Source organism: Pseudomonas sp. R11-23-07 (genome assembly GCF_003852295.1).
Classification (GTDB): Bacteria; Pseudomonadota; Gammaproteobacteria; order Pseudomonadales; family Pseudomonadaceae; genus Aquipseudomonas.
Window position 1 is genome coordinate 4,112,425 of record NZ_CP027761.1, and the last position, 56,368, is coordinate 4,168,792.

Annotated in this window: 59 protein-coding genes (2 of these 59 running past the window's edge); 9 read left to right on the forward strand and 50 right to left on the reverse strand. The window is 61.3% G+C overall.

Annotated features, from left to right (window positions below; genetic code table 11):
- The 11 genes from C4J84_RS18770 to C4J84_RS18820 all read right to left on the reverse strand — a co-directional run.
- Window positions 1-297, reverse strand: partial view of a ribonuclease E inhibitor RraB gene (locus C4J84_RS18770; RefSeq protein ID WP_124435927.1) — the 5' portion only. Its footprint begins 45 nt before the window's first position; 297 of the gene's 342 nt are visible here — the first part of the coding sequence; its start codon is at window positions 295-297; the stop codon falls past the left edge of the window.
- A gap of 213 nt (window positions 298-510) precedes the next feature.
- Window positions 511-771, reverse strand: a complete 261-nt coding sequence (locus C4J84_RS18775; protein WP_124363977.1) for a hypothetical protein — start codon at window positions 769-771, stop codon at window positions 511-513.
- A 79-nt stretch (window positions 772-850) separates the two neighbouring features.
- Window positions 851-1,456: an START domain-containing protein gene (locus C4J84_RS18780; protein WP_124435928.1), complete on the reverse strand. Its 606-nt coding sequence runs from the start codon at window positions 1,454-1,456 to the stop codon at window positions 851-853.
- Window positions 1,457-1,497: 41 nt separating this feature from the next.
- The gene (locus C4J84_RS18785; protein ID WP_124410570.1) at window positions 1,498-1,752 is read right to left on the reverse strand and encodes a YkgJ family cysteine cluster protein; all 255 of its coding nucleotides are present in this window, start codon (window positions 1,750-1,752) and stop codon (window positions 1,498-1,500) included.
- Window positions 1,753-1,912: 160 nt separating this feature from the next.
- A complete protein-coding gene (locus tag C4J84_RS18790; protein WP_124404995.1) occupies window positions 1,913-2,389 on the reverse strand; it encodes a translation initiation factor 2 in 477 nt (158 codons plus the stop codon).
- 94 nt (window positions 2,390-2,483) lie between these two features.
- Window positions 2,484-3,923 (reverse strand): PLP-dependent aminotransferase family protein, encoded by a 1,440-nt coding sequence (locus C4J84_RS18795; RefSeq protein ID WP_124363981.1) that lies wholly within the window; start codon window positions 3,921-3,923, stop codon window positions 2,484-2,486.
- Between the two features lie 809 nt (window positions 3,924-4,732).
- Window positions 4,733-5,545, reverse strand: a complete 813-nt coding sequence (locus C4J84_RS18800; protein WP_124430274.1) for an OmpA family protein — start codon at window positions 5,543-5,545, stop codon at window positions 4,733-4,735.
- Window positions 5,542-5,904 carry a DUF4398 domain-containing protein gene (locus C4J84_RS18805; protein WP_124435929.1) on the reverse strand — a complete coding sequence of 121 codons (363 nt, stop codon included), beginning with the start codon at window positions 5,902-5,904 and terminating at the stop codon, window positions 5,542-5,544. The genes C4J84_RS18800 and C4J84_RS18805 overlap by 4 nt, the downstream gene beginning before the upstream one ends.
- A 9-nt stretch (window positions 5,905-5,913) precedes the next feature.
- Complete coding sequence (locus C4J84_RS18810) at window positions 5,914-6,726, reverse strand: ABC transporter substrate-binding protein (RefSeq protein WP_124435930.1); 813 nt, start codon at window positions 6,724-6,726, stop codon at window positions 5,914-5,916.
- Between the two features lie 71 nt (window positions 6,727-6,797).
- Window positions 6,798-7,727 carry an electron transfer flavoprotein subunit alpha/FixB family protein gene (locus tag C4J84_RS18815; RefSeq protein ID WP_124435931.1) on the reverse strand — a complete coding sequence of 310 codons (930 nt, stop codon included), beginning with the start codon at window positions 7,725-7,727 and terminating at the stop codon, window positions 6,798-6,800.
- 2 nt (window positions 7,728-7,729) lie between these two features.
- Window positions 7,730-8,479, reverse strand: a complete 750-nt coding sequence (locus C4J84_RS18820) for an electron transfer flavoprotein subunit beta/FixA family protein (RefSeq protein WP_124368003.1) — start codon at window positions 8,477-8,479, stop codon at window positions 7,730-7,732.
- 505 nt (window positions 8,480-8,984) lie between these two features.
- Here C4J84_RS18820 and C4J84_RS18825 point away from each other — a divergent pair.
- Window positions 8,985-10,649: an electron transfer flavoprotein-ubiquinone oxidoreductase gene (locus C4J84_RS18825; protein WP_124435932.1), complete on the forward strand. Its 1,665-nt coding sequence runs from the start codon at window positions 8,985-8,987 to the stop codon at window positions 10,647-10,649.
- 172 nt (window positions 10,650-10,821) lie between these two features.
- Here C4J84_RS18825 and C4J84_RS18830 read toward each other — a convergent pair whose 3' ends face one another.
- Window positions 10,822-11,715 carry an AraC family transcriptional regulator gene (locus C4J84_RS18830; protein ID WP_124435933.1) on the reverse strand — a complete coding sequence of 298 codons (894 nt, stop codon included), beginning with the start codon at window positions 11,713-11,715 and terminating at the stop codon, window positions 10,822-10,824.
- A gap of 182 nt (window positions 11,716-11,897) precedes the next feature.
- On the opposite strand from C4J84_RS18830, the gene C4J84_RS18835 reads away from it, so the two are divergent.
- On the forward strand, window positions 11,898-12,950 hold the full coding sequence (locus C4J84_RS18835; RefSeq protein ID WP_124435934.1) for an NAD(P)-dependent alcohol dehydrogenase: 1,053 nt from the start codon (window positions 11,898-11,900) through the stop codon (window positions 12,948-12,950).
- On the opposite strand, the gene C4J84_RS18840 is transcribed toward C4J84_RS18835, so the two are convergent.
- From C4J84_RS18840 to C4J84_RS18865, 6 genes are all read right to left on the reverse strand, one after another.
- Window positions 12,951-13,754, reverse strand: coding sequence for an IclR family transcriptional regulator (locus C4J84_RS18840; protein WP_124415378.1), 804 nt, complete (start codon window positions 13,752-13,754; stop codon window positions 12,951-12,953). It abuts the gene before it with no gap.
- Between the two features lie 186 nt (window positions 13,755-13,940).
- Entirely contained in the window at window positions 13,941-14,906 is a 966-nt protein-coding gene (gene araH / locus C4J84_RS18845; RefSeq protein WP_124363990.1) for an L-arabinose ABC transporter permease AraH, read from the reverse strand.
- A 19-nt stretch (window positions 14,907-14,925) separates the two neighbouring features.
- The gene (gene araG / locus C4J84_RS18850) at window positions 14,926-16,425 is read right to left on the reverse strand and encodes an L-arabinose ABC transporter ATP-binding protein AraG (RefSeq protein ID WP_124407937.1); all 1,500 of its coding nucleotides are present in this window, start codon (window positions 16,423-16,425) and stop codon (window positions 14,926-14,928) included.
- A complete protein-coding gene (locus C4J84_RS18855; protein WP_124435935.1) occupies window positions 16,422-17,402 on the reverse strand; it encodes a substrate-binding domain-containing protein in 981 nt (326 codons plus the stop codon). The genes araG and C4J84_RS18855 overlap by 4 nt, the downstream gene beginning before the upstream one ends.
- A gap of 32 nt (window positions 17,403-17,434) precedes the next feature.
- The gene (locus tag C4J84_RS18860; protein WP_124435936.1) at window positions 17,435-18,256 is read right to left on the reverse strand and encodes an SDR family oxidoreductase; all 822 of its coding nucleotides are present in this window, start codon (window positions 18,254-18,256) and stop codon (window positions 17,435-17,437) included.
- A gap of 150 nt (window positions 18,257-18,406) precedes the next feature.
- Window positions 18,407-18,886 (reverse strand): GNAT family N-acetyltransferase, encoded by a 480-nt coding sequence (locus C4J84_RS18865; RefSeq protein ID WP_124410578.1) that lies wholly within the window; start codon window positions 18,884-18,886, stop codon window positions 18,407-18,409.
- Between the two features lie 191 nt (window positions 18,887-19,077).
- Between C4J84_RS18865 and C4J84_RS18870 the strand changes: the two genes are divergently transcribed.
- Genes C4J84_RS18870 through C4J84_RS18880 form a run of 3 tightly spaced genes read left to right on the forward strand, consistent with a single transcriptional unit; the run spans window position 19,078 to window position 20,172 of the window.
- Window positions 19,078-19,428 carry a hypothetical protein gene (locus tag C4J84_RS18870; protein WP_124435937.1) on the forward strand — a complete coding sequence of 117 codons (351 nt, stop codon included), beginning with the start codon at window positions 19,078-19,080 and terminating at the stop codon, window positions 19,426-19,428.
- Between the two features lie 51 nt (window positions 19,429-19,479).
- Window positions 19,480-19,746 (forward strand): hypothetical protein, encoded by a 267-nt coding sequence (locus C4J84_RS18875; protein ID WP_124368013.1) that lies wholly within the window; start codon window positions 19,480-19,482, stop codon window positions 19,744-19,746.
- 48 nt (window positions 19,747-19,794) lie between these two features.
- A complete protein-coding gene (locus C4J84_RS18880; protein ID WP_124371564.1) occupies window positions 19,795-20,172 on the forward strand; it encodes a Rho termination factor N-terminal domain-containing protein in 378 nt (125 codons plus the stop codon).
- A 115-nt stretch (window positions 20,173-20,287) separates the two neighbouring features.
- On the opposite strand, the gene C4J84_RS18885 is transcribed toward C4J84_RS18880, so the two are convergent.
- The 20 genes from C4J84_RS18885 to C4J84_RS18980 all read right to left on the reverse strand — a co-directional run bounded on the left by C4J84_RS18885 (window position 20,288) and on the right by C4J84_RS18980 (window position 37,826).
- A complete protein-coding gene (locus C4J84_RS18885) occupies window positions 20,288-21,205 on the reverse strand; it encodes a PfkB family carbohydrate kinase (protein WP_124435938.1) in 918 nt (305 codons plus the stop codon).
- On the reverse strand, window positions 21,198-22,664 hold the full coding sequence (locus C4J84_RS18890) for a cytosine permease (protein WP_124435939.1): 1,467 nt from the start codon (window positions 22,662-22,664) through the stop codon (window positions 21,198-21,200). The genes C4J84_RS18885 and C4J84_RS18890 overlap by 8 nt, the downstream gene beginning before the upstream one ends.
- A 51-nt stretch (window positions 22,665-22,715) precedes the next feature.
- On the reverse strand, window positions 22,716-23,717 hold the full coding sequence (locus C4J84_RS18895; protein ID WP_124435940.1) for an ADP-ribosylglycohydrolase family protein: 1,002 nt from the start codon (window positions 23,715-23,717) through the stop codon (window positions 22,716-22,718).
- On the reverse strand, window positions 23,714-24,427 hold the full coding sequence (locus C4J84_RS18900) for a GntR family transcriptional regulator (RefSeq protein ID WP_124435941.1): 714 nt from the start codon (window positions 24,425-24,427) through the stop codon (window positions 23,714-23,716). Before C4J84_RS18900 ends, C4J84_RS18895 begins: the two co-directional genes overlap by 4 nt.
- Before the next feature lie 70 nt (window positions 24,428-24,497).
- Window positions 24,498-25,058 (reverse strand): DUF1285 domain-containing protein, encoded by a 561-nt coding sequence (locus C4J84_RS18905; protein WP_124435942.1) that lies wholly within the window; start codon window positions 25,056-25,058, stop codon window positions 24,498-24,500.
- Between the two features lie 16 nt (window positions 25,059-25,074).
- On the reverse strand, window positions 25,075-25,680 hold the full coding sequence (locus tag C4J84_RS18910; protein WP_124368019.1) for a DUF4823 domain-containing protein: 606 nt from the start codon (window positions 25,678-25,680) through the stop codon (window positions 25,075-25,077).
- 120 nt (window positions 25,681-25,800) lie between these two features.
- Window positions 25,801-26,769 (reverse strand): GTP 3',8-cyclase MoaA, encoded by a 969-nt coding sequence (locus tag C4J84_RS18915; RefSeq protein ID WP_124371567.1) that lies wholly within the window; start codon window positions 26,767-26,769, stop codon window positions 25,801-25,803.
- Between the two features lie 139 nt (window positions 26,770-26,908).
- Window positions 26,909-27,574, reverse strand: coding sequence for a TetR/AcrR family transcriptional regulator (locus C4J84_RS18920; RefSeq protein ID WP_124368021.1), 666 nt, complete (start codon window positions 27,572-27,574; stop codon window positions 26,909-26,911).
- A 445-nt stretch (window positions 27,575-28,019) separates the two neighbouring features.
- Window positions 28,020-28,805: a TatD family hydrolase gene (locus C4J84_RS18925; protein ID WP_124364005.1), complete on the reverse strand. Its 786-nt coding sequence runs from the start codon at window positions 28,803-28,805 to the stop codon at window positions 28,020-28,022.
- A gap of 63 nt (window positions 28,806-28,868) precedes the next feature.
- On the reverse strand, window positions 28,869-29,858 hold the full coding sequence (locus C4J84_RS18930) for a DNA polymerase III subunit delta' (protein ID WP_124371568.1): 990 nt from the start codon (window positions 29,856-29,858) through the stop codon (window positions 28,869-28,871).
- Entirely contained in the window at window positions 29,851-30,483 is a 633-nt protein-coding gene (tmk, locus tag C4J84_RS18935) for a dTMP kinase (protein WP_124435943.1), read from the reverse strand. The genes C4J84_RS18930 and tmk overlap by 8 nt, the downstream gene beginning before the upstream one ends.
- A 19-nt stretch (window positions 30,484-30,502) precedes the next feature.
- Entirely contained in the window at window positions 30,503-31,624 is a 1,122-nt protein-coding gene (mltG, locus tag C4J84_RS18940) for an endolytic transglycosylase MltG (RefSeq protein ID WP_124371569.1), read from the reverse strand.
- On the reverse strand, window positions 31,625-32,440 hold the full coding sequence (gene pabC, locus C4J84_RS18945) for an aminodeoxychorismate lyase (protein WP_124371570.1): 816 nt from the start codon (window positions 32,438-32,440) through the stop codon (window positions 31,625-31,627).
- Window positions 32,440-33,684 (reverse strand): beta-ketoacyl-ACP synthase II, encoded by a 1,245-nt coding sequence (fabF, locus tag C4J84_RS18950; protein WP_124364010.1) that lies wholly within the window; start codon window positions 33,682-33,684, stop codon window positions 32,440-32,442. The genes pabC and fabF overlap by 1 nt, the downstream gene beginning before the upstream one ends.
- A 128-nt stretch (window positions 33,685-33,812) precedes the next feature.
- Window positions 33,813-34,049 carry an acyl carrier protein gene (gene acpP, locus C4J84_RS18955; protein WP_010566559.1) on the reverse strand — a complete coding sequence of 79 codons (237 nt, stop codon included), beginning with the start codon at window positions 34,047-34,049 and terminating at the stop codon, window positions 33,813-33,815.
- A 191-nt stretch (window positions 34,050-34,240) separates the two neighbouring features.
- The gene (gene fabG / locus C4J84_RS18960) at window positions 34,241-34,984 is read right to left on the reverse strand and encodes a 3-oxoacyl-ACP reductase FabG (RefSeq protein WP_124368026.1); all 744 of its coding nucleotides are present in this window, start codon (window positions 34,982-34,984) and stop codon (window positions 34,241-34,243) included.
- Between the two features lie 29 nt (window positions 34,985-35,013).
- A complete protein-coding gene (fabD, locus tag C4J84_RS18965) occupies window positions 35,014-35,958 on the reverse strand; it encodes an ACP S-malonyltransferase (protein ID WP_124371571.1) in 945 nt (314 codons plus the stop codon).
- Window positions 35,959-36,084: 126 nt separating this feature from the next.
- A complete protein-coding gene (gene plsX, locus C4J84_RS18970; RefSeq protein WP_124371572.1) occupies window positions 36,085-37,095 on the reverse strand; it encodes a phosphate acyltransferase PlsX in 1,011 nt (336 codons plus the stop codon).
- 4 nt (window positions 37,096-37,099) lie between these two features.
- Window positions 37,100-37,282, reverse strand: coding sequence for a 50S ribosomal protein L32 (gene rpmF, locus C4J84_RS18975; protein ID WP_008152339.1), 183 nt, complete (start codon window positions 37,280-37,282; stop codon window positions 37,100-37,102).
- Window positions 37,283-37,295: 13 nt separating this feature from the next.
- Complete coding sequence (locus tag C4J84_RS18980) at window positions 37,296-37,826, reverse strand: YceD family protein (RefSeq protein WP_124364014.1); 531 nt, start codon at window positions 37,824-37,826, stop codon at window positions 37,296-37,298.
- 105 nt (window positions 37,827-37,931) lie between these two features.
- On the opposite strand from C4J84_RS18980, the gene C4J84_RS18985 reads away from it, so the two are divergent.
- Window positions 37,932-38,510, forward strand: coding sequence for a nucleoside triphosphate pyrophosphatase (locus C4J84_RS18985; protein WP_124371573.1), 579 nt, complete (start codon window positions 37,932-37,934; stop codon window positions 38,508-38,510).
- 133 nt (window positions 38,511-38,643) lie between these two features.
- Here the strand turns inward: C4J84_RS18985 and C4J84_RS18990 are convergent, their stop codons facing one another.
- Genes C4J84_RS18990 through rluC form a run of 3 tightly spaced genes read right to left on the reverse strand, consistent with a single transcriptional unit; the run spans window position 38,644 to window position 41,257 of the window.
- The gene (locus C4J84_RS18990; RefSeq protein WP_124371574.1) at window positions 38,644-39,627 is read right to left on the reverse strand and encodes a S49 family peptidase; all 984 of its coding nucleotides are present in this window, start codon (window positions 39,625-39,627) and stop codon (window positions 38,644-38,646) included.
- 21 nt (window positions 39,628-39,648) lie between these two features.
- Complete coding sequence (locus tag C4J84_RS18995; protein WP_124405023.1) at window positions 39,649-40,311, reverse strand: HAD-IA family hydrolase; 663 nt, start codon at window positions 40,309-40,311, stop codon at window positions 39,649-39,651.
- Entirely contained in the window at window positions 40,298-41,257 is a 960-nt protein-coding gene (gene rluC, locus C4J84_RS19000; RefSeq protein WP_065951059.1) for a 23S rRNA pseudouridine(955/2504/2580) synthase RluC, read from the reverse strand. The genes C4J84_RS18995 and rluC overlap by 14 nt, the downstream gene beginning before the upstream one ends.
- 758 nt (window positions 41,258-42,015) lie before the next feature.
- Between rluC and rne the strand changes: the two genes are divergently transcribed.
- Window positions 42,016-45,189: a ribonuclease E gene (gene rne, locus C4J84_RS19005; protein WP_372238193.1), complete on the forward strand. Its 3,174-nt coding sequence runs from the start codon at window positions 42,016-42,018 to the stop codon at window positions 45,187-45,189.
- A gap of 173 nt (window positions 45,190-45,362) precedes the next feature.
- Here rne and C4J84_RS19010 read toward each other — a convergent pair whose 3' ends face one another.
- From C4J84_RS19010 to C4J84_RS19030, 5 genes are all read right to left on the reverse strand, one after another.
- Window positions 45,363-45,947, reverse strand: a complete 585-nt coding sequence (locus tag C4J84_RS19010) for an NTP transferase domain-containing protein (RefSeq protein ID WP_124435944.1) — start codon at window positions 45,945-45,947, stop codon at window positions 45,363-45,365.
- Entirely contained in the window at window positions 45,944-46,930 is a 987-nt protein-coding gene (locus C4J84_RS19015; protein WP_124435945.1) for an XdhC family protein, read from the reverse strand. The genes C4J84_RS19010 and C4J84_RS19015 overlap by 4 nt, the downstream gene beginning before the upstream one ends.
- Entirely contained in the window at window positions 46,930-49,251 is a 2,322-nt protein-coding gene (locus C4J84_RS19020) for a xanthine dehydrogenase family protein molybdopterin-binding subunit (protein ID WP_124435946.1), read from the reverse strand. The genes C4J84_RS19015 and C4J84_RS19020 overlap by 1 nt, the downstream gene beginning before the upstream one ends.
- Window positions 49,248-49,715, reverse strand: a complete 468-nt coding sequence (locus C4J84_RS19025) for a (2Fe-2S)-binding protein (RefSeq protein ID WP_124364022.1) — start codon at window positions 49,713-49,715, stop codon at window positions 49,248-49,250. The genes C4J84_RS19020 and C4J84_RS19025 overlap by 4 nt, the downstream gene beginning before the upstream one ends.
- A 254-nt stretch (window positions 49,716-49,969) precedes the next feature.
- The gene (locus tag C4J84_RS19030) at window positions 49,970-51,301 is read right to left on the reverse strand and encodes a dicarboxylate/amino acid:cation symporter (protein ID WP_124407955.1); all 1,332 of its coding nucleotides are present in this window, start codon (window positions 51,299-51,301) and stop codon (window positions 49,970-49,972) included.
- Window positions 51,302-51,641: 340 nt separating this feature from the next.
- Here C4J84_RS19030 and C4J84_RS19035 point away from each other — a divergent pair, with 340 nt between their 5' ends.
- Entirely contained in the window at window positions 51,642-52,640 is a 999-nt protein-coding gene (locus C4J84_RS19035) for an AraC family transcriptional regulator (protein WP_124430297.1), read from the forward strand.
- 137 nt (window positions 52,641-52,777) lie between these two features.
- On the opposite strand, the gene C4J84_RS19040 is transcribed toward C4J84_RS19035, so the two are convergent.
- Genes C4J84_RS19040 through C4J84_RS19050 form a run of 3 tightly spaced genes read right to left on the reverse strand, consistent with a single transcriptional unit; the run spans window position 52,778 to window position 55,125 of the window.
- The gene (locus C4J84_RS19040; RefSeq protein WP_124368038.1) at window positions 52,778-54,124 is read right to left on the reverse strand and encodes an ATP-binding protein; all 1,347 of its coding nucleotides are present in this window, start codon (window positions 54,122-54,124) and stop codon (window positions 52,778-52,780) included.
- Window positions 54,121-54,798 (reverse strand): response regulator, encoded by a 678-nt coding sequence (locus C4J84_RS19045; RefSeq protein ID WP_010208358.1) that lies wholly within the window; start codon window positions 54,796-54,798, stop codon window positions 54,121-54,123. The genes C4J84_RS19040 and C4J84_RS19045 overlap by 4 nt, the downstream gene beginning before the upstream one ends.
- Before the next feature lie 18 nt (window positions 54,799-54,816).
- Window positions 54,817-55,125: a hypothetical protein gene (locus C4J84_RS19050; RefSeq protein WP_124371583.1), complete on the reverse strand. Its 309-nt coding sequence runs from the start codon at window positions 55,123-55,125 to the stop codon at window positions 54,817-54,819.
- Between the two features lie 138 nt (window positions 55,126-55,263).
- On the opposite strand from C4J84_RS19050, the gene C4J84_RS19055 reads away from it, so the two are divergent.
- Entirely contained in the window at window positions 55,264-55,980 is a 717-nt protein-coding gene (locus C4J84_RS19055; protein ID WP_124436341.1) for a 4'-phosphopantetheinyl transferase, read from the forward strand.
- A 52-nt stretch (window positions 55,981-56,032) separates the two neighbouring features.
- On the opposite strand, the gene C4J84_RS19060 is transcribed toward C4J84_RS19055, so the two are convergent.
- Window positions 56,033-56,368: the final stretch of an ATP-binding protein gene (locus C4J84_RS19060; RefSeq protein ID WP_124435947.1), read on the reverse strand. Its footprint extends 1,275 nt past the window's final position; the window shows 336 of its 1,611 coding nt (coding positions 1,276-1,611); its start codon lies beyond the right edge, outside the window; its stop codon occupies window positions 56,033-56,035.

Here is a 56,368-nt window from a genome sequence, read left to right on the forward strand (position 1 = left end):
GATAATTCCTCCCAACGGCTCCACCACTGCCTCAAAGTCCTGCTCGAAGTCTCCTATGCCGTCGTACGTTGCAGACATGATTTTGCTCAGTTCCAGGTACCAGGCACCGTCGTCGCGGGCGCTGACCTGGGCGTTCAGGGATTCTCCGCGAAATCGACCCGCAGCCCTGCGCGCCCGGTCTTCATCCGGGAAAATCGCGTAGAACTCGATGGGGTGAAAACGTGAAAAGTCAAAGCCGCCTTCTTTCATGCGGCGCAGAACGTTGGTGCTGATGTCTTCTTGATAGGCTGTGCTCATGAAACGTCCTCCTCAGACTGATGGATAGACTTTCCGTGCTTCCTGAAACCCGCGCGCTGCTGGCGCGGGCACCACGGCAATAACGACACCGCAGGAAAACAAGCATGTAGCTGACAAGACCAGACCTTAGCGATTCATTCGCTGATCTCGATTGCAGAGTAACGCGAAGCTATCACCTCTACCAGAGGTGCATGGATCGCTTACAGGGAATATTCAGGCGCAGGGTTCGACCTTGAGGTCTTTGATACCATTTTGATCGTGCAAGCTCTTGACCGTGGGATCAGGGACACGATCGGCAAGATCGTTGAGGTCCAACTTTTCCAATACCGGCGACACACGCACGCGCACCAGCTGTGCAGCTTCTTCCAGCGTCGGCTCATGATCGCAGTCAAACTGCTCGACTACCGGTTCGCCACGGTCATTGATGAAAGAAATGTTCCACTTCGGCATCGGTGCCTCCTCGATAAAACCCATGTGTAGGCTCACATCTATCTGGACCTTGAGGCTTCACCAAACGTTCCACTCAAGGCAGGAGGCACCGGATCAGGCGCGTTTACTTCTCGGCGTGTTCCTTCAGCGCTTTGAGCGTCTTGAACGGTGCTTCTACCACGAACTTGTTGGCCAACCACGACGGCACGCTGCCGCCGGGCTCGGTGTGCACCTGGTAGGTCACTTCGGTCTCGTTGGCGCCTTTGGGCACCAGCTTCCAGAAACCTTCCACCTGGGCGACCCGGACATAGCCTTTTTCTTCCGGCTTGTACGTCGGCACCCCTTGCAACGTTCGGGTAACGCTACCGTCAGCGGCCTTTGTGGTGGTGACATGGATATACGAGTCGCGGTCCGTCACAGGGAACGGTGCCTTGAACTGGGTGTAGGTCCAGGCCTCATCGCCTTTCTTGTCGACCAGTTTCTGGGATTTGCACTCATGGATCCACGCGCAAGCGCCAGCGACATCTTCCTGCAGGGCCTGGATCTTCGCCACGGGCGCCTTGATCAGAGCCACACCGCGATACGCCTTGTACTTGGAGCCGGCGACTTCGCTCAGGGACACCTTGATGCCGTCCTCATTCTTGGCGTCTTGCCAATCCTCAGCCTGGGCAGCGCCCGCGAACATCATCGTAAAACCGCATACCACAGCCATTCGTTTCAGCGAACCCATCGTTGTATTCCTTGTTGTTGAAGTTCCGATAGTAAAGCCCATCAAGCCGCCGTCATCTGCTCCCACCAACCGATCAGGCGGATCGCATCGGCCTGGTCGTTGCCGCAGACTTCGATATCTGCCTTGAAATCACTGCACACCGCTGGCCGCTCCGGTTGGCCGAACAGTTGGCATAGCTGTTCGACCGACAAGTGCAGGCAGCGTTCGCCCGCAGGTTTGCCGTGGGGCATTCCCGGTAGGGGCGAACTGATGGAGGGGGCGATGCAGCAAGCGCCACAGCCTTCACGGCATTTCATGACCAACAGGTCCTCGACGACTCAATGGGATGGCCGGGCTAGAGTACGCCCTTAAACAGCCGTTTTAAAATGGTCCAACAAGGGTTTTTCGTACAAAACAGAAGTGACCGACCAGTCTACGACCGGTGGTCAGTGGAGCGGCTCACGGATGATCGTGGGTTTATTGCTTGAATTCAAAATCCAGCGCGGCACCTTCCACGTCACGTCGTTCTTCGTTGCGCAACTGCAGCTTCATCTCGTTGCTGAGCAAGCGGCCGTTGATCTGGAACGCGCTGTTGTCGGACGGTTTTTCACTGAACATCGGCGGCAATAACGGCACGCTCTTGGGTTTGGGCATGGTGCCGATGGGTTGCAACAGCCTGACCATGTCCGAGGGCAGGGACAGGTCCAACTGTGCCGGTGGCAGCTTGGTCTGGGCGACTTCGTGGGCAGACTTGGACTTGCTCGCAATCGGTGCGCGCTTCTTTACCTTGGCGGTTTTTTTCTTCGCCTGCGCTGCCGGCTTTTTCGCAGCGGCCTTCTGCTCGGCGCTTGCAGCAGGCTTGGCGTCTGTCACAGGCGCGGCCGCCAGCGCAGTGCCGACGTTGCAGAGACTTATCAAGCCAACCATCCAGACAGCGCGAAAAATAGAGGTCATATCGCCAACAGCATTAACGGCAGAAGGCCATATGCTCGCTTGTTGTGCGTGGCATGACAAGCACAGAGATCAATCTTGTCCCCTTTTATGCCCCTCAAAGGCCCGCTGCCGTCTCCTGGCATAACTGGCTGGCAAGCATCCCCAGGGTCATCAGCGCACGCTCTGCCTCGCGGTTCCACGGGGTGCCGCAATTGAGACGGATACAGTGGTTGAACTGTTCCGTATTACTGAAGATCAGCCCCGGCGCGATACTGATGCCCTGTTGCAGGGCACGCACATGCAGTTCCTGGGTATTGACCCGTCCCGGCAAACTGACCCACAAAATGAAGCCGCCGGTCGGACGGGTCATCTGAGTGCCTTCGGGGAAATATTGCTGCACCGCCAGTTGGAAAGCGCTGAGGTTTTTGCGGTATTCCTGGCGAATGTAACGCAGGTGCCGGTCGTAACCACCGTTCTCCAGGTACGCCGCAACGCCCATCTGTGTGACGCTGCACGCAGAGTGGGTACTGAACATCTGCAAACGCTGGATTTCCTGCTGGTACTTACCGGCGATCATCCAGCCGATGCGCACGCCGGGGGATAAGGTCTTGGAAAAACTCGAGCAATAGATGACCCGGTCAAGACGGTCATAGGCTTTCAAAGCCTTGGTGCGGCCCAGTTCGAACATCAGCTCGCCGTAGATATCATCCTCGACGATTTGAATATCGAAATCCGAGGCCAGGCGCAGCAACTGTTTCTGCCGCTCTTCGGGCATGGTGCCGCCCAAGGGGTTGCTCAGGCGGGTGGTCAATACCAGCGCCTTGATCGACCACTGGTTGGCAGCCAGTTGCAGGGCCTCCAGGCTCATGCCGGTGGCCGGGTCGCTGGGAATCTCGATGACCTTGAGGCCGAGCAGGTCGGCCAGTTGCAGCAAGCCATAGTAGGTGGGTGACTCAGCGGCGATCAGGTCGCCAGGGCGCGTCAGCACGCGCAGGGACATCTGTAATGCATCGACGCAGCCGTGGGTAATCACCACTTCGGACGGGTCTACCACCACGCCGGCATCGCGCATGCGAATCGCCACCTGGCGGCGCAGCGGCTCGAAACCGGGACTGAACATGTAGCTGAAGGCGCGCGGGCTCTGGAAGCGCGTGACCTTGGCCAACTGCTGATGCAACGCCCGGACCGGCAGGTAATCCACGCTCGGCACCGCTGCCCCCAGAGGGAATACACCTTCACGGCGCGACTCGACCAGCACTTGCTGGATGATACTGCTGCGGGTGACCAACCCTGGGCGTTCAACCCGCGCGATGTCCGGCGTTGGTGCCGTGAGTGCCGGTGTCTGGTGCACGTAATAGCCCGACTGCGGCCGCGCCCGGATCAGCCCCTGGTCTTCCAGGTTGGCGTAGGCCTGCAGCACCGTGGCATGGCTCACGTTGAGCTGGGAGCTCATCTTGCGCACCGAAGGCACACGCTCCCCCGGCTGATACACACCGCGCCGGATGTCCTCAGCCAGTTGCTGGGCGATACGTTGGTAGAGCAACAGATTGGTCATGACGCAGCACTCGATTTCACGGGTATTTTATTTTTGTGTGAAACATACCGGCACAGTTTAGAAGTGTACGGGGACAGTTGCCACAATAGTCGAGCGCGGGCGGGAGTGACAGAAAAAACTGTAAGGGTTGTGAACAGAGTTTTCAGGTGTATACAGAAAAATGTGGGAGGGGGCTTGCCCCCGATAGCCATAGGTATCTACACAACTTTGGCGTAGCCCTGAACCTGTGGCGAGGGAGCTTGCTCCCGTGGCGACCTGGCGGCCTATAGCTATCTGACTGATGCCGCGCGATCCAAATGTGGGAGGGGCGGTGCGACGATTCGACTTGCCCCCGATGGCGGCCTGACAGCCGACCAGGATGTTGGATCAGAGCGAGTACATATCCGTTGCTGCGGTAACGGCGGCTTAGGGTTCCGCCCTTACGGCGTCTCACTTTTGAAAAGCGCAAAAGTAAGCAAAACGCTCTTGCCCCACCACTCGGCACCTCGCTTAGGCTCGGTGTGCCCGTAATCCGACAGTGATTTGGGGGGCCGCCGCCACGCGCCATCCATGGCGCGGGGCGGCTAAACCGGCATCCCTGCCGGTCTACCCCCCAAATCACTATCGGATTCCGGCCAGCGTGGTTTAACGGGGCGCCTAGATCAAAAGCAAGATCAAGAGCGGCTCGCTTCGCATCGTGGTTACTTAGGCTGCTACAAAGTTGTGTAGATACCTATGCCCCGATGACGGCGTGTCAGTCACCGAACATATTGACTGAACCACCGCTATCGGGAGCAAGCCCCCTCCCACATTTTGAGTTGCGCCAGACTTCAGCGAGCGGCGCCGAGTTGGCCTTTTTCGTCGGAGAACACAATTTCCACGCGACGGTTCTGCGCGCGGCCACGTTCGGACGCATTGGCCTCCACGGGGTATTTGTCGCCATACCCTTCAACCTGAATGCGTTTTTCGTCGATGCCCAGGTCAATCAGCACATCCGCCACCGATTGCGCGCGGTCATGGGACAGGTTCAGGTTGTCGTGCTCGCCCCCGGTGTTGTCGGTGTAGCCCTCGATGCGCACCGTGCGCCTGGGGTTCAGTTGCAGGAACTGCACGATCTTCAACACCGTGCGGTTGGCCGAGTTCTGCAGCTCGGCTTCGCCGGTATCGAAGAGTACGTCGCCCAGGGTCATCACCAGGCCACGGTCGGTCTGGGTGGTCAGGCTGGCGATTTGCTGTTCGACCCACTTGCCCTGCTGCTGCACGCTGGCCAGCTTGCTCTCACGCAAGGCCAGTTGCAGGCGTTGGCGCTCCAACTCGAGTTTGGCCAGGCGCTCGGCGTTAAGTCCCTGCTCGGTGTGTTCATGGGCAATGGCACTGTAGCGTTGGCTCAGGTAGGCGTAATGCACCACGTCGGCGCCGCTGCCCCAGTAGCTGGACAGGCGATCGGCACGCGCCAGGGACTCACCGGCGCGGATTACATCCTTGGGCGCGAAACGCAATACATTGGCGTCTTCCTTGACCCGCTGAAAGTCACTGCTGGCCTGTTGCAGTGCCTGCTCGCCAGTGGGCTGGCTGGCGCAACCGCCCAACGCTACGCTGCTCAGCAGCAATACAGCGCTCAAACCACGCATCGTCGGGCTCATTGGGCTTCTCCCAGCTGCAACTGCTTGCGCAGGCGGGCGATGCGGGTGTTGACCACGTTCAATTGCTCCTGGCTCTTGCCGGTCAGCACCTTGGCTTCGGCCAGGCGCGCATCCAGCTCAGCCTGTTCGGCCCGCATGCGCGCGTGTTTGTAGGACTGGTCGGCCATGTCGGCCTTGGCTCTGGCAAATTTGTCTTCGGCTTGTTTCAGCTCGGTCGATTCATCGGCATTGGCGCCGACCGCGCTGGCTTGCTCCAGGGCTTGCTGGGTCAGGCGCATTTGTTCGGTCGGCGCAGGATCGGTGGCGCATCCCGCCAGAGCGACAACGGCAAAGGCCGCGAAAAGAGGTCGAAGAGTCACTGAAAATCCCTACTTTGTTGGGGTGCCGACGGCTTGTTGCAATTGCGCCTTCCAGCGCTCGAGATTGCGCTGCAACGCGGTTTCCGCCACACCGGACGCGGGCAATTCTGTCATCTTTTTGGCCAGCTGTCCGCGCAGCCACGGATCATTGCAGGCGGAATTGTGGGAAATCGCCAGGTACAGGCCGGGCTGATCGATCGGTATGTCGCGCGCCACCAGGTCATCGCTCATACCCAGGCTCTGGGCCATGGCCATGCCGGAATAGCGGCTGGCGAGCACATAGTCCACCTCCCCCAGCAACAGTTTCTGGAACGCCGGCGTCAGGCCAGGCAGACGCTGCAGGGTCAATTGCTGGCTGGCAACAGTTTCGAACCCGGCACTCAAGCGCGCGCGCTCCGATACGGCCCCCTTGTAGCCCTGCAAGTCGGCAGCGGTGCTATAGATCAAAGACGAGTCCTTGCGCGTCCAGACCAGGTAATCGATCTGCATCAAGGCCGGGTGTATGTAGTCGAGGGTTTGCAACTCGCCGAGGTTCAACGGCGCATCGGCGAGCATATCCATGCGTCCGCTGCGCACTTCATCCAGAGCCAGGGAGCGCTTGCCGCCGTAAAGCAGGTCGATTTTCAGGCCGAGGTCCGTGGCCACCTGTTGCAACACATCGGCGGTGGCGCCGATCAGGTGGGTCGGGTCCTGCGGGTCGCGCCACAGCAAGGGCGGTGCATCCGGGCTGCCGGTGATCACCAGGCGCTCGCATTTGCCCGCCGCCAGCGACAACGTCGGCAGCAGCACAAGGCCCAGCAGGATCAAAGGACGCAATTGCATGGCGAGGTGCTCCCACACGTCAAAAAAAACCCGGTCACAAGACCGGGCTCTTTATAAGTGAAGCGACTGGATTAGACCAGCTTCTCCAACTCGGGGATGGCTTCGAACAAGTCCGCCACCAGGCCGTAATCAGCCACCTGGAAGATCGGTGCTTCTTCGTCCTTGTTGATCGCAACGATCACCTTGGAGTCTTTCATACCGGCCAAATGCTGGATCGCGCCGGAGATACCGACAGCGATGTACAGCTGCGGCGCAACGATCTTGCCGGTCTGGCCGACCTGCATGTCGTTGGGTACGAAACCTGCGTCGACGGCCGCGCGCGAGGCGCCGACCGCTGCACCCAGCTTGTCGGCCAGGGCGTACAGGTGCTTGAAGTTGTCACCGTTCTGCATGCCACGACCGCCGGAAACGACGATCTTGGCAGCCGTCAACTCTGGGCGATCCGACTTGGCCAGCTCTTCGCCGACAAAGCTGGAAGTGCCAACGTCGTGGGCTGCGGCAACCGCTTCAACCGATGCCGAACCACCTTCAGCGGCAACCGGATCGAAACCGGTAGCACGTACGGTGATGACTTTGATCGCAGCGTTGGACTGTACGGTAGCGATGGCGTTACCGGCGTAGATCGGGCGCTTGAAGGTGTCGGCGCTTTCAACCGAGATGATCTCGGAGATCTGGTCAACGTCCAGCTGCGCGGCAACGCGTGGCAGGATGTTTTTGCCGTTGGACGTGGCGGCGGCCAGGATGTGGCTGTAGCCAGCGCCCAGCTCTGCAACCAGAGGGGCAACGTTTTCCGGTAGCTGATGCGCGTAGGCTGCATTGTCAGCGTTCAGGACTTTGCTCACACCGGCGATTTTCGCAGCGGCTTCAGCCACGGCGCCAGCGCCCTGACCTGCTACCAGTACGTGGATGTCGCCACCGATTTTAACGGCTGCGGCCACGGTGTTCAGGGTGGCCGGAGCCAGCACTTTGTTGTCGTGTTCTGCGATTACCAAGATAGTCATGGTTAGATTACCTTCGCTTCGTTTTTCAGTTTCTCGACCAGTTCAGCCACCGACTTGACCTTAATGCCCGCGCTGCGTGCAGCCGGCGCTTCAACCTTGATGGTCTTGTTGGTAGAGGCGGTGGAAACGCCCAAAGCGTCTGGAGTCAGCACTTCAAGAGGCTTCTTCTTGGCTTTCATGATGTTTGGCAGGGACGCATAGCGCGGCTCGTTCAAACGCAGGTCGGTGGTGACGATGGCCGGCAGGTTCAGGGAAACCGTCTGCGCGCCGCCGTCGATTTCACGGGTCACAGCAACCTTGTCGCCGCTCACTTCCACTTTGGAAGCGAAGGTGCCCTGGCCGTAACCGGTCAGTGCAGCCAGCATCTGGCCGGTCTGATTGTTGTCGCTGTCGATCGCTTGTTTGCCAAGGATCACCAGCTGAGGCTGTTCCTTGTCGACAACGGCCTTGAGCAACTTGGCCACGGCCAGGGAGGTCAGCTCTTCAGCGGACTCGACCAGGATGGCGCGGTCGGCGCCCAGTGCCAGGGCGGTACGCAACTGTTCCTGGGCAGTGGTCGGGCCGATGGAAACCACGACGATCTCGGTCGCCACGCCTTTCTCTTTCAGGCGTACGGCTTCTTCCACGGCGATTTCACAGAATGGGTTCATCGACATCTTGACGTTAGCCAGGTCGACGCCGGAATTGTCCGCCTTGACGCGAACTTTCACGTTGTAATCGACAACGCGTTTGACAGCTACAAGAACCTTCATGGATTCCTCGTTACTCTCCGGTGAAAAGAAAGTCGCCTAGGCAAGCCTGGCGGTTGATGCTCATCGGCACACAAGGGCACCTCCAAAAACGTCAGCGGATGACTCGGCGATGGGAAAATGATGACCGTTCGTCAGGGGTGACTGAGAAGTCATTCTTTATCGCAGTGTGTAAACTGCGCGCCAGCATACGGCGCGCGTCATCTGTCTTGCTTTTGGACGTGCTCTTGAAACCTGCACTCTGCCTACGGTAAGCGCAAAACCGACCGTATATTGACCGGAACGCCTATTCTGGTCAATACGGCAAAATGGTCAGTCATAAGCCGCGTTGCTTTGATTTACCTAGGCTGTGGGCAATTCAAACAAACGTTTGTATTGGACGCTGCCAGTGGTGTAGATATAATGCGCCACCTAGAGAGAAAGGTGGGTCTTGCCGTTGCTGCAGGGCCGTACCGAACCTCCACCCATTAGAAAAAAAGCCTGTTGAGCCTTGAGTAGGAGATAGCCTGTGGAACGCGAATACATGGAATTCGACGTGGTCATCGTCGGCGCTGGCCCGGCTGGCCTGTCCGCCGCCTGCCGACTGAAGCAGAAGGCCGCCGAAGCCGGTAAGGAAATCAGCGTCTGCGTGGTCGAGAAAGGCTCCGAAGTGGGTGCACACATCCTCTCTGGCGCGGTCTTCGAACCCCGCGCGCTGAACGAACTGTTCCCGGACTGGAAAGCCCTCGGCGCGCCGCTCAACACCCCCGTGGTGCGTGACGACATCTATGTACTGCGCAGCAGCGAGACCTCCACCAAGGTTCCGGACTTCTTTGTGCCCAAGACCATGCACAACGAAGGCAACTACATCATCTCCCTGGGCAACCTGTGCCGCTGGCTCGCCCAGCAGGCCGAGAACCTGGGCGTGGAAATCTACCCGGGCTTCGCCGCCCAGGAAGCGCTGTTCGATGAAAACGGCGTGGTGCGTGGCATCATCACCGGCGACCTCGGCGTCGATCGCGAAGGCAAGCCCAAGGAAGGCCTGTACACGCCGGGCATGGAATTGCGCGGCAAGTACACGCTGTTCGCCGAAGGCTGCCGCGGGCATATCGGCAAGCAACTGATCCAGCGCTTCAACCTGGACAGCGACGCCGACGCCCAGCATTACGGCATCGGTCTCAAGGAAATCTGGGACATCGACCCGGCCAAACATCAGCCAGGCCTGGTGGTGCACACCGCCGGTTGGCCGCTGGATATCATGGGCAACGAGAACACCGGTGGCTCGTTCCTTTATCACCTGGAAAACAACCAGGTGGTGGTCGGCCTGATCGTCGACCTGTCCTACAGCAACACCTTCCTGTCGCCGTTCGATGAATTCCAGCGCCTCAAGCACCACCCGGTGCTGGCCCAATACCTGGAAGGCGGCAAGCGTGTCAGCTACGGCGCCCGCGCCATCGCCAAGGGCGGGCTGAACTCGCTGCCGAAGATGGTCTTCAAGGGCGGCGCGCTGATCGGTTGCGACCTCGGCACCCTGAACTTCGCCAAGATCAAAGGCAGCCACACTGCGATGAAGTCCGGCATGCTCGCCGCCGACGCCGTGGCCGACCGCCTGTTTGCCGAGTCCGAGGGCGGCGATGAGCTGACCGGGTATGTCGACAGCTTCAAAGCCAGCTGGCTGTACGAAGAACTATTCGCCAGCCGCAATTTCGGCGCAGCGGTGCACAAATACGGCGCCATCCTCGGCGGCGGCTTCAACTGGCTCGACCAGAATATTTTTGGCGGCAAGATCCCCTTCACCCTGCGCGACACCACGCCGGACTACGCCTGCCTTAAGCTGGCCAAAGACAGCCAGAAGATCGACTACCCCAAACCCGACGGCAAATTGAGCTTCGACAAGCTGAGCTCGGTGTTCATCTCCGGTACCAACCACGAAGAAGAACAGCCGTGCCACTTGAAGCTCAAGGACCCGAGCATCCCGATCGGCACCAACCTGCCGCTCTACGATGAACCGGCGCAGCGCTACTGCCCGGCCGGCGTGTATGAAGTGGTGACTAAAGAAGACGGCGAGAAACGCTTTCAGATCAACGCCCAGAACTGCGTGCACTGCAAGACCTGTGACATCAAGGACCCTTCGCAGAACATCACCTGGGTGACACCGGAAGGTGCAGGTGGGCCGACTTACCCGAATATGTAAGCCAAAACGAGGCTCCCCCAAGTGGGAGCCTTTTTTATGGCCGACATCAATTAAAAATGTGGGAGGGGGCTTGCTCCCGATGGCGGTGGGTCAGTCACAAATTGGCTGACTGATGCACCGCTATCGGGGGCAAGCCCCCTCCCACATTTGGATCCCGTTGAGCCAGGGAGAATCAGGCAGCGCGCTCTTCGCCGGGGTTGCGCAGGAAGTAGCGTTTGTACTCGCGACTGAACTGCGAGGTGCTCTGATACCCCACGCTGTGCGCCGCCTGCGCCACACCCATGCCGTCGACCAGCAACAACTGCTGCGCCTTCAGCAGCCGCAGGCGCTTGAGATACTGCACCGGCGATAACAGCGTGCAGCGCTTGAAGTGTTCGTGAAAGGTCGATGCGCTCATGTGCGCATAACCTGCCAGCGTCTCGATGTTCAGCGGCTCGGCGTAATGGGCATGCAGGTGGTTCAAGGACGTGGCAATCCGCGAAAACTGCCCCTGTTGTTCCACCAATGCACGCAGCACATCGGCCTGGGGCCCGCGCAAGGCGGTGAACAATAATTCGCGCACCCGCGCCGGGCCCATGATCCGGCTCTCCAGCGGATCGTGCAGGCACTGCAACAGCCGTTCGACGCACCCGCGCATGGCGTCATCGAGCACCACCGAACTCATCGACTCCAACGTCTGTGCCGCCGGCGGTGGCCCGGCCTGCATGCCCATGGCCATCACCAACTCACCCAACACCACCCGATCGATACCCACTGTGACGCCCAACAGCGGCGCGCCGGGCGCCATGGCGAAGGTTTCGCATTCGAACGGCACGGGCATCGCCTGGATGAGGTAATGCCCGGCGCCATATTCCAGGGTACGCGGGCCCAGGTAGGCGACCTTGCTGCCTTGGGCCACGAACATCAGGCTCGGCTCGTAGATCTGCGGCCCGCGCGCCACATCGCAACTGGCGCGCAGCACTTGCACGCCAGACAGATGGGTTGGGGAAAAACCGTCGCGGGACGCAAGCCCCTCAATCAAGGAAACCAGCGTGGCGTTGGCGTCGACGTGGCGGGTCAGCAGCATGGCAAAAAACTTCGCGAAAAAGGGATGAGAACATCATCGCAGGTCTGGCTGCGGATGCATCCAAACACTGGGCACTCCCGGACGAATAGGCATGAGACTCGGAGCAATCGCCATGGCCGCTGATTCGGTCGACAGGGAGAATGGCCCGCCTCACTTGTCACTGCTTTTTGCGAGGTTTCTCCATGTACACCGCCATCGGTTACGCCGCCCAGTCGGCCACTACTCCCCTCGCCCCCATGTCGTTCGAGCGCCGCAGCCCGCGTGCCGATGACGTGGCTATCGAGATTCTCTACTGCGGCGTGTGCCACTCCGATATCCACCAGGCGCGCAACGAATGGGGCATTGCCGTTTACCCATTGATGCCCGGCCACGAGATCGTCGGCAAGGTCACCGCCGTCGGCGCCAGTGTTACCGCGCACAAGGTCGGTGATCTGGTCGGCGTGGGTTGCATGGTCGACTCATGCCGCCACTGCGAAGCCTGCCAATCGGACCTCGAGCAATACTGCCTCGAAGGCCCGACCATGACCTACGCCACGCCGGACCGCGTGGACGGCAGCAACACCATGGGCGGTTACTCCGACAGCATCGTGGTCAGCGAGCACTTCGTGGTGAAGATCCCGGCCAAGCTCGACCTGGCCAGCGCTGCGCCGATTCTCTGCGCGGGCATCACCACGTACTCGCCGCTCAAGCACTACGGCGTGAAGGCCGGCGATAAGGTCGGGATCCTCGGCATGGGCGGCTTGGGCCATATGGGCATCAAGTTCGCCAAGGCCATGGGCGCCGAAGTGACACTGTTCACACGCTCGGCGAGCAAAGCCGAAGAAGGCCGTCGCCAAGGCGCCGACCATGTGATCGTGTCCACCGATGCCGAGCAGATGAAAGCCGCCGCCGGGCATTTCGACTTCCTGCTCGACACCATCCCGGTGCAGCACGACCTGAACCCCTACCTCGATGTACTGCGCTTTGACGGCGTGCATATCCTGGTCGGCTTGATCGAGCCGGTGGACCCGCCCGTCAATGCCGCCAAACTGGTACTGGGCCGTAAGGTGCTGGCCGGCTCGCTGATCGGCGGCATTGTCGAAACCCAGGAGGTCCTGGATTTCTGCGCCGAGCATGGGATCACCTGCGACATCGAGATGCTCGACATCCGCCAGATCAACGAGGCTTACACGCGGATGATCGCCGGTGACGTGAAGTATCGTTTCGTCATCGACATGGCGACCCTGAAGGCCTGATCAGGCCTTCGCGCCCAGTTCCGCCGAGAGCCGAGCCGCGACCTGTTTGATCACAGGGATCAGCTCGGCCATTTTCTCCAGCGGCATGTAGGGCACGGTACTGGCGATGCTGATGCCGGCGACGATTCGCCGGCTGGCATCGCGCACCGGTGCCGCGACGCAACGGATCGACGGTTCGTTGTCTTCCAGATCGAACGCATAACCGCCCACCACGTATTCATGCATGCGCTGCTCGAACTGCGCCCAGGATTGCTCGGGGTGCTGCGGCCACTGCAGGTTCTTGCCCCCCGCCGGCAAGCTGACTTGGTACAGGCGCTGCCATTCTTCCACGCCGTCATCCAACATCAGCGCCTTGCCGATGCCGGTGCGCGCCAGTGGCATGCGATGGCCCACCCGCGAGCGCATTTCCGGTCCGTTACGACCGGGGTTCTTGTGCAGGTAGAGCACCTCGTCGTATTCGCGAATCGCCAGGTGGATGGTGTCGCCGGTGAGGGCTGACAACTCGTCCAGGTAAGGCACCGCCAGGTTGACCAAGGGCAGTTCTTCGCGGGCCTGGAAGCCCAACTCGATCAGCTTCGGCCCCAGCAGGTAACCGACTTGCGGCACCACGCGCAGGTAACGCTCCTCCACCAGGCAACTGGCCAGGCGGTGCGTGGTGCTGCGGGTGGTGCCGATGCGCCGGGCGATCTCCTTGAGATCCCGCGCGCCCGCCGCCACCGCTTGCACCACGCCCAGTCCGCGCAGCAGGGTCTGGGTGCCGGTGGGGGCGGTGTCTTTGACGGGGGTGTGGGGGTTTTCCAGCATATCGGGCCTATTGGGAAGTACGAAAACGGCGTCATTATGGCAAAAGCTGCCTCTGGATACAGAGGAGATCAAATGTGGGAGGGGGCTTGCCCCCGATCGCGGTCTGTCAGTAACAGATGGGCAAACTGGCACACCGCTATCGGGGGCAAGCCCCCTCCCACATTTTGATCTTCATATGGCAAGGATCTAGCGTTGCTTCATGCGGTCGATGATGACGGCCAATAGCAGAATCGAACCCCGAATCACGTACTGGTAAAACGTGTCGATGTTTTTCAGGTTCATCGCATTCTCGATGATCGCCAGGATCAACACCCCGGCAATCACATGGCGGATCATGCCGATACCGCCGCTCAGCGACACCCCTCCCAGCACGCACGCCGATATCACCGTCAGCTCAAAGCCTTGGCCGATCATCGGCTGGCCCGAGGTCATGCGCGAGGCCAGGATCACCCCGGCCAGTGCGCCGATCAGACCGTGCACGGCAAAAATGATGATCTTGGTACGGTCAACGTTGACCCCAGCCAGCAGCGCCGCTTCCTGGTTGCCGCCAATCGCCATGGTGTTGCGCCCATAGGTGGTGTAGTTGAGCAGCCAGCCAAAGAACACAAAGCACAACACGGTAATGATGATCGGCACCGGCACGCCCATCAGTTGGCCGTTGCCGAACACAAAAAAGCGCTCGTCCATCACCCCCACCGCCTTGCCGTTGGAGAAGATGTAGGCCAGGCCGCGCACAATCTGCATGGTCGCCAGGGTGGTGATCAGCGCGTTGATGCGCAGCTTGGCGATGACAATGCCGTTGATCAGCCCCACCAGCAGGCCCATGGCCAAAGCCGCTGACACGCCGAGCACTACGCTGTCGGTATCTCGAATCACGATGCCCGCCACCACGCCGGCGCAGGCGATCACCGAGCCCACCGACAAGTCGAAGTGCCCCGACGCCAGGCAGAACAGCATGGTGCACGCGGCGATACCCACGGTCGAAATCGCCAGCCCCAGCCCGCGCATGTTCAGCGGCGACAGGAAGTTGTCGATAAATAGTGCGCTGAGCACGAAAATGCCCAGCGCCGCCAACAGCATCACCCAGTCATCCAGGAATTTGCGCTGGTTGAAACCCGGCCAGAAGCCCTTTGCAGTTTTTACCTCAGACATACCCGTCCCCTCGTATTCTTCAAGCCCGCGTACGCGGGAGTGCCAGTTGCAACAGCCGTGCTTCATCCGCCTGTTCGCGGGGTAGCTCGCCGGTGAGGGTGCCTTCGCTCATCACCAGGATGCGGTCGGAGATGCCCATGACTTCCATCAGGTCGCTGGACACCACGATCACCGCAATGCCCTGCGCCGCGAGGTTGTGAATGATCTGATAGATCTCCGACTTGGCGCCGATGTCGATACCGCGAGTGGGCTCGTCCAGCAGCAGCACTTTCATCGGCATCGACAACCAGCGGCCGAGAATGGCCTTTTGTTGGTTGCCGCCGGACAGGTACATGATTTTCTGTTCGGCGTTCGGCGTTTTCACCCTGAGCGCCTTGATCTGCGTGTCGGCGTTGCCCTTCTCCCAGTGATCGCGCAACAGCCAGCCAAATGCCGCATGGGCGCCACGCGCACTGATGTTGATATTTTCCGCGACGCTGGCCAGTGGAATGATGCCCTCCTTCTTGCGGTCCTCGGGGCACAGCAGCACACCACCGGCGATGGCATCGCGCGGGGAGCGCAGATGCAGGTTTTCTCCGCAGAGTTCCAGCTGCCCCGCCGTCTTGCGTTCAAGGCCGCTGAGCAGGCGCAGCAGTTCGGTACGCCCTGCTCCGACCAAGCCAAACAGGCCGAGAATCTCGCCCTTGTGCACCTGGAAACTCACCGGTTCACGCAAGCCCGGCCCGAGCAGGCCGTCGACCTTGAGCGCGACGTCGCCCTGCTGCCGTGGCCGGTAGTCGTAGATGTCCTGGATATCGCGGCCGACCATGCAGGTCACCAACTGGTCGTGGGTCAATGTGCCCATGTCGTCGAAGGTGCGCACAAAGCGGCCATCCTTGAATACCGTCACCGCGTCGCAGATGCGGAACACTTCTTCCATGCGGTGCGATACGTAGAGCACCACTTTGCCTTCATCGCGCAAGCGCGTGATGATCGCCATCAACCGATCGATTTCGCGGGCAGACAAACTACTGGTCGGCTCGTCGAAGGCGATCACATGGGCGCCACGAGACAACGCCTTGGCGATTTCCACCAGTTGGCGCTGGCCCAGGGACAGGCGCCCGAGCTTTTCCTGGGGGTCGATTTCATCGGCCAGGCCCTTGAGACACGCCAGCGCCTGCTGGCGCAGCAAACCACCGTTGACCACACCAAAGCGCGACGGCATATGCCCGAGGAAGAGGTTTTCGGCCACGGTCATTTCCGGCACCAGGTGCAGCTCCTGGTGGATCACCGCGACGCCGCTGGCAATGCTGTCGGCGGCGCTCTTGAACGCCATGGTCTGCTCGCCGATCTGCAGCGTGCCACTGCTGGGGATATAGGCGCCGCCGAGGATCTTCAGCAGCGTCGACTTGCCCGCGCCGTTCTCGCCCATCAGCGCATGCACCGAGTGCGGCCGCGCTTCAAAGCTGATCTGCGCCAGGGCTTTCACACCGGGAAACTCCTTGCCGATGCCGTTGAAACGCAAGGCCGCGCCGGTCATTTCCAGAGGCCGATTTTGGTCAGTTCTTCCTGGAAGTTGGCGCGGGTGATCAAGGTCACTTCGTCCATGGCCGTGTATTTCGCCGGCTCCTTGCCGGTGGTGACCCACTCGTACATCGCCAACGCGGTGTTGTAGCCCTCGATATGCGGGCTGGGCAGCATCGAACCGAAGAAGCCGCTGTCGGCTTTCTTCAATTCGCCGATGGCGTCGGTGCCATTGATGCCGATACCGATCACGTTGGCGGCCTTGAAGCCGGCGCTTTCGGTGGCGCGTACGCCGCCGAGCACGGTGTTGTCGTTCATGCCGCCGATGATCAGGTTTTTTGCGCCGCTGGGCAGCTTGACCAGCGCCGAGTTGGTGGCGTCCATGCTGCCTGGGACGTCGAGGGTTTTCAGCGCGGCGGTCAGGATATGGTCCTTGGGAATGCCCGCTTCTTCCAGGGATTTGATCGAGCCGTCGGTGCGTTTCTTGCCGGTGTCGAGTTCGTTATAGGTGTTGATCACCGCGTAGGTGTCCTTCCAGTCCCAACCGCGTTTTTTCGCTTCGGCGGCCATGGCGGCGCCCTGCTTCTGGCCCACTTCAAAGGCGGCCATGCCCAGGTACGGCACGTCCTCCATGAAGTTGCCCTTGGCATCGACGAAGCGGTCGTCCACGGCCATTACTTTCAAGCCGTTGACCTTGGCCTTGGCGACGATGGCCGGGCCCAGGGACACGTCCGGCGGGCAGATCACGAAGCCCTTGGCGCCGTTGGCCGCCAGGCTGTCGATGGCCGAAAGGGTTTTCTCACCGTCGGGCACGGCGATCTTGATCACGGTAAAGCCGTGTTCCTTGCCGGCTTTTTCAGCGAAGGCCCATTCAGTCTGGAACCAGGGCTCTTCGGCCTGTTTGACCAGGAAACCGATCTTCACTTCCTCAGCGGATACGAACCCACTGAACGCCATCGCAAGCGCCACAGCGCCGAGTGTTTTCTTGAACATGGACCACCTCATTGTTGTTATTGGAAAACGCTTCAGTCGTGGTACATCACCGACCGCCCGCCATCGATCATCAGGCAGGTGGCATTGATAAAGGGCGCCTCGTCGGTCGCCAGAAACAGCGCGGTCATCGCCACCTCGATGGGCTGGCCGATGCGCTTGGGCGGGTGCAGGTCGAACGCACGCTGACGCTCCGCAGAGGGGTCAGGGAACCCATTCCAGTAGTCGACGTTGAGCTGGGTTTCGATATAGCCCGGCGCAATGGCATTCACGCGAATACCCTTGGCTGCGTATTCGATGCCAAGGGCGCGGGTAAGGCCGAGCAGGCCGTGCTTGGCGACAGGGTAGGGAAAGCAGCCGGGAATGATGTGGCTGGAATGGGTGGAAGCAATATTGATGATGTTGCCGATGCCCTGCTCGATCATGTGCGGCAGCACCGAGCGGCAACCGTACCAGGCGCCGTCAAGGTCAATGGCGAAGCAGCGGCGCCAGTCCTCGTCGGTCATTTCCAGCGGGTCGCGAAACACATTGACCCCGGCGCAGTTGACCAGCACGTCCACGCGGCCGAAGCGCTCGATGGCCACAGTGACCAGCGCCTGCCATTGCTCTTTGGAGGTGATATCGACGGCCTGCGCGACAATCTCGGCGCCACGCTCGCGCCAATGGGCCGCGACTTTTTCGACTTTGTCCGCCTGGATATCCGCGATCACCAACCGCGCCTGCTGCGCCTGGAAGCAGGCGACGATTGCCTCGCCAATGCCTTGTGCGGCGCCGGTGATGATCACCACCTTGTGCTTGAGGCGCTCGCCGTAAGTCGGCTCGGGCACGGCGGGTAAGGACAACGGTTGTGCCTGCATCGCTTCACCTGTTTTATTTTTGGCAGTGAGTGCTGATGCAGGCGACTATAAACCCAGACCTTAAATTATCTCAATATATAAATTTACGTCCCACAATGTGAGTAAACGCATTAAAAAACCGGCCATGAATGGCCGGCTCCGGGGCACCTGTCAGCCTTGGGCGAAATCCCTCAGCGCATCGCCTTCCATGCGATAGCGCACCCATTCTTCCTGGGGCTGCGCGCCAATGGATTTGTAGAAGGCAATCGCCGGCTCGTTCCAGTCCAGCACGCTCCATTCGAAGCGGCCACAGCCGTTGTCGCAGGCGATCTTGGCGAGGTGGCGCAGCAACTTCTTGCCCGCCCCGCCGCCACGTTGTTCCGGGTTGATATAAAGGTCTTCCAGGTACAGACAGTTGCTGCCCAGCCAAGTGGAATAACTGAAAAAGAACACCGCAAAGCCAATCGGCAAGCCGTCGCGCAAGCAGATCAGGCCGTGGGCGGTGGCGCCCTCGCTGAACAGGCTGCGCTCTATATCAGCCACGCTGGCGATCACTTCGTGCCGGGCTTTTTCATACTCGGCCAGTTCCGTGATGAAGGTCAGAATCTGCGCAGCATCGCTGGGTACGGCGGGGCGAATCTCGATGGTCATGGGTGCGCCTTGGGCAAGTTCAAAGCCCACATACTAAGACGCTTTGATGACCGATTGCAGCGCATTTTCCATGTGACGGGCACACAAAATCTTACAGGTCACGCAAGACCGTTCGTCGCCATCAAGGCACGAACCGCAAATAGGGGCTGACCAATACAGGGTAAGGACATCAATCATATGGAGACACCCTCATGAAAAATTCCAAATTGGCTGCCCTCGCTCTCACCGGCCTGTTGTCTGCAGCGTCGCTGAGCGCCATTGCCGCGACTTCGTCCACCGGCACGACGGACCCGGTCGGCTCCCCACCAAGCCCTGCCACCCAGGAATCCCAGGATTCCATGGGCACAGGCCTGGACACCAATGGCGGCGCGATCATCGACAACACCAACGGTGCCGACCCTCACACCCAGGGCCACGATACCCAGCGTCAGGCACCTGCTGCCGTCGGTAACGGCAAAATGGGCCCTTCGGTCAATGAGCCGAAGATCAATAAAGGCGACGACTCGAATCTGCCGGGCGCACCGAAGCAACCAGCGCCTTGATAGATCCACGGCAAGACGGACACCCGATCATTTCCCAGTGAAGAGGTACACATGAACGTCGATACAAACCTTGAAAAAGAAGTCCTCACCCGCCTGCTGCACGCCCACCCGCAAGGCTTGGGCAAGGAGGTGCTGGACAACTACCGCGGCGAAAAAGAAGTCGCCAGTGTCTTGGCGCACTTGCAGGACCGCGGGCTGATCAGGGATGGGCATGTGACCACCGACGACGCCGGTGAATATTCGTTGAACCTGCCGATCAAGTTGACCGCGTCGGGTGTAGAAGAAGCGCGCAAGCTCGAAGAACCATCCGTTCAGTGATTCATTTCTGGTCTGGCCCCGCGGTTGGGGCCAGAAGGAGTTTCAGCGATGCCTCGTGGAAGCAAAGCCAAATACACCACCGAACAGAAACGCAAGGCCGCTCATATTGAAGACAGTTATGAGCACAAGGGACTGTCCAAGGAAGAAGCCGAAGCCCGTGCCTGGGCCACCGTCAACAAGCAGTCTGGCGGCGGCGAAAAGGCTGGATCCGGCAAACGCAAAGCACCGGCGAAGAAGGCCCAGGATCGCCAGGATTCGGCGAAGCGCGCAGCAGCCAGTCGCGAGGGACAGCCTCGCAGCAGCCGCGCGTCGCTGGGCACGCAAACCAAGGAAAGCCTGATGAAAGAAGCGCGGGCCAAGGATATTCCTGGGCGTTCGACCATGCGTAAGGATGAGTTGATCGAAGCGCTGAAAAAAGCCGGTTGAACGCAGATTCAAATGTGAGAGGGGGCTTGCCCCCGATTGCAGTGGGTCAGTTATAGATGAGCTGGCTGACCCACTGCCATCGGGAGCAAGCCCCCTCCCACATTTTGATGTGTGTTTATTCAGAAACTAATGCGTCGACCTCGGCAGTGCCAGGGGAAGTTGCCGGCCCCCAGCGCGTCACCGCCAACGCCGCCGCTGCATTCGCTCGACGGGCCGCCTCAGCCGGTTTCAAGCCCTTTGCCAACCCGGCAATGAACACCCCCGCATGCGCATCCCCCGCGCCATTGCTGTCCACCGCCCGCACCTTGAAACCCGGCACATGACTGATGTTACCCACCTGCCCCACCCAGCACCCATTCGGCCCATCGCGCACCACCAACAGCGCCTCGACCGGCAGGTGTCGACTCAACTCGGGCAACGCGGCGGCGATATCCATGGCCCCGGTGAATGCCAGGGCTTCAGGGCCGTTGCTGGTCCAGATATCGATACGCGGCAACAACGCGCGCATCAAGGCCGAGTCCGGCGCCTTGACCAGCGGGCCCGGATCGAACACCACCATCACCTTGCGCGGCAGCGCCAGCAACCAGTCGATCAGCGGCTGCGCCTTGCCTTCAAGCAGCAGGCTGTAACCACTGACATACACGTAATCGTCGGCACGCGGGACGATGCCGGCCAGGTCTTCGGCACTGAGTTCACCCTCGGCACCGAGATGGGAAATGAACGTGCGCTCGGTGGTGGCCTCGGTCAGGGCCACGCACAAACCCGTGTCCTTGCCGCTGCTCGCCGGCAGTGCCATCTCGATCCCTTCGGCCTGCATCGCAGCGCGGGCCAGGTCACCGAACCGGCCGCTGCCGTGCCGCCCCAGGTAAACCACCGGCAGGCCATTGCGCCGCGCCGCAGCCATGACGTTAAAGCCGCCACCGGCTTCGAAACTGGCAGAACTGGCCAGCACGTCGCCACCGCTCGCCGGTAACCTATCCAGGGCCATGACCAGGTCGACGATGACCTGCCCGGTGTGCAGCAATCTAGACATTAGGGCTCTCAACTAACGCCGCACGCCGATCGGCCGCGCCGCCCAATACTGCGTACACCCCGCCGGCTACCAGAAAGGTGACGACCCAGCCGAGGCCGTTATGGCCGAGCCAGGAGTCGGACAGCGGCCCGGCAAACCAGATGTTGTCGGCGGTGGTGCCGATGGTGGTGAAGCTGAACCCGAGCACGATGGCCAACGCCCACGCGCCAAACGCGCGCCACTCCACACCGCCGCGATACCAGTAGGCGCTGCTCGGGCTCACATCCAGCAAATCCGTGGGGCTGTAGTAGTGACGGTGAATCAGGTCGACCACGAAAATCCCCACCCAGGCGGTGATCGGCACCGCCAGCAACGAGATGAAGGTAATGAACGGACCGTAGAAGCTGTCGGCGATCAGCATGAAATAAATGGAGCCGGCAAAAATCGCCACGATGTCGACGATCACCGCATGCACACGCTTGACCTTCAAGCCCAGGGTCAGGGTGGTGAGGCCGGCGGAATACACCGACAGGTTATTCGACAACAGCAGCCCGCCGAACGCGGTGATCAGGTAGGGCACCGCCATCCAGGTCGGCAGCATGTCGCGGATTGCAATGATCGGGTCCGTGGCCGACGCCAGGTCGTTGTTACCCACCGACAGCAGGCCACCAAGGGTGATCAGCAACACCAGTGGAATGCCCGCGCCGAACGCGGCGGAGGCCACCAGGCGCACCGCCTTGACGCTGCGATGCTGGTAACGAGACATGTCGGCACCGGCGTTGGCCCAGCCGATACCGGTGCCGGCCGCCATGGTGCCGACGCCGATGATCATGGCGCTCAGCGGCGCCGGGGTGGCATTGAACACTGCGCTCCAGTCGATGGTGGCGCAGAGGAAGCCGCCCACCAGGATATTCAGGGCGCCGAACACGTAGGTCGCCCATTTCTGGATCACCAGCAAGGTGGCATGGCCCAGGCCGGAAACGGCCAGGGTCAGCAGCACGAAGAGGCCGATGAAGATCAGGGTAAGCAACGGCGCGCTTTTCGCTTCCACCGGGGAACCGAACAGGATCGAGCACAGCGACAGCAACACGAAGGCGGCCGTGGTGGTGTTGACCGTTTCCCAGCCCAGGCGCGACATCAGCGACACCAGGGTCGGCCCGATATTGCCGCGTACGCCGAAGATGGCGCGGGACAAGGTCAGGCTGGGCGCACGGCCACGACGACCGGCGATGGAAATGATGCCCACCACTGCAAAAGAACCGGCAGCGCCGAGGACCGCGACGATGATCGCCTGCCAGATGGCCAGGCCACGAAAGGCCACCAGCGTGGCGCCGAGCGGCAAACCGAGGATGCTGATATTGGCCGCGAACCATACCCAGAACAGCTGCAGCGGATGCCCGTTGCACTCGTCTTCCGGGACCGGTTCGATGCCGCGCGTTTCCAATTGCCCGGCGCCTTGGCCGGAAGAAGGGCTGCTCATGTGGGGGCTCCTGATGCTTTATTGTTGTGGTTGTGGCAACGCGTCAATGACTCAACGCAACGCGAGCAGACTTTGCACCAGCGGTTGCAGGTCCAGGCCATTCACGCGTTTGACCTGCTCGACCATCGCGTGCGGCCAGCACTGCATGCCCAGACAGGCACCGAGCATGGCGCCGAGGATCGCGGCGATGGTGTCGGTGTCGCCCCCCAGGCTCGCGGCCAGGCACAGCGCCTCGAAGGCGTTCATGTCACCCGACGCCACTTGCTGCGCGAGGGCGAATGACACCACCACCGATTCCTGGGAGGCGACGGAGGTGCCGATCAATTCATAGAGCAAGTCGGCGAACAGTGCGTTGTCGCCGCTGCCGACGCTCAGGGTGCGCGCCCAGCTGATGCGTGTGGCGATGCGTCCGCCGGCTATCCAGTGGCCGTGGTGTTCGGCCTGCTGCGCAGCCTGAGTGCCGATGTTGAGCGCTTCGCCCAGGTCTACGCCGTTGATGCCGGCCGAGACCACCGCCGCGACCGCTGCCGCGCTGGCAATGCCCAGGCTGGTGTTATGGGTGACCTGGCAGGCCTGGATCACCGCCTGGATGAACCGCGCCGGGTCACTGACATCGGCGGCGATGCCGACCGGCGTGATGCGCATGGCCGCGCCATTGGTGGTGCCGTAGCGCCCGGATTCTTCGGGAGTGTGCCCGGCGAGAATCATGTCGATCGCACGCTTGGTGGACGGCCCGAGCAAATCCTGGGAGCCCTTGGCGCGCATGGCCGCTTCCCAGTCGATCAGACGTTGGGCGAGCACGCTGGGTTCGATGGTGCCGTGGCCTTCCACCAACAACTCACCGACCAGGATCGCCTGTTCGGTGTCATCGGTGATGGAACCGGCAGGCATGTTCGGTGCGATGGGTTGATCGGGGCCAGCGTCTTGCAGGGCGGTGATCGCACCGAAACGCTGCCGGACTTGCTCACGGCTCAAGGATTGGGTGGGCATGCCCAGCGCATCGCCAAGGGCCAGGCCATAGAAAGCGCCAAGCGCGCGAATTTCAGCAGTCATTTGGAAGCCCCGAATTGCAGGTGCAAACGAAAGTGCAGCGGGTCGAGCAAGCTTTCAACATGCTCCATGAAACGCTCGCGACGGTCATAGGTTGTGCGCGAGGCCTTGAGAAATACCGTGCCGGCCGGGCGCCTGAGCAACAGCGCGTCGTCATCGCTCAGGGCCTCGGCGCCAAGCCATTGGTCGCCTGCAGCGCCTACATAGCCATAGGCCGCCAGGGTGATGGTCAGGGAATTGTCGATCAGGCCGATGCGGGGCAGGCTTTCCAGGTCACCGGTGGCAGGCATCAGCGAGCGTTCCAGGGACACCGCCGTACCGTCGGCCGTGCGTCGCAGGCGGTCGAGGGCAATGAAGTGTTCGCTGCCGAAACGGCTGGCCAAGTCAGGGCGCGTCACCGCTTCGAAGCGCAGCACCTCGGTGCTCACCTGCGCGCCAGTGTCCGCCAGGGCCTGGGCCCATCCGTGGCGTTGGTCGAGCCCCATGCCGTCAAACGTGACGATGGAGCCGACACCGCTTTGGGTGGCGATGTAGTTGCGACGCTTGAGCTCAGCCAGTGCTTCGCGCAGCGTGCCACGACTGACCGCAAACTCTTCGGCCAATTGATGCTCACCGGGCAACAGGAAACCGTCAGCGATCACCCCACCCTCGATACGGCGGATGAGTTCGTCAACGACGCGTTTTTTCTTATCGAATCGAACATGTCTAATCATGTACAAATTGATACCTGAAAGCCGGCGTTCCCAGCAAGCGAATTATTACAGGACGCTCGGAAAACCGATCTCAGGGTTCCAGGCCAATCGGGTAAAACTCCCCGCCGCTCCAGACGCCAAGCCAGTTTTGACCATTTATCGGGCGACTCACGGCCAGCTCGACCAATTGGTAGAACGCGTTGCGGTGCACCAGGGCCTCGAGGTTGCTGCGCACCCGCAGGTAAGGCGCCGGTTCCTCGGTGAGCGGATCGATCACCACACGCAGCGGGTGTTCAGGGCCGGCTTCGATCTGTTCGTCGACATTGGTGGTAAAGCGCAGCACCTGGCTCTCGCCCTGCCCTTGCACCTCGAGCGTGACGGCGACGAAGGGCGCGTCATCGACGCGGATGCCGACCTTCTCCACGGGCGTCACCAGGAAATAATCATCGCCGTTGCGGCGGATGATGTTGGAGAACAACTTGACCATGGGTTTGCGCCCGATAGGCGTGCCCTGATAGAACCAGGTGCCGTCACGGGCGATGCGCATGTCGATATGGCCGCAGAAATCCGGGTTCCACAGATGCACCGGCGCCGGCCCTTTACCTTTGGGCAGTTGCGCCAACAGGTCGTTGGCCTTGGCGGTATCGGTCATGGAAGTCTCCTCAGGCTTACTGATCACTCATGCCCAGCAAGTTCCGGGCGTACTGGGCCAGGGGCCGGGCGATCAGATCTTGTGGCGAGTTGTCGTGGAACGTCAGTAAACCGCCACGACTGCGAATACGTGCAGTATCAATCAAATACTGGGTACTGGTCTCGATCAACATGATTTGGATCACGCCGCTGTCCAGGCCAAGGCGGTCCAGCGCTTGCTGGTCGGTCCACTCATCGGCATTGCCGATACGGTCGTCGGCTGCCGCAAAACGGCAATACAGCAAGTAGTGAGCCCCCGCCGCGCGCGCTTCGGCCATGGCCTGCTCAAGGCCTTCAGGCTGACGGGCGCGACGCACCATGGGGAAATATTCGACGAAGCCGTTGAAGGCTTCTTCGGCTACCACGTTCGGTCGCGGATACGCGCTACCGGGCGGCACGAAAGCGCCCTGGGCGATAAAGATAAAGGAATCCGGCTGCACACGGACCGAGGCGGTGCGGCGCGTATCGCTGTGGTCGAGCAAGCCGGCGTCGCTCATCTGATAGCGGGTGCCTTCGGCCATATCGCTGACGGTCATGCAACCACTCAGCGCCAACGACGCCAGCAACAAAACCAGACTACGCATCCTATTCCTCCAGAAGCCGGTGACGGAAAACCGGCGAATGGGCGTGAGATGCAGAATCTGCGCCAGCTTGAATCAAATGTGGGAGGGGGATCTGCGCTGACTGACTGGCATTCGAGCAAATCAGCCGCCGATGATCTTCATCACCGTCGCGCCGCCCGAGAACGCTACTTCCTGCTTGTCGCCCAGGGCCTTCATCAACAGCCCCTGCAACGCCGGCAATGCCTGGTGGCGCGGCTTGTCCAGCAGGTCGCCGACGTAGTGACGGTTGCTCGACGACAGGCAGCCGTGCAACCAGCCCGTGGAGGACAGACGCAAGCGCGAGCAGGTACGGCAGAACGGCACGCTTTCATTGGCAATCACGCCAAAGAAGCCCTTGCCCGGCACTTCATAGCGCACGGCCGTGGCGTCGACGGGCGCATTGGCTTGCAGGTATTCGTGGTGTTCGCCGATCAGGCTGAGCAATTGTTGCAGGCTGACGAATTGCTGCAGGAACGCGTTGGAGTCCTTCGCCAAGTGCCCCATGCGCATCAACTCGATAAAGCGCAGCTCGTAGCCCCGCTCCAGGCAGTAATCGAGCAAGGGCATCACCTGGTCCAGGTTCTGGCCACGCAAGGGCACCATATTGACCTTGATCTTGATCCCGGCCGCGCGGGCCTGGTCCATACCGTCGAGCACCGTGGCCAGGTCGCCACCGCGGGCGATACTGCGGAAAGCGTCGGCATCCAGGGTGTCGAGGGAAACGTTGATGCGCCGGATACCCGCGTCTACCAGCAGCGGCAGTTTGCGCGCCAGCAACTGGCCGTTGGTGGTCAGGCTGATATCGCTGAGCCCCATCTGCCCCACGGCGTCCATGAAGGCTTCCAGCTTGGGACTTACCAGCGGCTCACCACCGGTAATGCGCAAGCGGTCGATGCCCGCCGCTTCGATCAGATAAGCCACGCCTCGCGCCATCGCCTGGGCCGAGAGTTCGTCCTGCGCAGCGACCAGCCGCTTGCCGTTGGGCACGCAGTAGGTACATGCGTAATTGCAGGCTGAGGTCAGGCTGATCCGCAAATTGCGAAACCGCCTGCCTTGACGATCAACGATCATGAACCACTCCGGCAGAGGATATTTCGGGCGTGCTAGAAGCTGACTTATAAATCAGCTTTTAGCAAGATCCTTGCCTGAGTATATTCCTAGGGTACTGCGCCTGGCAGTAAATCATTGAGCCATCAGCGTGATGAATGACTCAGGCAGTGGGTGCTTCGCCAGCTTTTTCAGGGCCAGGCAAGTCAGCGCTGTGCTTGCGCTTGTTGCCCATGCGCACGCCGATGTCCATCAGGAACTGAAAGAAGCCTTCCTGGTCTTCCAGCACATTGCTCCAGAATGGTGAGTGGTACAGCGCGACAGCGCCATGCACCAGCGCCCAGGCGGCGCAGTAGTGGAAGTACGGCGGCACGTCTTCGAGCTTGCCTTCACTGATACGACCCTTGATCAGCAAGGTCAGGCGTTCAAAGTTCGAGGCGCGGATCTTGTGCAGTTCCTCGACCATTTCCGGCACTTGATGGCCCTTGACGACCTTTTCCTCCAGGCGGTCAAACAGGCGGTAGCGCTGCGGGTCGCGCATGCGGAACTCGAAATAGGCTCGGGACAAGGCTTCTTTGTCCTTGTCGACATCGGCCGAATGCAGCAGCTCGTTCAAGTCGCGCTCGTAGTCGAGCATCAGGCGCAGGTAAATCTCGGCCTTGGACTTGAAGTGCTTGTAGATAGTGCCTTTGCCGATACCCACGGCATCCGCGATCATCTCGACGGTGACGCTGTCTTCGCCTTGTTCGAGGAACAATTTGAGTGCGGTGTCGAGAATTTCCTGCTCACGGCGGCGAAACTCACGGACCTTACGGGGTTCTTTATGCATGAGGAAGAGGTCTGCAAAGGTCGGAATAGGGAGGGTTTCGCGCGCCATTGATACGTGGCGATACGATTTACCCGATGCGAGGGATTATCCCGACTGAACGGTCGTTGGGCAACGCCTATGTGAACCCGTTATGCACTTAACTTTCAATACGCCAACGATTTTGGCGATATCAGTCAGAAACAATACGCACCACTCGACCCGAGCATCCTGCGCAATGAGAACTCAAGCGAAGAGTGCGTATTCCAAATCTGTTTAAAAAACGACCAATCGACACTGGACTGAATCGGATAGTGATCAATACTTCAAGTGTCGGCGTGACATCTCCCCCAAGTGACGCGTCGACCTGGGTACCGACGGACTGTGTGCCCTTGTTTTACTCCTAATGGTCTTAGCCCGGATTCACCCCCCAGAACCCGGGTTTTTTTTGCCCGCGATTTGAGCGCGATCAGCAAGCCACATGGGCCAGTGGAAACAAACGCCTGAAGTTCTCAGTGGTCTGCTCGGCGAAGCGCTCGTAGGACTCACCGCGCAGCATTGCCAGATAATCCGCCACGTCACGCACATACTCGGGCAGGTTCGGCTTGCCGCGATGGGGGATCGGCGCCAGGTACGGCGAGTCGGTTTCCACCAGCAGCCGGTCGGCAGGCACCTGGCGGGCGACATCACGCAGCGCGTCGGCATTGCGAAAGGTAACGATGCCCGACAGGGAAATATAGAAGCCCAGGTCCAGAGCGGCCTTGGCCATCTCCCAATCCTCGGTAAAACAATGCAATACACCCGCCTGGGGCAGCGCGGCTTCACGCAACAGCGCCAGGGTATCGGCGCGAGCGCCACGGGTGTGGACGATCACCGGTTTGCCGGTCTGTTGCGCGGCCTGCAGGTGCAGGCGGAACGAGGCCTGCTGCAGGTCGGCGGCTTCGGGTTCGTAGTGGTAATCCAGACCGGTTTCGCCAATGGCGACGACGCGCGGGTGATTGAGTTCGCCCAACAGCCAGTCCAGGGCCGGTGCTTCGCCGGGTTTGAGATCCAGCGGGTGGATACCCACCGAACAATCCACGTCGGCGTAGCGATCGGCGAGGGCTTTGACGTCGGCGGCGTTTTCGGCGCTGACGCCGATGCACAGGAAGTGCCCTACCCCGCGCTGGCGCGCAGCTTCAAGGGCGGCGTCAAGGGAGCCGCCGTGCTGAGCGAGGTCGAGTCGATCAAGGTGACAGTGGGAATCTACGAGCATGGGTCTCTACAACTTGAGTTACGGAACGTGTCTAGCCAACGATACACCCGCTGGCCACGGAAATTAACGCCGGCCGAGCAGACCGACCCACTGCACCAGCAGCGCTTCGAGCAAGAGCACGCGGTTGAGGTTGGCCTTGCCGAGCACCTTCTGGCGCTGGGCGAGGATCCAGTCCTGAATGCTCAACACCTTGTCCTGGGCACTTTTCTGCGCCAGGTATTGCACCACCTTGCGCATGTCCGGCAGGCCCAGGCCGTTTTCGTCCTGGGTCAGCTGGTAGCGCAGGATCAGGCTGGACCAGTCGCAGAACCAGTCGAACAACAGCAACAGGGGAATGTCCTTCCACGCAGTTTCGGCCAATTGCGTGGCGGACAGTTCCTGCTTGATCAGCTTCTTCACCCCGTCCACCACCAGTGCACGCTGCTCGCGCACGCCCTGGGCCTGCAGCTTCACCGCAGCCAGTGGGGAGCCTGCGGCCAGGGTCAGCAATTCGACGCGTTCTTCCTCCGAGCAGTCCGGCAGCGCCTGCGCCAGCCATTGCAGGCTCATGGCCTCGCTCGGCAACGGGCACGCCTGCTGCACGCAACGGCTGCGGATAGTCGGCAACAAGCGGCTGGACTGATGGCTCACCAGCAATAGCACGGTGTCGCCGGACGGTTCTTCAAGACTTTTGAGCAGGGCATTGGCGGCATTGATGTTCATCGCCTCCACCGGCTCGATCAGCACCACCTTGCGCCCGCCCATCTGCGCGGTCTGCACCACGAAACTGACGAGGTCACGGACCTGGTCGACCTTGATCGCTTTGTCCGCTTCCTCAGGTTCCAACACATAGTTGTCAGGGTGGCTACCCGCCTTCAGCAGCAGGCAGGATTTGCATGCGCCGCAGGCTTCCAGGCCGACCGGGCGCTGGCACAACAGGCTGGCCATCAAGCGTTCGGCAAGGGCGCGCTTGCCGATGCCTGTCGGGCCGTGCAGCAAATAGGCGTGGGCGTGCTGGGCACGGCCGGCCAATTGTTGCCAGAGGCCGTCCTGCCACGGATAGGCATCAGCCACGAGCGCGCTCCAGCAGGGTGGGCAACAGCGCATCGATGGCGTGCTGCACCTGCGCCAGCGGCTGAGCCGCATCGAGCAGGTGATAACGCGCAGGCTCCGCCTTGGCACGCGCGAGGAACGCAGCGCGCACAGCGTCGAAAAACCCCTGGCCTTCCAGCTCGAAACGATCCAGGCGGCCGCGTGCACTGGCGCGGGCCATCCCCACTTCCACCGGCAGGTCGAACAGCAGGGTCAGGTCTGGACGCAGAGCGCCCTGCACGAAGGTTTCCAGGGTAGCGATACGCTCCAGGCACAACCCACGACCACCGCCCTGGTAGGCGTAGGTGGAGTCAGTGAAACGGTCGCAGATCACCACGGCGCCGCGTGCCAGCGCCGGTCGGATGACCTCGGCCAAATGCTGGGCACGGGCGGCGAACACCAGCAGCAGCTCGGCGTCCGGATTCATCGGCTCATCACCCGGCGCCAGCAATACTTCACGGATGCGCTCGGCCAGCGGCGTACCGCCGGGCTCACGGGTCAACACCACTTCGATGCCGGCAGCACGCAGGCGCTCGGCGAGGTAGTCGCGGTTGGTGCTTTTGCCGGCGCCTTCCGGGCCTTCGAGGGTTATAAACAAGCCAGTCACAGGCAGTCCTTAGTCAGAGTCATTGCGGGCTTTGCGGGGCGCTGGTGTCCGGCGCAGGCTCTGCCGGTCCGTCAACCGGTGGCACCGCGTCGTCCAGCGGCTTGGCTGCCGGTGCCGGGCTGGAACGGTAATCGGCGCGGCGCTTGAGTTGAAATTCACGCACGGCGGCATTATGCGCATCCAGGTCATCCGAGAAAATATGGCTGCCATCGCCACGGGCGACGAAATACAGGCTGCTGCCCGGCACCGGGTTCAGTGCGGCATGAATCGCCTCGCGGCCGACCATGGCGATGGGTGTCGGCGGCAGGCCGGCGATCATGTAGGTGTTGTAGGGGTTGGCTTCCTTGAGATGGGCGCGGGTCAACTTGCCGTTGTAGCGCTCACCCAGGCCGTAGATCACCGTGGGATCGGTCTGCAACATCATGCCCATCTTCAGGCGACGCACGAACACACCGGCAATTTGCCCGCGCTCTTCGGGCACACCGGTCTCCTTTTCTACAAGAGAGGCCATGATCAGCGCTTGATAAGGCTCAGTGTAAGGCGCATCAGGCGCGCGCTTGCTCCACTCCTGGGCCAGTACATCATCGAGGCGGTTGTAGGCCTTCTTCAGGAATTCGACATCGGTCATGCCGCGCACGAAACGGTAGGTGTCGGGAAAGAAGCGGCCTTCAGGGAACACGCCAGGATGGCCGAGCTTGTCCATCACTTCGCTGTCACTCAGGCCCGAGAGGCTCTGCACGATCTTGTCATGCTTAGCCAGGGCCGAGCGTACCTGGCGAAAGTTCCACCCCTCCACCAGGGTCAGGCTGTATTGCACCACTTCCCCACGCTGCCACAGGCCGATCAGGCCTTCGGCGGTCATGCCTGGGGTCATCCGGTATTCGCCGCTGTGCAGCGGCTGGCCCTCGAGGTTGAAACGCCAATAAAGACGCAGCCAGAAGGCACCGTCGAGCACGCCATCGGCTTCCAGACGATTGAAGGTGCCAGTGGGCGTCGCCCCTGTCGGCACATCGAGCAATTGCTCCTGGGTCAAATGCAACGGCTGTTTCAAGGCAGCGTTGTATTTCCAGGCGCAAAAGCCCGCCAGCAAAGCCGCCGAGCACACACCGATCAGCAGCAGTACAACCAGTTTTCGTATCACTCAAATATCCAATAGCGCGCGAACAATGCCCTGCAGTTTACGGGTGAGCGGGCCAACCGACCAGCTCATCCCAGCGCACTCGCATACCGGCCAGATGCCATAAACGCTGTTGCACACAAAGACTTCGTCGGCCTGCTGCAACTGTTCGAGGCTGATGTCGGCCACAGCCACCGGGACGCCCAGCACTTGCGCCTGGGCCAGGATCTCGGCGCGCATCACGCCAGCAACGCCGCAACGCTTCAGATCAGCGGTTAGTAACAAGCCGTTGCGCACCAGGAACAGGTTGCTGAACACACCTTCGATGACACGACCGGACGTATCCAGCATCAAGCCTTCGGCATGCTCGGCATCCTGCCATTCGGCGCGGGCGATCACCTGCTCAAGGCGGTTGAGGTGTTTGAGCCCGGCCAGCAGCGGTTGTTCGGCCAAGCGGGTGACACACGCAAACAGGCGAATGCCGTCGGTTCCATGGGTTTCGGGATAAGCGGCAGGCGGACTGCCCTGCAAGATACGGCGCGCAGCGGCCTTGGGGTCGATGCCATAACCGCGTTGGCTGTCGCCACGGGTCAGGATCAACTTGAGCACGCCATCGCCAAGGGCTGTGGCATAGGCCAGCACCTCGCTACGGACCAGCCCGTGATCTGCGGCTAACCCAAGGCGCCTGCAGCCCTCCTGGAGGCGCTGCAGATGACGGTCAAGCAGCACCGGCTGCCCGGCCTTGACCGCGATGGTTTCAAACACCCCATCGCCATACGCCAGGCCGCGATCTTTCAGGGGCACGCTGTCCGCTGGCTGACCGTCGACCCAGCTGTGCATCACTCGGCGAACCGGCGGAACACCAGCGAGCCGTTAGTGCCACCAAAACCGAACGAGTTGGAGATCACCACGTCGATCGGCATCGGTTGCGCTTCGTGAGGCACGAAGTTCAGGTCGCAACCTTCGTCCGGCTCATCGAGGTTGATGGTCGGCGGAGCGACCTGGTCCTTGATGGCCATGACACTGAAGATCGCCTCGACCGCGCCCGCCGCGCCCAGCAGATGGCCGGTCATGGACTTGGTGGAGCTGACGGCCAGCTTATAGGCATGCTCGCCGAACACCGACTTGATGGCCTCGGCTTCCGCCAGGTCGCCGGTCGGCGTCGAAGTGCCATGGGCATTGATGTACTGCACCTGGTCCGCGTTGACCTTCGCATCGCGCAAGGCGTTGGTGATGCAACGCGCGGCACCGGCACCGTCGGCCGGTGGCGAGGTCATGTGATAGGCGTCGCCGCTCATGCCAAAGCCGATCAGCTCGGCATAGATGGTGGCACCGCGCGCCTTGGCATGCTCCAACTCCTCCAGCACCAGGGCGCCGGCACCGTCGGACAGTACGAAACCGTCGCGGCCTTTGTCCCACGGACGGCTGGCACGGGTCGGTTCGTCGTTGCGGGTCGACAGCGCACGGGACGCGCCGAAGCCGCCCATGCCCAGGCCGCAGGCGGCCATCTCGGCGCCGCCGGCGATCATCACGTCGGCTTCATCGTAGGCGATATTGCGCGCCGCCATGCCGATGCAGTGGGTGCCCGTGGTGCACGCCGTTGCGATGGCATAGTTAGGCCCCTGTGCGCCCAGGTGGATCGACAGGAAACCGGAAATCATATTGATGATCGAGCCCGGCACGAAGAACGGTGAAATTCGACGGGGGCCGGAATCGTGCAGCGTGCGGCTGGTTTCTTCGATATTGGTCAGGCCACCAATACCCGAACCCATGGCCACGCCGATGCGCTCACGGTTGGCGTCGGTGACCTCCAGGCCGGCATTGCGCACAGCCTGAAAACCGGCTGCCAGGCCGTACTGAATGAACAGGTCGAGCTTGCGGGATTCCTTGATCGAGAGGTATTCCTCGACATTGAAACCCTTTACCGAGCCGCCAAAACGGGTGGAATAGGCAGAAAGGTCCGTGTGTTCGATCAGACCGATACCACTGTGGCCAGCCAGAATGCCCTGCCAACTGCTTGGCACATCCGTGCCCAGTGGCGACAACATACCCATACCGGTGACTACGACGCGTCTACGCGACACAGCACTCTCCTTTTTCTAATGACGACACTCTGCTTCGCAGCGTACTTTTCGTCACCGCTTAAAGAAAAAACCGCACGCCGTTACAGCAGTGCGGTTTTTCCCTGACAGCAAGCGACGACTACAAACTATTACGCCTGGTGGGCAGTAACGTAGTCGATAGCAGCTTGAACAGTAGTGATTTTTTCAGCTTCTTCGTCCGGGATTTCGGTCTCGAATTCCTCTTCCAGAGCCATCACCAGCTCAACGGTGTCAAGGGAATCGGCACCCAGGTCTTCTACGAAGGAAGCAGTGTTGGTCACTTCTTCTTCTTTGACGCCCAGTTGCTCGGCAACGATTTTCTTGACGCGCTCTTCGATGGTGCTCATACCTTGTTTAACTCCTAATGGACAAATTCAGGCAGCTGGCCAGTGGGTAAGTGTATAGAAAGCCATTTCAGCTTTTCAACTGAAAGCTTCACCCTGTACCCGCTCTGCCACCTGCCTATAAATTAAGTTGCAGCTTTATAACGGATTTTAGACAGCTCGTATGACATATTTTTGAAGCGATCCGTCACAATTTAACTCATGTACATCCCGCCGTTCACTGGAATTGTAGCCCCAGTCACGTATGCCGCACCGTCGGATGCCAGGAAAGTGACCACATTCGCGATCTCTTGAGCCTGGCCCAGACGGCCCAGCGGAATCTGCGTCAGCAAGGCTTCACGCTGTGCTTCCGGCAGTTCGCGGGTCATATCGGTGTCGATGAACCCTGGGGCCACCGAGTTTACCGTAATCGACCGCGAACCGACTTCACGCGCCAGTGCACGGCTGAAACCTTCCAGACCGGCCTTGGCGGAGGCGTAGTTTACTTGGCCGGCGTTGCCCATGGCACCCACTACGGAGCCAATATTGATAATTCGGCCCCAACGCGCCTTGGTCATGCCGCGCAAAACGCCCTTGGACAGGCGGAACAGACTGTTCAGGTTGGTATCGACCACGTCGTACCATTCGTCGTCTTTCATGCGCATCATCAGGTTATCGCGGGTGATACCGGCATTGTTCACCAGAATCGCCGGCGCACCGAACTGAGCGGTGATCTCAGCCAGCACGGCCGCCACGGACGCATCACTGGTCACATTCAGCTCGAGGCCCGTGCCCTGCACGCCGTTTTCCTTGAGGGTCGCGGCGATACGCTCGGCGCCCGAAGCGGAAGTGGCGGTGCCGATCACAACGGCGCCCTGACGGCCCAGCTCCAGGGCGATGGCCTGGCCGATGCCACGGCTTGCGCCGGTAACCAGTGCAACTTTACCTTGCAGACTCATGCAGGCTTCTCCTAAGTACAAAATCGGGATTAAGCGTTCAGGCCAGTGCCGCGAGCGGCAGCGAAGGCTTCAGGGGTATTGAGGTTGGCAGTCGACACACCGTCGGCGCAGCGCTTGTTCAGGCCGGCCAGGACTTTGCCCGGACCGCACTCGACCAGCTCGGTGGCGCCGTTGGCGGCCAGGGTCTGCACCGATTCCACCCAGCGTACTGGCTTGTAGAGCTGCTCCAGCAGGTCGCGCTTGAGGGTGTCGAGGTCAGGGGCAACCGCCGCGCTAACGTTCTGCACCAGCGGGATCTGCGGCGCCTGCCAGTTGATGGCAGCGATAGACTCGGCAAAACGCTCGGCGGCCGGGCGCATCAGTTCGCAGTGCGACGGCACGCTGACCGGCAACGGCAGCGCACGCTTGGCGCCACGGGCCTTGCAGCCTTCGATGGCGCGTTCGACCGCCGCCTTGGCACCGGCGATAACCACTTGGCCAGGGGAGTTGAAGTTGACCGCGCTGACCACTTCGCCCTGGGCCGCTTCGGCACAGGCTTCGATCACCACGACGTCGTCCAGGCCCAGGATAGCGGCCATGCCGCCCTGTCCGGCCGGAACGGCTTCCTGCATCAATTGGCCACGACGCTCGACCAGTTTGACCGCTTCAGCGAGGGTCAGGCTGCCCGCCGCGACCAGCGCGCTGTATTCGCCCAGGCTGTGGCCGGCAACGAACGCCGGGCGCGCGCCGCCTTCGGCCAGCCACAAACGCCACAGGGCGATCGAAGCGGTCAAAATGGCCGGCTGGGTTTTATCGGTTTGATTGAGTTGCTCTTCCGGCCCCTGCTGGGTCAACGCCCACAGGTCATAACCCAGTGCGTCGGAAGCTTCCTTGAAGGTGTCCAGGATCAGCGGGTATTGCGCGCCCAGCTCGGCCAACATGCCGAGGGACTGCGAACCCTGCCCTGGAAAGACGAATGCGAGGGATGTAGACATGTAACAAGCCCCTAATGATCTTGTCGTCGGAAAGAGGCGCCCCTACGGTGGGAGCGCACGAAACTGACAGATTGGATGGTCAATTGAACTGGCCGGTCACATTTAAGCACTCCCGGGCCAATTCGCCTAAGGCAACAGATCCTCGAGACGGCCGTGCAAACGTTGCGGCAGGTTTTCCTGAATCTCGATCACGGCCCGCGCAATGGCACTTTGAAAGCCTTCCACACCGGCCGAACCGTGGCTTTTCACCACAATGCCCTGCAAACCCAGAAAACTCGCGCCATTGTGCCTGGCCGGGGCCAGGTCGGCCTGCAGACGGCGCATCAATGGCAGCGCCAGGGCGCCAACAGCACGCGACACCATGTTCTGTTTGAACAGTGCTTCGATGCGCGTGGCGATCATGGTCGCCAGGCCCTCGCTGGATTTGAGCAGGATATTGCCGACGAACCCGTCGCACACCACCACATCCGCCTCACCACGGTACAAACCGTCACCCTCGACAAAACCGATGTAGTTCAAGCCTCGCGCACCCTGCAGCAATGCAGCGGCGAGCTTGACCTGCTGGTTGCCCTTGATGTCTTCGGTGCCGATGTTCAGCAAGGCTACGCGTGGCCGTACCACGCCCAGCGCTTCGGCCGCCACCGAGCCCATCACGGCGAACTGGAACAGGTGCTCGGCACTGCAGTCGACGTTCGCCCCCAGGTCCAGCAACTGGCAATAACCTTTCTGCGTCGGAATCGCCGCCACCATCGCCGGCCGGTCGATGCCCGGCAGCGTCTTGAGCACATGCCGCGACAAGGCCATCAGCGCGCCCGTATTGCCGGCGCTGACACAGGCCTGCACCTTGCCGTCGCGCAGCAATTGCAACGCCACGCGCATGGACGAGTCGGGCTTGCCGCGCAGGGCCGCTGCCGGCTTTTCGTCCATGGTGATGGCTTCGCTGGCCGCTGTAACCGTCAGGCGCGCACGATCCACCGCCGGATGGCTGGCAATCAGTTCTTCAAGAAGGGAGGGTTGACCGACAAGGGTCAGGTGCAGCGAGGGCGTTGCAGACAGGCTGGCAATGCAGGCCTGAACAATGCTGCGGGGACCGAAGTCCCCGCCCATTGCGTCAATCGCGATGACTTGAGCAGACAAGTGATTACTCGTCAGCGCCCTTGTCGATCACTTTACGGCCACGGTATACGCCTTCTGGCGATACGTGGTGACGCAGGTGAATTTCACCGGTGGTTTTTTCTACAGACAGAGTGCTTGCCGTCAGGGCATCGTGCGAACGACGCATGTCACGGGCAGAGCGGGATTTTTTGTTCTGCTGAACAGCCATAATTGATTAACTCCTAAACGTTTGGGTCACGCTTTAACTGCGCCAATACACTGAACGGGTTGGACCGCGTTACCTCGTCCTCGCTCGGTTCGGGCTCGTCATCGAGACCCGCCGGCTGCTGGCATTCTTCCGGATGATGAGCAGGCACAATGGGCAAGGCGAGCAAAAGCTCCTCCTCGATCAGTGCATGCAGATCCAAAGGATCTTCGCCCAGTTCCAGCACGTCATAACCTTTCGGCAACGACTGGGTATTCGCACCCTCCTTCACCACGGCATAACTGCATTCGCTGTGGATCGGCAGGGTGACCAGCTCAAGACAACGCTGGCAAACCATCTTGACTTCGGTGTCGATAAAACTGTGGATTACCACAGACTTACGTTCATCTCGTTCAAAAACGAATTTGGCCTGGACCGCACCGACAGTGTCGGAAAGCGAGTCGCAGAGTCTCTCCAAATCGGCCAGCGGCAATTCACCTTGAAGGGAAGTGCCACGATCAGCCAATTTGCGCGGGTCAACGTGAGGTGGAATCGGGTCATTCAACATAGGCGCAGCATTATAGGGATGCACCCAGCCATGTCAAAGGAAATTCAGTCCTGTGCGTCAGCCGGTCACGCCGCTAGAATCTGCGGCTGCCTTGAGGAGACGTCCATGCTGCCTTTATTACTTGCGTCCAGCTCGGTTTATCGCCGGGAATTACTGAGCCGCCTGCACTTGCCGTTCACCTGCGGCGCGCCGGATATCGATGAAAGCCATCGCCCGGATGAATCCGCTATTGAGCTGGTCAAGCGCTTGGCCGAAGAGAAAGCGCGCGCCCTCGCCGCCAGTCATCCAGCACACCTGATCATCGGCTCGGATCAGGTGGCTGCGCTTGATGGACGGATTATCGGCAAGCCGCACACCTTCGAAAACGCCCGCGAACAATTGCTGGCAGCCAGCGGCAAGCGTGTGAGCTTCCTCACCGGATTGGCGCTGCTCAATAGCGATACCGGGCACTGCCAGGTGGACTGCATCCCTTTTACCGTGCACATGCGCGAACTGAGCGTTGAACGCATCGAACGCTACCTGCGGATCGAGCAGCCGTATGACTGCGCGGGCAGCTTCAAGGCCGAAGGCCTGGGCGTGAGCCTGTTCCAGAGCACCGAAGGGCCGGATGCGACCAGCCTTGTGGGCCTGCCGCTGATTCGCCTGGTAGATATGCTGCTGGCGGAAGGTGTGCAAATCCCCTGAGAGCACTGCAGATTCAAATGTGGGAGGGGGCTTGCCCCCGATGGCGATTGTCCAGTCAAAGATGTACTGACTGATAATCCGCTATCGGGGGCAAGCCCCCTCCCACATTTTGTCCTGCATTTACTTTGAGAGATCAGCGCAGGGTCGGGCCCTGGAAGCCCATGTACAGGGCCAGCTTCTCAGCCACACTGGCACCGAGCTTTTTGGAGAAGCGGTCAAACGGCGATTCCTCAACCGTGAAATCCACCAACTCCTTCTCGCCAATCACATCCCGCGCCACCGAACTGGCACTGCCCAGGCCGTCGATCAAGCCCAGCGGCAGCGCTTGCTCACCCGACCACACGAGGCCGGAGAACAGCTCTGGATGGTCCTTGTCCCTGAGCCGATCGCCACGCCCTTGCTTGACGCTGGCAATGAACTGACGATGGGTGGTATCGAGCACGCCCTGCCAGAACTGCGTTTCGTCGGCCTTTTGCGGCTGGAACGGGTCGAGGAACGCCTTATGCTCCCCCGACGTGTAGGTGCGACGCTCTACGCCCAGCTTCTCCATGGTGCCGACAAAACCGTAGCCGGCTGCCGTCACGCCAATGGAGCCGACCAGGCTGGCCTTGTCCGCATAGATCTGGTCGGCGGCGCTGGCGATGTAATAGGCACCCGAGGCCCCGAGGTCCGAGATCACCGCATAAAGCTTGGTATCTGGATGCAGGGCGCGCAGACGGCGGATCTCGTCATACACATAACCCGACTGCACCGGGCTGCCACCGGGGCTATTGATGCGCAGGACCACGCCTTTGACCTTGGGGTCTTCGAACGCGGCGCGCAGGCTGCTGACGATATTGTCGGCGCTGGCGGGCTCCTTGTCGGCGATCACCCCGCGCACTTCGATCAAGGCGGTGTAGTGGCTGCTCCGGGTGGCGCTTTTTTCCATGTCCATCAGCGGACTGAACAACGCCAGCATGCCCAGCAGGTACACGAAGGTCAGCAGCTTGAAGAAAATCCCCCAACGCCGCGAGCGACGCTGCTCCTGCACGCTGGCCAACAAGGTCTTTTCCAGCAACTTCCAGCTTTTGTCGTCGCTGCTATCGGCCTTTTCAGGCGCTTTCCACTCGTCACTCATGCCATTAACCCCAGCAAAGACTTATTGAGCCCGACCGAGCCAGGCCTGCAGTTCAGAAAAATGATCGATCGTCAGCCTGGGCTCATATTGCTGCAAGGCTTCGGCCGCCTGGGCGCCGTAGCTGACCGCCACGCTGTCCATGCCCGCATTGCGCGCCATCATCAGGTCGAAGGACGCATCCCCCACCATCAGTGCCTGGCGCGGCGCTACACCGCAGTGAGCCAGGATCTGCTCCAGCATCAGAGGGTGGGGTTTGCTGGCGGTTTCATCCGCGGCACGGGTGATGTCGAAATAATCGTCCCAGCCATGCGCCTTGAGCACGCGGTCGAGCCCGCGCCGGGCCTTGCCGGTGGCCACGGCGAGGTAATAGCCCTGGGCACGGAACGCTTCCAGGGACTGCCTCACACCGTCGAACAGCGGTGAAGGCTCGGCTTCCAGAGCGATGTAGTGATCCGCGTAGTGCTGTCGAAACGCGATCAGTTGCGAGTCGTCGATCTGCGGGTACAGCGTGCGGATGGCCTCAGGCAGGCCCAGGCCAATGATGCCCTTGACCGCCAGGTCGCTGCACGGCTCGAAGCCGGAACGGGTCGAGGCCATGTGCATCGATTCGACAATCCGCCCTATGGAGTTGGCCAGCGTTCCATCCCAGTCGAAGATCAGCAGCTTGTAATCAAGGCGCGACACTCAAACGCTCCACGGTCTTGGCCCACATTTCATCGACTGGCGCCTGCAACTTCAACTCACCGCCATCGGGCAGCGGCACGGTCAGCATATAGGCGTGCAGGAACAGGCGCTTGCCGCCGAGGTCGCGAATTTCCCTGGAGAAATCCTCGTCACCGTATTTGGTATCACCGGCAATGCAATGGCCAGCGTGCAGGGTGTGCACGCGAATCTGGTGGGTACGCCCGGTCACCGGCTTGGCCTCGACCAGGGTGGCGAAGTCGCCGAAGCGGCGCAGCACCTTGAACAGGGTCAGGGCCTCTTTGCCCTCCTCGTCCACTTCCACCATACGTTCACCGGAGCGCAGGTTGCTTTTCTGCAACGGCGCTCGCACGCTCTTGATCGAACTGGCCCAGTTGCCTCGCACCAGCGCCATGTAGCGTTTGTCCACGCCATCGCCACGCAGGGCGGTGTGCAGGTGGCGCAACATGCTACGCTTCTTGGCGATCATCAACAGGCCGGAGGTGTCGCGGTCCAGTCGGTGGACCAGCTCCAGCTCCTTGGCATCCGGGCGCAGCTGACGAAAGGCTTCGATCACGCCGAACGTCAGGCCGCTGCCGCCGTGAACGGCAATGCCGCAGGGTTTGTTGATCACGATGAGTTTGTTATCTTCGAACACGATCGAGGCTTCCAGGCGCTGCAGCAGGCCCTGGGCCAGCGGCACCGGCTCGTCGCGCTCGGGCACACGCACTGGCGGCACCCGGACGATATCGCCCGCCTGCAACTTGTACTCGGGCTTGATCCGACCTTTGTTCACGCGCACCTCGCCTTTGCGCAAGATGCGGTAAATCAAGGTCTTGGGCACGCCTTTGAGCCTGGCCAGGAGAAAATTATCGATGCGTTGGCCGGCATATTCCGGCGAGACCTCGAGCAGCTGGACGCTGGGGGTCTGGGGGGCGGTAGTCGTCATGGCGGCGATGATAACAATTTTTTATGGAATTGAAGCACTTAATCATTGCTGCTATAGTCGCGAACGCCGCCAAAAGCGGCCTGGACAGAGGACTTGCGGCAAACTGCCGGCCCTGACCATCGCAATTCATCAGGACGCGAGGCCGTCCTACGGGGCGTTCGCCACCTTGGAAGGCTTGAGATTGTAACAAGCGCAGGTGACATGAGGCCTGAAGCGAGTGCGCAAAGCAGAGTGAATACTCGCCTTGCGCGCCGATATTTACGGCCAGTTCACAAAGTGCAGTCAGTCTCGGGCCAGACCATGGCGAATGCTTCGGAAACAACGCCTGTTAAGAGCTGAGTGCGAGCGCAGTCGCCCACACCTAGTCTTGTTTAGCCATGAGCGTGGACTCCCCATTGGAGAACACGGTAAATGCCAACCCGCTGCGGATTCTGCGCGCGGCAGCACCCGAATTATCAGGGATACGTGTAGGGTGGAGATGCACAACCGTCGGACCGTGTAGCACTAGGCTTATATTTAGACGCTTCATCTCGTCCACAGTCGCCGGTTGATTCCTCCTCCTGACCTTAGCTTTTGTTGAAGTGGTGCCTTTGTCACCACCGCTAACAAGCAGGACGCGTCCGTCGCGATACCCGCCCAATTGGCAGGTTTTGCTGGACACTGGAGTGGCCAACCACTCTTGACGCACCTGACACCGACCGTGAGAAGTCGTGTGTGCCGAACGCCGTTTCCGGCAGCCCGGAAACCGACGGTACAACATGAAAAGAATGCTGATTAACGCAACCCAACCCGAAGAGTTGCGTGTTGCACTGGTAGATGGCCAACGCCTCTACGACCTGGATATCGAATCCGGTGCCCGCGAGCAAAAGAAGGCCAACATCTATAAAGGTCGTATTACTCGCATCGAACCTAGCCTTGAGGCTGCCTTTGTCGATTTCGGCTCCGAGCGCCACGGCTTCCTGCCCCTCAAAGAAATCTCCCGCGAATACTTCAAGAAGGCCCCCGAAGGCCGGGTGAACATCAAGGACGTCCTGAGCGAAGGCCAGGAAGTCATCGTTCAGGTCGAGAAAGAAGAACGTGGCAACAAGGGCGCCGCCCTGACCACCTTCATCAGCCTGGCTGGCCGTTACCTGGTGCTGATGCCGAATAACCCGCGTGCCGGCGGTATTTCCCGTCGCATCGAAGGCGAAGAGCGCAACGAACTGCGTGAAGCGCTCAACGGCCTGATCGCTCCGGCCGACATGGGCCTGATCGTGCGCACTGCAGGCCTGGGCCGCAGCAGCGAAGAAATGCAGTGGGACCTCGACTACCTGCTGCAACTCTGGACCGCCATCAAAGAAGCCTCCCTGGATCGCTCCGCGCCCTTCCTGATCTACCAGGAAAGCAACGTGATCATCCGCGCCATCCGCGATTACCTGCGCCAGGACATCGGCGAAGTGCTGATCGACAGCGTTGAAGCCCAGGACGAAGCCCTGACCTTCATCCGCCAGGTGATGCCGCAGTACGCCAGCAAGATCAAGCTGTACGAAGACAGCGTTCCGCTGTTCAACCGTTTCCAGATCGAAAGCCAGATCGAGACCGCTTTCCAGCGCGTAGTCGAACTGCCTTCCGGTGGCTCCATCGTGATCGACCCGACCGAAGCCCTGGTGTCCATCGACATCAACTCGGCGCGCGCCACGAAGGGTAGCGACATCGAAGAAACCGCCCTGCAGACCAACCTGGAAGCGGCTGAAGAAATCGCCCGCCAGCTGCGCCTGCGTGATATCGGCGGCCTGATCGTGATCGACTTCATCGACATGACCCCGGCCAAGAACCAGCGCGCCGTGGAAGAGAAAGTCCGCGAATGCCTGGAAGCTGACCGTGCCCGCGTGCAGGTCGGCCGCATCTCGCGCTTCGGCCTGCTGGAAATGTCCCGTCAGCGCCTGCGCCCGTCCCTGGGTGAAAGCAGCGGCATCGTCTGCCCGCGTTGCAACGGCACCGGCATCATCCGTGACGTTGAATCGCTGTCGCTCGCGATCCTGCGCCTGATCGAAGAAGAAGCCCTGAAAGACCGCACCGCCGAAGTTCGCGCACAAGTGCCGATTCCGGTTGCCGCCTTCCTGCTCAACGAAAAACGCAACTCGATCACCAAGATCGAACTGCGCACCCGTGCCCGTATCGTCATCCTGCCGAACGATCACCTCGAGACGCCGCACTTCGAAGTGCAGCGCCTGCGCGATGACAGCCCGGAAGCCCACAGCGGCCAGTCCAGCTACGAAATCGCCGCTGCCGCTGCCGAAGTGGAAGAAGTCCAGCCAGCCGCTGCGACCCGCACCCTGGTTCGCCAGGAAGCTGCGGTGAAGACCGCACCGGCCCGTGCCAACGCACCGGTTCCGGTTGAAGCCGCCGCTCCGGTTGCCGCACCGGCCGCCCTGCCTGAGCCAAGCCTGTTCAAAGGCCTGGTGAAATCCCTGGTCAGCCTGTTCGCCACCAAGGAAGAGCCCGCCGCGCCGGTTGTGGTTGAAAAAACCGCCGCCGAACGCCCTGCGCGCAACGAAGAACGTCGCAACGGTCGTCAGCAGAGCCGTAACCGCAACGGTCGCCGCGACGAAGAGCGCAAGCCGCGCGAAGAACGTGCTCCGCGTGAAGAACGCGCGCCCCGTGAAGAGCGTGCACCTCGCGAAGCCCGTGAAGAAACCCCGACCGTAGCCCGTGAAGAACGCGCACCTCGCGAAGAGCGCGCACCGCGCACTCCACGTGCTCCACGTGAAGACCGCAAGCCGCGTGGCGAGCGTGAAGAACGTGTGCGCGAACTGCGCGAGCCTCTGGACGCGGCACCTGCCGTTGCCGCCGCCGCAGCCGCAACCACCGAAGAACGCCCGGCTCGTCAGCCGCGTGAAGAGCGCGCGCCACGTGAGGAACGTCAACCACGTGCTCCGCGTGAAGAGCGTCAACCGCGCGCCGAACAAGCCGCTGCCGCCAGCGAAGAAGAAGTGCTGACCGGCGAAGAGCAACTGCAGGAAGAGGGCCAGGACAACGCCGAAGGCGATCGTCCACGCCGCCGCTCCCGTGGTCAGCGTCGTCGCAGCAACCGTCGTGAGCGTCAACGTGATGCCAACGGCAACGTGATCGAAGGTCCGGAAGAAGCCGGCGAGCACGCAGAAACTGGCAACCACGAACCGACCGGTGACGAACTGGCTGCCGGCCTGGCCGTGACTGCCGCCGTGGCCAGCTCGGTCATCAGCGCACCGGCTGAAGCCCAGGCTCATGAGCAGGCTGAACGCGCTACCGCCGCTGTCGAAGAGACTGCTGCTTTCGAAGAGACCGCTACGGTAGAAGCGCCTGTTGCCGAGACTCCAGTGGTTGAAGCACCTGTGGTGGAAGCCACTACCCCAATCGAAACCCCAGTGGTTCCGGAAGTGGAAGTAGCACCGGTTCGCGACGCTCAACCCGTGACCGAGGTGGTTGCCGTTGAAGTCGCCCCGGTCGTCGAGCCTGAGCCAGTGGTTCAAGCGCCCGAGCAAGCACCGGTTGCTGAAGAAGCTGCTCCAGTGGTGCGTGAAGTTCGCGAAGAACAGACCGCCTTCCAATGGACTGCCGAATCTGCCGCTCCGGTTGAAGCGCCCGCTCCTGCCCCCGTGGTAGAAGAGGCACCCGCTCCGGTTGCAGATGTCGTAGTGGCCGAGCCGACCCCAGAGGTCGAAACTGCCCCCGTGGTTGAGCCCGCCCCAGTCGTTGAGCATGCCCCCGTGGTTGAAGCGCCGGTAGTGGCCGAAGTCGCTGCTCCGGTGGTTGAAGCTGCACCGGCAAGCGCCCTGACTGAAAACGGCCGTGCACCGAACGACCCACGTGAAGTGCGTCGTCGCCGCAAGGAAGCCGAGGCTGCCGCCGCTGCTGCCGCGTTAGAGCAAAACGCCCAGGAAGAAGAGCACGAGCCTAAACCCCTCGTCTGATTCCATCAGCCAATAAAAAGCCCCGCCTGAGCAATCAGGCGGGGCTTTTTTTGCAAAAAAATCGAACACACGGCTGTTCAAAGGTGGGAGGGGGCTTGCTCCCGATAGCGGTGGATCAGCCAACACCTCCATGAGCTGACATACCGCTATCGGGAGCAAGCCCCCTCCCACATTCAGTCGGCGCTGAAACTCAACTGTTGCGGCACATCCACATCCCATAGCACGCCAGGATCATCCACCGGCACGCCTCGCACCTGTGCCAGTGCAAACAAAGCCTTCGCGCCACGGTCGCCGGCCAATGCCATCAATGCAGGCCCAAATACACGGCCGAAAGCGACTGGATGCCCATACTGTCCGGCATGCACCGGCACAGTGATGCTTCCCGGATCGGCCAGCACACGCTCGATCGTTGCGGAACGAATAAACGGCATATCCCCCAGTACCACTAGCCAGCCCTCTGCCGAAGCACTAGCCGTGACAGCGGCGGCAATGCTATCGCCCATACCGGCCGATTCCAGCAGCAGGACCTTACAACCATGTGCCTCTGCCAACCGAATCACCTCAAGGCGTTCCGGTGAAGTCACCACCCAACGCTCAACAAGCGTCGCCGGCAGGTTCACCAATACCTGCTCGATCACAGGCCGCGTCACGCCGTCCAGGCCGACGCAATCGGCCAGCAATTTATCGCAGTCGGCGCCGGCCTCAGCGCGGAAGCGACTGCCCTGCCCCGCCGCCAGCACTATTGCCGTCACTGTCACTGTGCAGCCACCGGCAGCGGCTTTTTCTGCAGGGGCGCCACGCCGTTCTTGATCGCGACGATTTCCGCCATGAGCGACAGTGCGATTTCCGCCGGCGTATGGCTGCCGATGTGCAAACCGATGGGGCCATGCAAACGCGCAATCGCCTCCGCCGACAAGCCCAGCGCCGCCAGGTTTTCCCGACGTTTCAGCGTATTGACCCGCGAGCCCAGGGCGCCAATGTAGAACGCGCTGGAATTCAACGCCGTGAGCAAAGCCATGTCGTCCAGGCGCGGATCGTGGGTCAGGCAGACAATCGCCGTGCGTTCGTCGGTCTGGATATTCAACACCGCTTCATCGGGCATGCCCGGCACGAAGCGGCCGTGTTGTTCCTCCCAACCATAGACAAACTCTTCACGCGGATCGCAGATCAGCACTTCGAAGTCGAGCAGGCGCGCCATTTCCGCGACGTAACGCGACAGTTGCCCAGCGCCGATCAGCAGCAGGCGCCAGCGCGGCCCATAGATGGCGCGCAGGCGCTGGTCGTCAAAGGTCACCACATCGGTCTTGCTCGCAGGGCTGAGGGTCACTTCGCCGGTGGCCAGGCTCAGCTCCCGCGCGACAATCTGATGATCCTCGCAGCGCGCCAGCAATTGCTCCACCCAGGCCCACTCTTCCACCCGTTCTTCGGTCAGGCGCAGGGTGCCGCCGCAAGGCAGGCCAAAACGCGCCGCCTCATCGCGAGTAACGCCGTAGGTCACCAACTGCACAGGCGGGCCGTCGTCAGGCAAACGGCCATCCTGCAAGCGCGCGATCAAATCGTCCTCGATGCAGCCGCCGGACACCGAACCGATCACCACCCCGTCGCCGCGCAAGGCCAACATCGCCCCCGGTGGGCGCGGCGCGCTGCCCCACGTCTGCACTACGCTGTACAACACCACGCGTTGCCCGGCGCGGCGCCATTGCAGCACGCTGCGCAAGACATTCAGATCCACACTGTCCATCAGGCTTTCGCCTCCTGCCAACCCTGCAATTGATAGCGTACCGGCAGGTTACGGATGCGCTGGCCGGTCGCCGCGAAGATCGCGTTGCACAACGCCGGCGCAATCGGTGGTACGCCGGGCTCGCCGACACCGCCCAACGGCACCTCGCCGGTCGGAGTCACCAGGTGCACGGCGATCTGCTTGGGCGCCAGGGACATACGCGCCACTTCGTACATATGAAAATTGTCCTGCTGGACCTTACCGTCTTTGAAGCTGATCTCGCCCAGCACCGCGTTGCCCAGGCCCATCACACACGCGCCCTCGAACTGCGAGCGGATGCGTTCCGGGTTGACCTGCGGGCCGCAGTCCACGGCGATATCGACCTTGTGCACAATCAGCGTGCCGTCGTCTTTGACTTCCACCTCGATCACCGCTGCCACATAGGTGACGAAACTGTAGTGCACCGCCAGCCCCAGCCCACGCCCCTTGGGCAGCTTGCGCCCCCAGCCGGCGGCCTTGGCGGCAGTTTCCAGTACGCCACGCAGGCGCGCGGTGTCGATCGGGTAACGCTCGGGGGATTCGCCGTAGTTCCACTCGTCGCTCAAGGTTTTCGGATCGATCCGGCGGTCCGGGCCGAGCAACTTGAGCTGGTACTGCAACGGATCCTGGCCGGCCTTATGCGCCAGCTCATCGACAAAACTCTGGATGGCAAAACCGTGGGGAATGTTTGACACCGAACGGTACCAACCCACACGGGTATGCGCCGCCGCTTCAGGGTTTTCCAGGCGCACGTTGGGGATGGCGTAGGCCATATTGGTAAAGCCCATGCCCAGTTCGAATGCCGCTTCGTGGTTCATGCCCGGCGCGAACAGCGCGGTAATGCTCGGCGCTACCGTGCGGTGCAGCCAGGCGGCAGGCAGGCCGTCTTTATTCAGGCCGGCTTTGAGGTATTCGGCGGACACGGTATGAAAGTAGGAATTGTGGATATCGTCTTCACGGGTCCACTGTACGCGCACGGCTTTGCCCGGAAACTGTTTGGCCAGCACGGCGGCTTCGATGATGAAGTCCGGCTTGGATTTGCGCCCGAAGCCACCGCCCAGCAAGGTCACGTGCACCGTGACGTTATCGAAGGGCACGCCCAGGCGCTCAGCGATGCGCTCGCGAGTGACTTGCGGTGCCTGGCTCGGCGCCCAGGCTTCGCACTGGCCCTTGTCGAAACGGGCGACGGCGACCATCGGCTCCATCGGCGACTGCGCCAGGTGCGGCAGGTAGTAGGCGGCCTCCAAGGTGCTGTCGGCATCGCCCATGGCCTGGTCGAGGGTGCCAGTGTTGCGCACCACTTTGCCGGGCTGGCGGGCGGCGGCCTCCAGCTCCTTGCGGTAATCGACGGAGTTGTAGCCGGCGTTGACGCCGTCGTCCCACACGATGTTCAGCGCGTCACGGCCCTTGATCGCCGCCCAGGTATTGCTGGCCACCACGGCCACGCCACCGAGGGGCTGGAATTCGGAGGGGATCGGCCGGCTTTCGATTTCCAGCACCTTGATCACGCCAGGGACTTTCATCGCGGCACTGGCATCGAAGGATTTGACCTTGCCGCCATATACCTTCGGCCGTGCGATGATGGCGTAGAGCATGCCGTCGAAATGCACGTCGGCACCGTAGACGGCGCTGCCGTTGACGATGTCGACGCCATCGATGGCCTTGACGCCTTCTTTGCCGATATAGCGAAATTCCGTCGGCTGCTTGAGGCGCAGGCTGTCGCGTGCGGGAACGGCCAGCGCACCGGCCGCAGTGGCCAACTCGCCATAGCCCAGCTCACGACCGCTCGGTTGGTGGATCACCTTATGCAATTGCGCACGGCACTCGCTGACCGGGACCTTCCACTGCTCGGCAGCGGCCTGCTCCAGCATCGCCCGCACACTGGCGCCGCAACGCCGCATCGGCTCGTACCAATGGCGCATGCTGCGCGAGCCGTCGGTGTCCTGGTTGCCATAACGCACCTCATCACCCGGCGCTTGCTGGACCTTCACCTTGGCCCAATCGGCCTCCAGCTCATCGGCCACCACCAGGCTGAGGCTGGTGCGCACGCCCTGGCCCATTTCGGAACGGTTGCAGACCACGGTCACCGTGCCGTCGGTGGCGATGCTGACGTAGACCTTGGGGTCGTCGATCAGCCCATGGGGCATTGCATCGCCGCCATATTGCTTGACCGCATCAGCTGCGAAAGCGTCAGGCAGGCCCCAGCTGGCGGCGATCACCAGCACACCGGTGGCGCCCGCGCCTTTGAGAAAGCCGCGACGACTGAGGTTATTCAGGACGAAATCAGCGGGTAACCGGCTCATGCCTTGGCCCCCAGGTGCGTGGCCGCCTGACGGATCGCGGTCTTGATGCGGTTGTAGGTGCCGCAGCGGCAGATGTTGCCGACCATGGCCTCTTCGATCTGTTCATCGCTGGGGTTGGGGTGGGTTTTCAGCAACGCGGTGGCCGACATGATCTGCCCGCCCTGGCAATAGCCACATTGGGCGACGGCGGTGTCGAGCCAGGCTTGCTGCACCACCTGGCCGACAGGATCGGTGTGCAGGTTGTCGATGGTGCTGATGGCTTGGCCTTTGACCGCACCGATCGGGGTGATGCAACTGCGTGCGGGCGCACCGTCGATATGAATGGTGCAGGCACCGCACAGGCCCATGCCGCAACCGAACTTGGTGCCGTTGTAGCCCGCTGCATCGCGAATCGCCCACAACAGCGGCATATCTTCGGTGACGTCCAGTTGATGGTCTTGGCCGTTGAGTTTCAGGGTAATCATGGGCACGCCCGCCTGTTCATTGCATGGTTAGGGGCGAGCAATCTGTTGCAAGAGGTCACGCGGTTCGGTGCGCACAGATTGGCTCAGGCTGAGGAGGCTCTCTTGTGAAGACAGGTCTTCACCGGGCCTTTGGTGGAGCATCCACGTAATGTAAACCAAAAAGCTCGAAAGTCAGCGGGCGCAAACGCAAACGCCCCGAACGGGTCGGGGCGTTTGCGGATAACCGAGCGGCGCAGGTTCACGCCATCAGCGGCTTACTTGATGACAGGCGCAGGGCCTTCGGCCACGCCCAGGTCGTCTTCCTGGCGGGTGTCGGAGATACCGGTACCGCCGGACGCCAGTTCGCTTTGCAGCTTGTCGGTGTCCAGTTCCTTGACCCACTTGGCCACAACAAGGGTGGCCACTGCGTTACCCACCAGGTTGGTCAGCGCACGGGCTTCGGACATGAAGCGGTCGATACCCAGGATCAGCGCCAGGCCGGCAACCGGCAAGTGGCCTACGGCCGACAGGGTGGCCGCCAGTACGATGAAACCACTGCCCGTCACACCCGCAGCGCCCTTGGAGGACAGCAGCAGCACCAGCAGCAGGGTGATCTGGTGGGTGATGTCCATGTGCGTGTCGGTCGCCTGGGCGATGAACACGGCGGCCATGGTCAGGTAGATCGAGGTACCGTCAAGGTTGAACGAGTAACCGGTTGGGATCACCAGGCCGACCACGGATTTCTTCGCGCCCAGACGCTCCATCTTGATCAGCATGCGTGGCAGTGCGGATTCGGAAGACGACGTGCCCAGCACGATCAGCAGCTCTTCACGAATGTAGCGGATCAGCTTGATCACGCTGAAACCGTGGGCGCGGCAGATAGCGCCGAGCACCACCAGCACGAACAGCAGGCAGGTGATATAGAAGCAGATCATCAACTGGCCCAACTGCACCAGGGAACCCACACCGTAGGCGCCGATGGTGAATGCCATCGCGCCCAGGGCACCGATTGGCGCGAGCTTCATGATCATGTTGATGATGTTGAACATCACGTGGGCGAAGCGATCGATGAAGTCCAGTACCGGCTTGCCGTAGGCACCCAGGCGGTGCAGGGCGAAACCGAAGATCACCGAGAACATCAGCACTTGCAGGATGTCGCCGTTGGCGAAGGCGCCGACGATGGTGTTAGGGATCACATTGAGGATAAAGCCGACGATGCTCTGGTCTTTACCGGCCGTCACGTAGGCGGCGACTTTGGAAGCGTCCAGGGTTGCCACGTCGATGTGCATGCCGGCGCCCGGTTGCACGACGTTGACCACGATCAGGCCGATCAGCAACGCGATGGTGGAAACCACTTCGAAGTACAGCAACGCATAGCCGCCGGTCTTGCCGACCGATTTCATGCTTTGCATGCCAGCGATGCCGCTGACCACGGTGCAGAAAATGATCGGGGCGATGACCATTTTGATCAGCTTGATAAAGCCGTCACCCAGTGGCTTGAGGGCCACGCCGGTCTCCGGGTAGAAGTGACCAAGCAAAATACCGATAACGATTGCAACGATCACCTGGAAATACAGGGATTTGTAGATTGGCTGACGAGTCGTCATTGCAAAGTTCCTCAATCGTCCCGTGTGGCAAATATCCGCCATTGCCCACGACACTTGAATTGCGAACCCTCCTGCACTGGAGGGATTTGTTGTTTGCGAGGTTTGTAGGAACAAGCCTGCGCTGTCATCCTTACTGCAAACGGCGCGCCACTTTACGCTAAACACCCTGAAGGCCTTTAGGCATCAGGCCCGAAGGTTTACCGGGGCCTGCTCTGGACACGAACCAGGTGGCGGATTTCCGCCTAGCTGCCCAATCGCGTCCTGCAATTTGGCGGATATCCGCCTTGTTGCCTCGGCGGGTGATGACTACCATCGCCACTCCCATGGACGAGGCCCTGTCATGCGTGAACGCACCATCGCCAGTCACTTCGCCCGCGCCGCCCTGGAGGGCGCGCGTCGGGGCGGTTACGACTACTCGGGCCTGTTGCAGCAGGCGGGCATCACCCCCGAACTGCTGAGCGAACCCCGTGCGCGTATCGCTCCGGAGCAATTTACCCGGTTGCTGCAAATGCTCTGGCTGGCGCTGGATGACGAATACCTGGGTTTCGCCGACGGGCCAAGCAAGCGCGGCACCTTTGCCATGATGTGCCATGCGCTGATTCATTGCCGCACGCTGGAGAAGGCGCTGGAACGCGGCTTATTGTTTTATAGCCTATTCCCACACGGCCCGCGCTGGCAGCTGACACGGGAAGGCGACATGGCACGCTTGAGCCTGGACGACTCGCAACTCTGGGACCCGCACCACTTTCTCAGCGAATGCCTGCTGGTGATCTGGCATCGCCTGGGCAGTTGGCTGATCGGCCAGCGCATCCGGTTGCACCAGACCACGTTCAGCTACCCGATGCCGCCACACGCCAATGAATATGACCTGTTGTTCCCCTGCCCTCTGGTATTCGGTGCACCGAACAGCAGCCTGGTGTTCCCCGCCCGCTACTTGAGCCTGCCGCTGTTGCAGGACGAACGCACCCTCAAGCACTTTCTCGAGCGCTCGCCCGCAGACCTGTTGTCACGCCCGGATGAAGGCGACAGCTTGAGCAGCCAGTTACGCCGCCTGTTGAGCCGCGACCGCACGCCCTGGCCAGACCTGGAGGCCGTTGCCCAGCACTTGCATATCAGCCCACAGACCCTGCGTCGGCATTTGCGCGAAGAAGGCAGCAGTTTTCAGGCACTCAAGGATGAGCTGCGGCGGGACATCGCCATCTACCATTTGGGGCGAGCGGATTTGTCATTACAAGAGATCGCCGAACAACTGGGCTTCTCCGAGCCGTCGGCGTTTCATCGGGCATTCAAGAAGTGGACGGGGCTGACGCCGGGGGCCTATCGGGCGCAGGAGAGTTAGAAGAGTGTTGTGGCAGAGGGCCTCATCGGGGGCAAGCCCCTCCCACATTTAACTGGGTTCACACAGTTTGATTTGTGAATACATTCAAACTGTGGGAGGGGGCTTGCCCCCGATAGCGCCAGCCCAGTCACTACTGATCACACGGCCGGAAAATGAATCCTGAACGCCGCGCCACCCAGCGCCGAATCACCCAGGGTCAGTCGTGCGTGATAGCTTTCAATGATGTCCTTGACCACCGCCAGTCCGATCCCCTGCCCTGGATGCTGACGGTCGAGCCGCTCGCCCCGCTGCAGAATCCGCGCGCGCTGATCCGGTGGTACGCCGGGGCCGTCGTCTTCGATGCACAACTCAATGCCTTCAAGGTTTTCCACCAGGCTGATGCGCACTTCGCTCAGGCATAGGCGATAGGCGTTTTCCAGCAGGTTGCCGAGCATTTCGAGCAGGGCGCCTTTCTCGATGGGCACGTCGCACTCGTCGGGCAGCTCGAGGGAGACGGTGACGCGTTTGTCCCGGTAAACCTTGTCCAACGTGTCGCACAGGCTTTGCAGCACCGGTTCCAGGCGGACCTGGTGGCGTACCAGGCCGCTCTTGCGCAGGCTGGCGCGCTGTAATTGATAGCCGATCTGCTGGCTCATGCGCTCGATCTGCGATTGCAGCACCCAGGCCTGGCTGCGTTCTTCGGGGCGCTGGGCCATGTCTTCGCTGACCCCCTGCAGTACCGCCAGCGGAGTTTTCAGGCTATGGGCCAGGTCATCCAGGGAGTCGCGATAGCGCGCACGCTGCTCGCGTTCGCTGTGCAGCAAACGGTTGAGGGAACCGGTGAGGCGCAGCAGTTCCCGGGGATGTTCTTCGCTGAGGCTTTCGCGGGTGCCGCCTTCGATCTGGTCCAGTTCCTGGCTCAGCCGCCGCAAGGCTTGCAGGCCCCAGGTCAGGCCAAGCCACAGCAACGTCAGCAGCACCAGCAACGCCGCGCCGAACCCCAGGTAGAGATTCTCGCGCAGGCCTTCGAGGGTCAATTGGTACTCGCGCACCGGTTGCAGGGCGACAATGCTGAAGGCCGCACTTTTGCCGCCCAGCAACCGGACCTCGACGTCGTAGACAAAAAATTCCTGGCCGTTGGCCTCGCGAATGCGCGCAAATTCGTTGCCGCGCCCATCGTAGCGCGGCTTGTAGTTGATGTTTTCTTCCTGGGTCGCCCGCGAACGCCATACGAGGTGGCCTTCACGGTCGTAGATATAGCCGAGCAGGCGGCTGTCGGTCAGGTTGAAGCGTTCATCGGGCAGCTGCGCCGGCATCAGCAGCCGGTTATTTTCCACGCGTGCCGCAGAGATCAGGGTGGTCACATCCGACGCCAGGCGCTGCTCGATGGAATCCTGCAATGCCAGGCTGAACGCGCCTTGCATGGCGGGCAGCAAGCCCAGCATGAACAGCACCGCCAGGGTGGCGGCGGCCAGCATCAGGCGCACGCGTAGCGAGCGAATCAACGGCAGCGCTCATTGAACAGGTAGCCCAGGCCCCGCACGGTGTCGATCGGCTTGAACCCGGCCGGCCCTTCCAGCTTGCGGCGCAGGCGACCGACCAGTACTTCGATGACGTTCGGGTCGCGCTCGTCGTCATCGGGATACAGCTGCTCCATCAAGCGGTCCTTGGCCACCACTTGTTGATGATGGCGCATCAGGTACTCGAGGATCCGGTACTCATAGGCGGTCAGCGCCAGCGGCTGCTCATCCAGCGAGGCTTGCTTGCGATTGAGGTCCAGCAGCAGCGGGCCGGCGACGATGGTGGATTGGGTAAAGCCGCTGGAGCGGCGCAGCAAGGCGTTCATCCGCGCCTCCAGCTCTTCGAACTGGAACGGTTTGACCACGTAGTCGTCGGCACCGGCAGCCAGGCCTTCGACTTTGTCCTGCCAGTTGCCACGGGCGGTAAGAATGAGGATCGGAAAGGTCTTGGCCTGGGTACGCAGTTGCCGGATCAGGTCCAGGCCGCCCATGCCGGGCAGGCCCAGGTCGATGATCGCCAGGTCATGGTTGAATTGGCCGGTCTGGTACAGGGCTTCCTCGGCATTGGCCACAGCCTCGACGACGTGGCCGCTGTCGGTCAGGCGGGTAAACAGGTGATGACGCAACAGCGCCTCATCTTCCACCACCAGCAATTTCATAAGGCTCTCCAAGGCAATTCAACAGTCCGAGCGAGGGATATCATAGCGGCCCTGCACGTCTTGCGGGCGCAGTTTAATGCCATTGTAGTGGCCCGACTCAAGCGCGTAGCCGGTGCGGTAGCCCGGTTTTGGGGCGCCAGCGCTCAGCGACTGGCCCCACGGGGCGGCCTGAATGCTCACCTCTTCGAAGCTGACACGCTGGATCAGGTTGCTGGATTTCCTGCTCTTCTCGCGGCCAAAGCCGGCAAAGCTGCTATCGCTGGCTTGCACGCCGGCGGTGGCACTGAGCATGGTCAACGCCAACATCAGCTTCTTGATCGCAGTCATGGTCGTTACCTCTTACGCATTCAGGCTGTGACGTCCAGACTACGCAAGCGCCCCTGAACTCCCCCTGAACAGGCTCTGAACCTGGCCTTGACCGCAACGGGCTATGCACTGGCGCGCCAACTCGGCAAAATGTCGCGCATGATGCCCCTACCCGCCTGTTGTACCCCACTCGATGCCCATTGGCCGCTGCCTGCGCCCTTGCCCGGCACCGTATTCTTGAGCACGCGTTTCGACCCGGCCTTATTGAACCCTGAGGATTTTCAGCGCAGCGCCGTGCCGCCACCGGCGAGCATCCAGCGCTCGGTGGCCAAGCGCCAGGCGGAATTCCTCGCCGGCCGCCTGTGCGCCCGTGAAGCGTTGCAACGACTGGATAATCTCGACTGCATCCCGGCCATCGGTGACGACCGCGCGCCGATCTGGCCAGGGCATATCAGTGGCTCCATTACCCACAGCACCGGGCACGCCGCAGCAATTGTCGGGCATAAGGCGCAATGGCGCGGGCTGGGGATGGACCTGGAGAACCTGCTCGCGCTGGAACGGGCGGAACGCCTGGCGGGGGAAATTCTCACCGTGGATGAACTGCAGCGCATGGCGGCCCTGCCCCGTGAGCAAATCGCCTTGCTGGTGACACTCACGTTTTCGGCCAAGGAGAGTCTGTTCAAGGCGCTCTACCCGATCGTGCAGAAGCGCTTCTATTTTGAGCATGCCGAGGTGGTGGAGTGGTCACTGGCGGGGCAGGTGCGGCTGCGGTTGCTGACGGACCTGTCCAGTGAGTGGTGCCATGGCAAGGAGCTGGTTGGGCAGTTTGCGGTGGAGGGGGAGCAGTTGTTGAGCCTGGTGGCTGTCGGCGCTTGATAGACAGTCATCGGGGGCAAGCCCCCTCCCACATTTGGAATGCATGGCAATATCAGGGTTTTTCCTGATCCCTGGGCCAACTCAGACTGAAACACGCGCCGCCCAGGTTGTTGCTCTTGCTGATCAGCGCCCGCCCGCCATGCCAATGGATAATCCGCCGCACAATCGACAGGCCCAGGCCATGCCCGCCCGAGGCGCGGGTGCGGCTGTCGTCCAGGCGCAGGAAGGGTGTGAAGATGCGTTCCCAGGCGCTTTCCGGCACGCCGGGGCCATCGTCTTCCACGTCGATACGGCAACGCACCTGCCCTACTTGATAACTGATCAGCACCTGGCCCTTGGCGTGGCGCATGGCGTTACTCACCAGGTTCTGCAGCGCGCGATGCAGGTA

Coding starts and splice junctions, on each gene's coding strand:
- C4J84_RS18775 (WP_124363977.1), bottom strand. CDS start 771: ATGGGTTTTATCGAGGAGGCACCGATGCCGAAGTGGAACATTTCTTTC.
- C4J84_RS18780 (WP_124435928.1), bottom strand. CDS start 1,456: ATGGGTTCGCTGAAACGAATGGCTGTGGTATGCGGTTTTACGATGATG.
- C4J84_RS18785 (WP_124410570.1), bottom strand. CDS start 1,752: ATGAAATGCCGTGAAGGCTGTGGCGCTTGCTGCATCGCCCCCTCCATC.
- C4J84_RS18790 (WP_124404995.1), bottom strand. CDS start 2,389: ATGACCTCTATTTTTCGCGCTGTCTGGATGGTTGGCTTGATAAGTCTC.
- C4J84_RS18795 (WP_124363981.1), bottom strand. CDS start 3,923: ATGACCAATCTGTTGCTCTACCAACGTATCGCCCAGCAACTGGCTGAG.
- C4J84_RS18800 (WP_124430274.1), bottom strand. CDS start 5,545: ATGAGCCCGACGATGCGTGGTTTGAGCGCTGTATTGCTGCTGAGCAGC.
- C4J84_RS18810 (WP_124435930.1), bottom strand. CDS start 6,726: ATGCAATTGCGTCCTTTGATCCTGCTGGGCCTTGTGCTGCTGCCGACG.
- C4J84_RS18815 (WP_124435931.1), bottom strand. CDS start 7,727: ATGACTATCTTGGTAATCGCAGAACACGACAACAAAGTGCTGGCTCCG.
- C4J84_RS18820 (WP_124368003.1), bottom strand. CDS start 8,479: ATGAAGGTTCTTGTAGCTGTCAAACGCGTTGTCGATTACAACGTGAAA.
- C4J84_RS18830 (WP_124435933.1), bottom strand. CDS start 11,715: ATGCTGCTGACCCGCCACGTCGACGCCAACGCCACGCTGGTTTCCTTG.
- C4J84_RS18835 (WP_124435934.1), top strand. CDS start 11,898: ATGTACACCGCCATCGGTTACGCCGCCCAGTCGGCCACTACTCCCCTC.
- C4J84_RS18840 (WP_124415378.1), bottom strand. CDS start 13,754: ATGCTGGAAAACCCCCACACCCCCGTCAAAGACACCGCCCCCACCGGC.
- araH (WP_124363990.1), bottom strand. CDS start 14,906: ATGTCTGAGGTAAAAACTGCAAAGGGCTTCTGGCCGGGTTTCAACCAG.
- araG (WP_124407937.1), bottom strand. CDS start 16,425: ATGACCGGCGCGGCCTTGCGTTTCAACGGCATCGGCAAGGAGTTTCCC.
- C4J84_RS18855 (WP_124435935.1), bottom strand. CDS start 17,402: ATGTTCAAGAAAACACTCGGCGCTGTGGCGCTTGCGATGGCGTTCAGT.
- C4J84_RS18860 (WP_124435936.1), bottom strand. CDS start 18,256: ATGCAGGCACAACCGTTGTCCTTACCCGCCGTGCCCGAGCCGACTTAC.
- C4J84_RS18865 (WP_124410578.1), bottom strand. CDS start 18,886: ATGACCATCGAGATTCGCCCCGCCGTACCCAGCGATGCTGCGCAGATT.
- C4J84_RS18870 (WP_124435937.1), top strand. CDS start 19,078: ATGAAAAATTCCAAATTGGCTGCCCTCGCTCTCACCGGCCTGTTGTCT.
- C4J84_RS18875 (WP_124368013.1), top strand. CDS start 19,480: ATGAACGTCGATACAAACCTTGAAAAAGAAGTCCTCACCCGCCTGCTG.
- C4J84_RS18880 (WP_124371564.1), top strand. CDS start 19,795: ATGCCTCGTGGAAGCAAAGCCAAATACACCACCGAACAGAAACGCAAG.
- C4J84_RS18885 (WP_124435938.1), bottom strand. CDS start 21,205: ATGTCTAGATTGCTGCACACCGGGCAGGTCATCGTCGACCTGGTCATG.
- C4J84_RS18890 (WP_124435939.1), bottom strand. CDS start 22,664: ATGAGCAGCCCTTCTTCCGGCCAAGGCGCCGGGCAATTGGAAACGCGC.
- C4J84_RS18895 (WP_124435940.1), bottom strand. CDS start 23,717: ATGACTGCTGAAATTCGCGCGCTTGGCGCTTTCTATGGCCTGGCCCTT.
- C4J84_RS18900 (WP_124435941.1), bottom strand. CDS start 24,427: ATGATTAGACATGTTCGATTCGATAAGAAAAAACGCGTCGTTGACGAA.
- C4J84_RS18905 (WP_124435942.1), bottom strand. CDS start 25,058: ATGACCGATACCGCCAAGGCCAACGACCTGTTGGCGCAACTGCCCAAA.
- C4J84_RS18910 (WP_124368019.1), bottom strand. CDS start 25,680: ATGCGTAGTCTGGTTTTGTTGCTGGCGTCGTTGGCGCTGAGTGGTTGC.
- C4J84_RS18915 (WP_124371567.1), bottom strand. CDS start 26,769: ATGATCGTTGATCGTCAAGGCAGGCGGTTTCGCAATTTGCGGATCAGC.
- C4J84_RS18920 (WP_124368021.1), bottom strand. CDS start 27,574: ATGCATAAAGAACCCCGTAAGGTCCGTGAGTTTCGCCGCCGTGAGCAG.
- C4J84_RS18925 (WP_124364005.1), bottom strand. CDS start 28,805: ATGCTCGTAGATTCCCACTGTCACCTTGATCGACTCGACCTCGCTCAG.
- pabC (WP_124371570.1), bottom strand. CDS start 32,440: ATGCACAGCTGGGTCGACGGTCAGCCAGCGGACAGCGTGCCCCTGAAA.
- acpP (WP_010566559.1), bottom strand. CDS start 34,049: ATGAGCACCATCGAAGAGCGCGTCAAGAAAATCGTTGCCGAGCAACTG.
- fabG (WP_124368026.1), bottom strand. CDS start 34,984: ATGAGTCTGCAAGGTAAAGTTGCACTGGTTACCGGCGCAAGCCGTGGC.
- fabD (WP_124371571.1), bottom strand. CDS start 35,958: ATGTCTACATCCCTCGCATTCGTCTTTCCAGGGCAGGGTTCGCAGTCC.
- rpmF (WP_008152339.1), bottom strand. CDS start 37,282: ATGGCTGTTCAGCAGAACAAAAAATCCCGCTCTGCCCGTGACATGCGT.
- C4J84_RS18980 (WP_124364014.1), bottom strand. CDS start 37,826: ATGTTGAATGACCCGATTCCACCTCACGTTGACCCGCGCAAATTGGCT.
- C4J84_RS18985 (WP_124371573.1), top strand. CDS start 37,932: ATGCTGCCTTTATTACTTGCGTCCAGCTCGGTTTATCGCCGGGAATTA.
- C4J84_RS18990 (WP_124371574.1), bottom strand. CDS start 39,627: ATGAGTGACGAGTGGAAAGCGCCTGAAAAGGCCGATAGCAGCGACGAC.
- rluC (WP_065951059.1), bottom strand. CDS start 41,257: ATGACGACTACCGCCCCCCAGACCCCCAGCGTCCAGCTGCTCGAGGTC.
- rne (WP_372238193.1), top strand. CDS start 42,016: ATGAAAAGAATGCTGATTAACGCAACCCAACCCGAAGAGTTGCGTGTT.
- C4J84_RS19015 (WP_124435945.1), bottom strand. CDS start 46,930: ATGGACAGTGTGGATCTGAATGTCTTGCGCAGCGTGCTGCAATGGCGC.
- C4J84_RS19020 (WP_124435946.1), bottom strand. CDS start 49,251: ATGAGCCGGTTACCCGCTGATTTCGTCCTGAATAACCTCAGTCGTCGC.
- C4J84_RS19025 (WP_124364022.1), bottom strand. CDS start 49,715: ATGATTACCCTGAAACTCAACGGCCAAGACCATCAACTGGACGTCACC.
- C4J84_RS19030 (WP_124407955.1), bottom strand. CDS start 51,301: ATGACGACTCGTCAGCCAATCTACAAATCCCTGTATTTCCAGGTGATC.
- C4J84_RS19035 (WP_124430297.1), top strand. CDS start 51,642: ATGCGTGAACGCACCATCGCCAGTCACTTCGCCCGCGCCGCCCTGGAG.
- C4J84_RS19045 (WP_010208358.1), bottom strand. CDS start 54,798: ATGAAATTGCTGGTGGTGGAAGATGAGGCGCTGTTGCGTCATCACCTG.
- C4J84_RS19050 (WP_124371583.1), bottom strand. CDS start 55,125: ATGACTGCGATCAAGAAGCTGATGTTGGCGTTGACCATGCTCAGTGCC.
- C4J84_RS19055 (WP_124436341.1), top strand. CDS start 55,264: ATGATGCCCCTACCCGCCTGTTGTACCCCACTCGATGCCCATTGGCCG.